At 33.0% G+C, this 57,671-nt stretch carries 64 protein-coding genes and 1 pseudogene (2 of these 65 running past the window's edge); 26 read left to right on the top strand and 39 right to left on the bottom strand.

Features of this window, described 5'->3' with window-relative positions:
- Nucleotides 1-372: the 5' end (the start) of a YhgE/Pip domain-containing protein gene (locus tag ISP08_RS02855; RefSeq protein WP_195719306.1), read on the bottom strand. The gene continues 906 nt to the left of window position 1, outside the view; only the first 372 of its 1,278 coding nucleotides appear in the window; it begins with the start codon at nt 370-372; the stop codon falls past the left edge of the window.
- 165 nt (nt 373-537) lie between these two features.
- Between ISP08_RS02855 and ISP08_RS02850 the strand changes: the two genes are divergently transcribed.
- The gene (locus ISP08_RS02850; RefSeq protein ID WP_195719305.1) at nt 538-1,146 is read left to right on the top strand and encodes a TetR/AcrR family transcriptional regulator; all 609 of its coding nucleotides are present in this window, start codon (nt 538-540) and stop codon (nt 1,144-1,146) included.
- Between the two features lie 76 nt (nt 1,147-1,222).
- Nucleotides 1,223-2,161 (top strand): magnesium transporter CorA family protein, encoded by a 939-nt coding sequence (locus tag ISP08_RS02845; RefSeq protein WP_195719304.1) that lies wholly within the window; start codon nt 1,223-1,225, stop codon nt 2,159-2,161.
- A 70-nt stretch (nt 2,162-2,231) separates the two neighbouring features.
- Here ISP08_RS02845 and ISP08_RS02840 read toward each other — a convergent pair whose 3' ends face one another.
- Nucleotides 2,232-2,780, bottom strand: a complete 549-nt coding sequence (locus ISP08_RS02840) for a peptidoglycan recognition protein family protein (protein WP_195719303.1) — start codon at nt 2,778-2,780, stop codon at nt 2,232-2,234.
- Between the two features lie 259 nt (nt 2,781-3,039).
- Here ISP08_RS02840 and ISP08_RS02835 point away from each other — a divergent pair, with 259 nt between their 5' ends.
- Both ISP08_RS02835 and ISP08_RS02830 read left to right on the top strand, forming a co-directional pair.
- A complete protein-coding gene (locus ISP08_RS02835) occupies nt 3,040-3,744 on the top strand; it encodes a helix-turn-helix domain-containing protein (protein ID WP_195719302.1) in 705 nt (234 codons plus the stop codon).
- 129 nt (nt 3,745-3,873) lie between these two features.
- On the top strand, nt 3,874-4,215 hold the full coding sequence (locus tag ISP08_RS02830) for a DUF4889 domain-containing protein (RefSeq protein WP_048793099.1): 342 nt from the start codon (nt 3,874-3,876) through the stop codon (nt 4,213-4,215).
- A gap of 54 nt (nt 4,216-4,269) precedes the next feature.
- Here ISP08_RS02830 and ISP08_RS02825 read toward each other — a convergent pair whose 3' ends face one another.
- Together ISP08_RS02825 and ISP08_RS02820 are read right to left on the bottom strand one after the other, a co-directional pair.
- Nucleotides 4,270-5,544, bottom strand: coding sequence for a cation:dicarboxylate symporter family transporter (locus ISP08_RS02825; RefSeq protein WP_195719301.1), 1,275 nt, complete (start codon nt 5,542-5,544; stop codon nt 4,270-4,272).
- 378 nt (nt 5,545-5,922) lie between these two features.
- Complete coding sequence (locus ISP08_RS02820) at nt 5,923-6,279, bottom strand: DUF3139 domain-containing protein (protein WP_195719300.1); 357 nt, start codon at nt 6,277-6,279, stop codon at nt 5,923-5,925.
- A gap of 218 nt (nt 6,280-6,497) precedes the next feature.
- On the opposite strand from ISP08_RS02820, the gene ISP08_RS02815 reads away from it, so the two are divergent.
- Both ISP08_RS02815 and ISP08_RS02810 read left to right on the top strand, forming a co-directional pair.
- Entirely contained in the window at nt 6,498-6,935 is a 438-nt protein-coding gene (locus ISP08_RS02815; RefSeq protein ID WP_048793102.1) for a MarR family winged helix-turn-helix transcriptional regulator, read from the top strand.
- 155 nt (nt 6,936-7,090) lie between these two features.
- Nucleotides 7,091-7,522: an Hsp20/alpha crystallin family protein gene (locus ISP08_RS02810; RefSeq protein ID WP_195719299.1), complete on the top strand. Its 432-nt coding sequence runs from the start codon at nt 7,091-7,093 to the stop codon at nt 7,520-7,522.
- 64 nt (nt 7,523-7,586) lie between these two features.
- On the opposite strand, the gene ISP08_RS02805 is transcribed toward ISP08_RS02810, so the two are convergent.
- Together ISP08_RS02805 and ISP08_RS02800 are read right to left on the bottom strand one after the other, a co-directional pair.
- Nucleotides 7,587-8,123, bottom strand: coding sequence for a GNAT family N-acetyltransferase (locus ISP08_RS02805; protein WP_195719298.1), 537 nt, complete (start codon nt 8,121-8,123; stop codon nt 7,587-7,589).
- A 149-nt stretch (nt 8,124-8,272) separates the two neighbouring features.
- Nucleotides 8,273-9,091 (bottom strand): formate/nitrite transporter family protein, encoded by an 819-nt coding sequence (locus ISP08_RS02800; protein WP_195719297.1) that lies wholly within the window; start codon nt 9,089-9,091, stop codon nt 8,273-8,275.
- Between the two features lie 162 nt (nt 9,092-9,253).
- Between ISP08_RS02800 and ISP08_RS02795 the strand changes: the two genes are divergently transcribed.
- The gene (locus ISP08_RS02795; protein WP_195719296.1) at nt 9,254-9,658 is read left to right on the top strand and encodes an Rrf2 family transcriptional regulator; all 405 of its coding nucleotides are present in this window, start codon (nt 9,254-9,256) and stop codon (nt 9,656-9,658) included.
- Between the two features lie 49 nt (nt 9,659-9,707).
- Here the strand turns inward: ISP08_RS02795 and ISP08_RS02790 are convergent, their stop codons facing one another.
- From ISP08_RS02790 to ISP08_RS02755, 8 genes and pseudogenes are all read right to left on the bottom strand, one after another.
- Entirely contained in the window at nt 9,708-10,178 is a 471-nt protein-coding gene (locus ISP08_RS02790; RefSeq protein WP_195719295.1) for an SRPBCC family protein, read from the bottom strand.
- Entirely contained in the window at nt 10,179-10,772 is a 594-nt protein-coding gene (locus ISP08_RS02785; RefSeq protein ID WP_195719294.1) for a helix-hairpin-helix domain-containing protein, read from the bottom strand. It abuts the gene before it with no gap.
- A 195-nt stretch (nt 10,773-10,967) separates the two neighbouring features.
- Nucleotides 10,968-11,483 (bottom strand): YceI family protein, encoded by a 516-nt coding sequence (locus tag ISP08_RS02780; protein ID WP_195719293.1) that lies wholly within the window; start codon nt 11,481-11,483, stop codon nt 10,968-10,970.
- Nucleotides 11,484-11,674: 191 nt separating this feature from the next.
- Nucleotides 11,675-12,613: pseudogene (locus tag ISP08_RS02775) on the bottom strand (metal ABC transporter solute-binding protein, Zn/Mn family); the annotation flags it as partial.
- A 144-nt stretch (nt 12,614-12,757) separates the two neighbouring features.
- On the bottom strand, nt 12,758-13,378 hold the full coding sequence (locus ISP08_RS02770; RefSeq protein WP_048793111.1) for a DsbA family protein: 621 nt from the start codon (nt 13,376-13,378) through the stop codon (nt 12,758-12,760).
- 24 nt (nt 13,379-13,402) lie between these two features.
- On the bottom strand, nt 13,403-13,675 hold the full coding sequence (locus ISP08_RS02765) for a cystatin-like fold lipoprotein (RefSeq protein WP_195719291.1): 273 nt from the start codon (nt 13,673-13,675) through the stop codon (nt 13,403-13,405).
- 192 nt (nt 13,676-13,867) lie between these two features.
- Complete coding sequence (locus tag ISP08_RS02760; protein WP_048793113.1) at nt 13,868-14,215, bottom strand: ASCH domain-containing protein; 348 nt, start codon at nt 14,213-14,215, stop codon at nt 13,868-13,870.
- A 31-nt stretch (nt 14,216-14,246) separates the two neighbouring features.
- A complete protein-coding gene (locus ISP08_RS02755; RefSeq protein ID WP_195719290.1) occupies nt 14,247-15,686 on the bottom strand; it encodes an MDR family MFS transporter in 1,440 nt (479 codons plus the stop codon).
- Between the two features lie 213 nt (nt 15,687-15,899).
- Between ISP08_RS02755 and ISP08_RS02750 the strand changes: the two genes are divergently transcribed.
- The gene (locus tag ISP08_RS02750; protein ID WP_152906102.1) at nt 15,900-16,013 is read left to right on the top strand and encodes a putative metal homeostasis protein; all 114 of its coding nucleotides are present in this window, start codon (nt 15,900-15,902) and stop codon (nt 16,011-16,013) included.
- 92 nt (nt 16,014-16,105) lie between these two features.
- Here the strand turns inward: ISP08_RS02750 and ISP08_RS02745 are convergent, their stop codons facing one another.
- On the bottom strand, nt 16,106-16,792 hold the full coding sequence (locus tag ISP08_RS02745) for a 2,3-diphosphoglycerate-dependent phosphoglycerate mutase (protein ID WP_048793115.1): 687 nt from the start codon (nt 16,790-16,792) through the stop codon (nt 16,106-16,108).
- Between the two features lie 356 nt (nt 16,793-17,148).
- Between ISP08_RS02745 and ISP08_RS02740 the strand changes: the two genes are divergently transcribed.
- Nucleotides 17,149-17,520, top strand: coding sequence for an aggregation-promoting factor C-terminal-like domain-containing protein (locus tag ISP08_RS02740; RefSeq protein ID WP_195719289.1), 372 nt, complete (start codon nt 17,149-17,151; stop codon nt 17,518-17,520).
- Nucleotides 17,521-17,796: 276 nt separating this feature from the next.
- On the opposite strand, the gene ISP08_RS02735 is transcribed toward ISP08_RS02740, so the two are convergent.
- Together ISP08_RS02735 and ISP08_RS02730 are read right to left on the bottom strand one after the other, a co-directional pair.
- On the bottom strand, nt 17,797-18,666 hold the full coding sequence (locus ISP08_RS02735) for a cation diffusion facilitator family transporter (RefSeq protein ID WP_195719288.1): 870 nt from the start codon (nt 18,664-18,666) through the stop codon (nt 17,797-17,799).
- A 193-nt stretch (nt 18,667-18,859) separates the two neighbouring features.
- Nucleotides 18,860-19,243 (bottom strand): GtrA family protein, encoded by a 384-nt coding sequence (locus ISP08_RS02730; RefSeq protein ID WP_195719287.1) that lies wholly within the window; start codon nt 19,241-19,243, stop codon nt 18,860-18,862.
- A 484-nt stretch (nt 19,244-19,727) separates the two neighbouring features.
- On the opposite strand from ISP08_RS02730, the gene ISP08_RS02725 reads away from it, so the two are divergent.
- Both ISP08_RS02725 and ISP08_RS02720 read left to right on the top strand, forming a co-directional pair.
- Nucleotides 19,728-20,888 carry a glycerate kinase gene (locus tag ISP08_RS02725; RefSeq protein WP_195719286.1) on the top strand — a complete coding sequence of 387 codons (1,161 nt, stop codon included), beginning with the start codon at nt 19,728-19,730 and terminating at the stop codon, nt 20,886-20,888.
- Between the two features lie 62 nt (nt 20,889-20,950).
- Nucleotides 20,951-22,159, top strand: coding sequence for a putative multidrug effflux MFS transporter TcaB (locus ISP08_RS02720; protein ID WP_195719285.1), 1,209 nt, complete (start codon nt 20,951-20,953; stop codon nt 22,157-22,159).
- A gap of 46 nt (nt 22,160-22,205) precedes the next feature.
- Here the strand turns inward: ISP08_RS02720 and ISP08_RS02715 are convergent, their stop codons facing one another.
- Nucleotides 22,206-22,673 carry a GyrI-like domain-containing protein gene (locus ISP08_RS02715; protein WP_195719284.1) on the bottom strand — a complete coding sequence of 156 codons (468 nt, stop codon included), beginning with the start codon at nt 22,671-22,673 and terminating at the stop codon, nt 22,206-22,208.
- Between the two features lie 124 nt (nt 22,674-22,797).
- On the opposite strand from ISP08_RS02715, the gene ISP08_RS02710 reads away from it, so the two are divergent.
- Nucleotides 22,798-23,412, top strand: a complete 615-nt coding sequence (locus ISP08_RS02710) for a C39 family peptidase (RefSeq protein WP_195719379.1) — start codon at nt 22,798-22,800, stop codon at nt 23,410-23,412.
- Nucleotides 23,413-23,421: 9 nt separating this feature from the next.
- Here ISP08_RS02710 and ISP08_RS02705 read toward each other — a convergent pair whose 3' ends face one another.
- Nucleotides 23,422-24,231 carry a metallophosphoesterase gene (locus tag ISP08_RS02705; protein ID WP_195719283.1) on the bottom strand — a complete coding sequence of 270 codons (810 nt, stop codon included), beginning with the start codon at nt 24,229-24,231 and terminating at the stop codon, nt 23,422-23,424.
- A gap of 189 nt (nt 24,232-24,420) precedes the next feature.
- Between ISP08_RS02705 and ISP08_RS02700 the strand changes: the two genes are divergently transcribed.
- Nucleotides 24,421-26,442 carry a cation:proton antiporter domain-containing protein gene (locus tag ISP08_RS02700; protein ID WP_195719282.1) on the top strand — a complete coding sequence of 674 codons (2,022 nt, stop codon included), beginning with the start codon at nt 24,421-24,423 and terminating at the stop codon, nt 26,440-26,442.
- A gap of 173 nt (nt 26,443-26,615) precedes the next feature.
- Nucleotides 26,616-27,116 (top strand): GNAT family N-acetyltransferase, encoded by a 501-nt coding sequence (locus ISP08_RS02695; protein WP_195719281.1) that lies wholly within the window; start codon nt 26,616-26,618, stop codon nt 27,114-27,116.
- Nucleotides 27,117-27,177: 61 nt separating this feature from the next.
- Here the strand turns inward: ISP08_RS02695 and ISP08_RS02690 are convergent, their stop codons facing one another.
- The 16 genes from ISP08_RS02690 to ISP08_RS02615 all read right to left on the bottom strand — a co-directional run bounded on the left by ISP08_RS02690 (nt 27,178) and on the right by ISP08_RS02615 (nt 42,359).
- Complete coding sequence (locus ISP08_RS02690) at nt 27,178-27,618, bottom strand: DUF805 domain-containing protein (protein WP_195719280.1); 441 nt, start codon at nt 27,616-27,618, stop codon at nt 27,178-27,180.
- 61 nt (nt 27,619-27,679) lie between these two features.
- Nucleotides 27,680-29,281, bottom strand: coding sequence for a M20/M25/M40 family metallo-hydrolase (locus ISP08_RS02685; protein WP_195719279.1), 1,602 nt, complete (start codon nt 29,279-29,281; stop codon nt 27,680-27,682).
- Nucleotides 29,282-29,433: 152 nt separating this feature from the next.
- Nucleotides 29,434-30,831: an MFS transporter gene (locus ISP08_RS02680; RefSeq protein ID WP_195719278.1), complete on the bottom strand. Its 1,398-nt coding sequence runs from the start codon at nt 30,829-30,831 to the stop codon at nt 29,434-29,436.
- A gap of 384 nt (nt 30,832-31,215) precedes the next feature.
- Nucleotides 31,216-31,980 carry an alpha/beta hydrolase gene (locus ISP08_RS02675; protein ID WP_195719277.1) on the bottom strand — a complete coding sequence of 255 codons (765 nt, stop codon included), beginning with the start codon at nt 31,978-31,980 and terminating at the stop codon, nt 31,216-31,218.
- 15 nt (nt 31,981-31,995) lie between these two features.
- Nucleotides 31,996-32,691, bottom strand: a complete 696-nt coding sequence (locus ISP08_RS02670; protein ID WP_048793129.1) for an ABC transporter permease — start codon at nt 32,689-32,691, stop codon at nt 31,996-31,998.
- Between the two features lie 3 nt (nt 32,692-32,694).
- Nucleotides 32,695-33,639, bottom strand: a complete 945-nt coding sequence (locus ISP08_RS02665; RefSeq protein WP_195719276.1) for an osmoprotectant ABC transporter substrate-binding protein — start codon at nt 33,637-33,639, stop codon at nt 32,695-32,697.
- A gap of 15 nt (nt 33,640-33,654) precedes the next feature.
- The gene (locus tag ISP08_RS02660; RefSeq protein ID WP_195719275.1) at nt 33,655-34,290 is read right to left on the bottom strand and encodes an ABC transporter permease; all 636 of its coding nucleotides are present in this window, start codon (nt 34,288-34,290) and stop codon (nt 33,655-33,657) included.
- A complete protein-coding gene (locus tag ISP08_RS02655) occupies nt 34,287-35,468 on the bottom strand; it encodes a betaine/proline/choline family ABC transporter ATP-binding protein (RefSeq protein WP_048793132.1) in 1,182 nt (393 codons plus the stop codon). The genes ISP08_RS02660 and ISP08_RS02655 overlap by 4 nt, the downstream gene beginning before the upstream one ends.
- Nucleotides 35,469-35,756: 288 nt before the next feature.
- Nucleotides 35,757-36,230 carry a thioesterase family protein gene (locus tag ISP08_RS02650; RefSeq protein WP_048793133.1) on the bottom strand — a complete coding sequence of 158 codons (474 nt, stop codon included), beginning with the start codon at nt 36,228-36,230 and terminating at the stop codon, nt 35,757-35,759.
- Nucleotide 36,231: 1 nt separating this feature from the next.
- Nucleotides 36,232-37,197, bottom strand: coding sequence for a 3-hydroxyacyl-CoA dehydrogenase NAD-binding domain-containing protein (locus tag ISP08_RS02645; protein WP_048793134.1), 966 nt, complete (start codon nt 37,195-37,197; stop codon nt 36,232-36,234).
- Nucleotides 37,198-38,085: a beta-keto acid cleavage family enzyme gene (locus tag ISP08_RS02640; protein WP_048793135.1), complete on the bottom strand. Its 888-nt coding sequence runs from the start codon at nt 38,083-38,085 to the stop codon at nt 37,198-37,200.
- Nucleotides 38,086-38,222: 137 nt separating this feature from the next.
- Nucleotides 38,223-38,768 (bottom strand): TetR/AcrR family transcriptional regulator, encoded by a 546-nt coding sequence (locus ISP08_RS02635; protein WP_195719274.1) that lies wholly within the window; start codon nt 38,766-38,768, stop codon nt 38,223-38,225.
- 37 nt (nt 38,769-38,805) lie between these two features.
- On the bottom strand, nt 38,806-39,402 hold the full coding sequence (locus tag ISP08_RS02630; RefSeq protein WP_195719273.1) for a YdeI/OmpD-associated family protein: 597 nt from the start codon (nt 39,400-39,402) through the stop codon (nt 38,806-38,808).
- 172 nt (nt 39,403-39,574) lie between these two features.
- Nucleotides 39,575-40,759 carry an MFS transporter gene (locus ISP08_RS02625; protein WP_195719272.1) on the bottom strand — a complete coding sequence of 395 codons (1,185 nt, stop codon included), beginning with the start codon at nt 40,757-40,759 and terminating at the stop codon, nt 39,575-39,577.
- Between the two features lie 167 nt (nt 40,760-40,926).
- On the bottom strand, nt 40,927-41,697 hold the full coding sequence (locus ISP08_RS02620; RefSeq protein ID WP_195719271.1) for an ABC transporter permease: 771 nt from the start codon (nt 41,695-41,697) through the stop codon (nt 40,927-40,929).
- Entirely contained in the window at nt 41,694-42,359 is a 666-nt protein-coding gene (locus ISP08_RS02615) for an ABC transporter ATP-binding protein (RefSeq protein ID WP_229294159.1), read from the bottom strand. Before ISP08_RS02615 ends, ISP08_RS02620 begins: the two co-directional genes overlap by 4 nt.
- A gap of 246 nt (nt 42,360-42,605) precedes the next feature.
- Between ISP08_RS02615 and ISP08_RS02610 the strand changes: the two genes are divergently transcribed.
- Together ISP08_RS02610 and ISP08_RS02605 are read left to right on the top strand one after the other, a co-directional pair.
- The gene (locus ISP08_RS02610; RefSeq protein ID WP_195719269.1) at nt 42,606-44,186 is read left to right on the top strand and encodes an FMN-binding glutamate synthase family protein; all 1,581 of its coding nucleotides are present in this window, start codon (nt 42,606-42,608) and stop codon (nt 44,184-44,186) included.
- A gap of 189 nt (nt 44,187-44,375) precedes the next feature.
- Entirely contained in the window at nt 44,376-45,449 is a 1,074-nt protein-coding gene (locus ISP08_RS02605) for a M42 family metallopeptidase (RefSeq protein ID WP_195719268.1), read from the top strand.
- Nucleotides 45,450-45,504: 55 nt separating this feature from the next.
- On the opposite strand, the gene ISP08_RS02600 is transcribed toward ISP08_RS02605, so the two are convergent.
- The gene (locus tag ISP08_RS02600; protein WP_195719267.1) at nt 45,505-46,323 is read right to left on the bottom strand and encodes an SDR family oxidoreductase; all 819 of its coding nucleotides are present in this window, start codon (nt 46,321-46,323) and stop codon (nt 45,505-45,507) included.
- 266 nt (nt 46,324-46,589) lie between these two features.
- Here ISP08_RS02600 and ISP08_RS02595 point away from each other — a divergent pair, with 266 nt between their 5' ends.
- From ISP08_RS02595 to hisIE, 9 genes are read left to right on the top strand one after another with little or no spacing between them, the layout of a single operon-like run.
- Nucleotides 46,590-47,408: an ATP phosphoribosyltransferase regulatory subunit gene (locus ISP08_RS02595; RefSeq protein WP_195719266.1), complete on the top strand. Its 819-nt coding sequence runs from the start codon at nt 46,590-46,592 to the stop codon at nt 47,406-47,408.
- A gap of 21 nt (nt 47,409-47,429) precedes the next feature.
- Complete coding sequence (gene hisG / locus ISP08_RS02590; RefSeq protein ID WP_195719265.1) at nt 47,430-48,047, top strand: ATP phosphoribosyltransferase; 618 nt, start codon at nt 47,430-47,432, stop codon at nt 48,045-48,047.
- Nucleotides 48,037-49,293 carry a histidinol dehydrogenase gene (gene hisD, locus ISP08_RS02585; protein ID WP_411847792.1) on the top strand — a complete coding sequence of 419 codons (1,257 nt, stop codon included), beginning with the start codon at nt 48,037-48,039 and terminating at the stop codon, nt 49,291-49,293. The genes hisG and hisD overlap by 11 nt, the downstream gene beginning before the upstream one ends.
- Complete coding sequence (locus ISP08_RS02580; RefSeq protein ID WP_195719263.1) at nt 49,293-50,297, top strand: pyridoxal phosphate-dependent aminotransferase; 1,005 nt, start codon at nt 49,293-49,295, stop codon at nt 50,295-50,297. The genes hisD and ISP08_RS02580 overlap by 1 nt, the downstream gene beginning before the upstream one ends.
- The gene (hisB, locus tag ISP08_RS02575; protein WP_195719262.1) at nt 50,275-50,853 is read left to right on the top strand and encodes an imidazoleglycerol-phosphate dehydratase HisB; all 579 of its coding nucleotides are present in this window, start codon (nt 50,275-50,277) and stop codon (nt 50,851-50,853) included. The genes ISP08_RS02580 and hisB overlap by 23 nt, the downstream gene beginning before the upstream one ends.
- On the top strand, nt 50,850-51,446 hold the full coding sequence (hisH, locus tag ISP08_RS02570; RefSeq protein WP_195719261.1) for an imidazole glycerol phosphate synthase subunit HisH: 597 nt from the start codon (nt 50,850-50,852) through the stop codon (nt 51,444-51,446). The genes hisB and hisH overlap by 4 nt, the downstream gene beginning before the upstream one ends.
- The gene (gene hisA, locus ISP08_RS02565) at nt 51,421-52,125 is read left to right on the top strand and encodes a 1-(5-phosphoribosyl)-5-((5-phosphoribosylamino)methylideneamino)imidazole-4-carboxamide isomerase (protein WP_195719260.1); all 705 of its coding nucleotides are present in this window, start codon (nt 51,421-51,423) and stop codon (nt 52,123-52,125) included. Before hisH ends, hisA begins: the two co-directional genes overlap by 26 nt.
- Nucleotides 52,122-52,880 (top strand): imidazole glycerol phosphate synthase subunit HisF, encoded by a 759-nt coding sequence (gene hisF, locus ISP08_RS12985; protein ID WP_195719259.1) that lies wholly within the window; start codon nt 52,122-52,124, stop codon nt 52,878-52,880. The genes hisA and hisF overlap by 4 nt, the downstream gene beginning before the upstream one ends.
- Nucleotides 52,877-53,506, top strand: coding sequence for a bifunctional phosphoribosyl-AMP cyclohydrolase/phosphoribosyl-ATP diphosphatase HisIE (hisIE, locus tag ISP08_RS12980; protein WP_195719258.1), 630 nt, complete (start codon nt 52,877-52,879; stop codon nt 53,504-53,506). The genes hisF and hisIE overlap by 4 nt, the downstream gene beginning before the upstream one ends.
- A gap of 37 nt (nt 53,507-53,543) precedes the next feature.
- Here the strand turns inward: hisIE and ISP08_RS02550 are convergent, their stop codons facing one another.
- Nucleotides 53,544-54,248, bottom strand: a complete 705-nt coding sequence (locus ISP08_RS02550) for an SDR family oxidoreductase (RefSeq protein WP_195719257.1) — start codon at nt 54,246-54,248, stop codon at nt 53,544-53,546.
- 152 nt (nt 54,249-54,400) lie between these two features.
- On the opposite strand from ISP08_RS02550, the gene ISP08_RS02545 reads away from it, so the two are divergent.
- Nucleotides 54,401-54,670, top strand: a complete 270-nt coding sequence (locus tag ISP08_RS02545) for a DUF1413 domain-containing protein (protein ID WP_195719256.1) — start codon at nt 54,401-54,403, stop codon at nt 54,668-54,670.
- Between the two features lie 325 nt (nt 54,671-54,995).
- On the opposite strand, the gene ISP08_RS02540 is transcribed toward ISP08_RS02545, so the two are convergent.
- Together ISP08_RS02540 and gntK are read right to left on the bottom strand one after the other, a co-directional pair.
- A complete protein-coding gene (locus ISP08_RS02540; protein WP_195719255.1) occupies nt 54,996-56,354 on the bottom strand; it encodes a gluconate:H+ symporter in 1,359 nt (452 codons plus the stop codon).
- Between the two features lie 140 nt (nt 56,355-56,494).
- Nucleotides 56,495-57,671, bottom strand: the 3' portion of a protein-coding gene (gene gntK, locus ISP08_RS02535; protein WP_048793156.1) for a gluconokinase. The gene runs 368 nt beyond the window's last position; 1,177 of the gene's 1,545 nt are visible here — the last part of the coding sequence; its start codon lies beyond the right edge, outside the window; it ends in the stop codon at nt 56,495-56,497.

The following is a 57,671-nucleotide window of genomic DNA, read 5'->3' as shown; positions in this document are numbered from 1 at the left end:
CATTTCAGCTTTCTTGCTATCCATTACAACTTTTTGCGTTTTACTCATCGCATTTTTTGAAAAGTCTTTTTCTAAAATTGCTGCCCCATAATATTTTTGTTTATCTAATCCTTTTTGAGCTTCTTTTTCACTATCTACTTCCACCCATTTAACAGATTTAGAATCACTATCTTTTAATTTATCTACTAATTTTCCACCGATATCTACATTTTTACCTTGAATAGCTGTACCATTATCGTGATTTACGATTGCGATAGGCACTGCTTTAGGTTTTGGGTTATATGCTGGATAAAAAGCAATTGAAAAAATTGCTAATATAATAACGATTGCAATTGGTGCGATCCATAGTAATTTACTTTTTAAAATATTCATAATTAATTTACCTCCTTATACGAAAACGTTTTTGAACACGCTGTTGAATATCTATCACCTGTTCTATTATAATAGTTTTAAACGTACTGACAATAATCAATATTGTGCATTGTGTTCATAAATCAACAATGAACTCAAAATTGTTCATTATCTGGAGGAATTAATATGGAAGACCGTCGTATAAAAAAATCAAAACATGCAATTAAACAAGCGTTTATTCAGTTATTACAAGAACAAGAATTAGATAAAATCACAATAAGAGATATTACGACATTAGCTGATATTAATAGAGGCACGTTTTATTTACATTATGTAGATAAGTATGACTTGTTGTCTTCAATGGAAGATGACTATATAACACATCTCTCTGAAAAATTAAACTTCGATTACCTGCTCACAAAATATGAATCAACTGAAGCATTCGCTAAAGAATTCACCTCAAATATACTAAAAAATATTATGTCTTATATCGGAAATAATATCGATTTTTACAAGGTCATATTAAGTCTTGAGCGTAAAAGCCAAATTGAAAGCAAAATAAGTCAGCTCATGTTTAATAATATGCGTACACATATCACAAGCGAAAACCAAATTGCAGGTATTCCGCTAGATTATTTCCATAGTTATGTTTCAGGCGCTACCATTTCGTTTATAAAACACTGGGTGCAAGACGATAATCGAATGAGTGTCGACGATTTGTCAGATATTTTATTCAAAATAATTTTTAATGGGCCGCTACGTTTAATGGCTAACCAAAAATATGATCAATATTAATTATAATTACTATTGTAAGATACTTATATATTCGCTAATATAATAAAGTATTTATTTTGAAAGGAGGTATTGGGAAATGATTACAGCATATAAACATAATCAAAATCAAGAAATCATCGAATCTACAGCAGATGCATCGGCTTCTTGGATTAATATTGTAGAACCCGATCGAGAAGAAATAGAAACAATAATGTCCCAATATAATATTCCTGAGGATTTTATTAAAGACCCATTAGACAGTGAAGAGAGTTCCCGTATCGAATACGATGATGAATCCGGCTACTCTTTAATCATTATCGATTTACCCATCGTCAATAAAACAAATCAAAATGTCCTCTCTTTTATAACTATTCCATTAGGTATCATTATTGGTAATAAAAGAATAATTACGATATGTAACGAGGAAAATGAATTTCTAGAGAATTTCTCACGTCAACATATTAATTTAAAGTATCATAGTCGTTTTGCGTTAAATATTTTATTAACAATAGCGAATCACTATAATAGAAATTTAAGATTATTAAACAAAACAAGACTACGTATTGAACGTAATTTAAAAAACAATGTTAGTAATAAACAATTGTATAATCTTATGGAAGTAGAAAAAAGTTTAGTTTACTTTTTAGCGGCACTTAAAGGCAATGATAATATTATTAAAAAGCTCTTTAGATTGCCTGCCATAAAAAGATTTGATGAAGACGAAGAGTTACTCGAAGATTTAGTTATCGAAAATAAACAAGCCGTTGAAACAACTGAACTATATACCAAAATTTTAGAGAGTATTACGACTTCACATGCCTCTCTATTATCAAATGAATTAAATAACACGATGAAAACTTTAACATTATTTACAGTTTTCTTAACGTTACCAACGCTAGTATTTAGCTTCTTTGGTATGAATGTACCGTTACCGATTAACGACCACAGCTATATTTCATGGATAGTCGTTATTGTGATTTCACTAATACTTGTATCATTTGTCGGTGCATTTTTATGGCGCAAACAGAAACTTTAACTTCATAAACAATAGAACAGCTATACTACTGTAATGTAACCATTATCGTAGTATAGCTGTTTTATAATTGTTATACATGCTCATAATAGCTTTGGATACGACTTATAAAGTAATCTTTTAATCGCGCTCTGTTCACTAACGTATCTTCATCATCATTAACATGCATTTGCCATGCTCTGGCAGGACAAGCGGTATCGAAAAATTCTCTATGCAGTCGGATAGTATCTCTGTTTACCGGTAGTTGCTGTTCTTTTAAAATTTGTGCCGCAAGTGCAAAGCTAGCTTCTTCATTTTCTTTAAATTGCGCGTCCGACAAAACGCCATCTATTTTCGACTGACATCTTTCAATGCCTACATAATGTTCATTCGCAAAGCGATTTCCACAATGCCACTCTACGTATTCAATAGGGTGAAACCAATAGCATGTATCTTTATCAACATAAATGCTAGCCCATCCTTTTTCTAAACAACCTTGTTGTTCTCTTTCTTCGAGCCATGCTATATAATCTTTAGCAGCCATGTTTTCTGCGTCATCATGTAACACAATCCCAAAGATTTGTTGCTTTTTATCTGTTATCTGCGGTTTACCATTAAAGTAATCAGAATATATATACTCCATTAACACTCACCTATTTAATCTCACATTTTTAATAGTTACTATAACTCTCATCTTTAAAAAATTGTAGTAAAAATTAATTAGGATAACTATTGTATAATGAATAGCGTTACAACGAAAACATCTTATTTATGGAGTTGATTTAATGCGCTGTACAATCCGCTTCTACAATTTTCATCCAACAACTACGTGCCGTTGTTTAAATCACCTTATATTATACTTTTCACTATGTAATGAGTTAAGCATACGCATAAACGGCAAAATGATAAAGATACATGATGACGTCTTAATTATTAATCATAGTGATTTATACACGATTCTTGGTGGCAAGCAAATAATAGAAATCAAAATCCCCTTAATTCTTCTTTCACAAAATCAACAGCATTTATTTACCAGTCACTATAATTATCAAAAATTACAATCCTCACACACGCTAAAATTATTAATTTTACAAATCATCAGCGAATATCATTACAATACGACAATAAATACGACACTATTTTTCGATATTTTGCAGTTATTAAATACAGAAGCATATGTAACACATACCAAAATCTACAAACCGATTATTTGTTCACAGAGCACACCGTTGAATAATATAGCATCATACATTAACCGTTATAGTTTACAAACACTTACTTCACAGCATTTAGCACAAAAACTATATTTCTCCCCTAGTTATATTTCTCTATTATTTATCAGATATTTAAATGTAAGTTTTAAATACTACCTTACTAGTTTAAAAATTGCACTATCTATACCAGAGCTGTTATTAACAAATAGTACAATTACATCTATTGCCTACTTTTTTGGTTTTAAAAACTATTACAACTATTTAACTCATTTCAAAAATCATTTAAACACTACACCACTAGCATTTAGACAACAATATAATTATCTTCCTAACTATCCGAACATTCATATTAATATCTCTCCAATTGAATTTCAGAAGCGCTATAGACGTTAAAATTATGTAAAATACGACAAATTTGTTACATTAAAGAAAATTTGACGATTTAATTTTGTTTTTATCTATATTATTATTATAATGAAGTTATATTATTAATATAGATTGTTAAAGGAGCCAAGAATTAATATGAACAAAAAGGTATTTAGTTACGGCTTAATCGCAGTAATGTTAATCGTAAGTATCGTTCTAGTTATCGTAATGATGACTACGGGTGAAAAAGAAACGTATTACGGTTATATGAAAGATAAAAATACTGCCGAAAAAGTAATTAACGAAAAAGATCATAAAGTAGAAAAAGACGTAAAAATCCCTTCTAAAAGTGGTTTTTCACCTAAAAAAGGCGATTTCGTAAAATTAGTTAAAGCCAAAGGTTCTGACAAATATTCATCTATGAAAGTCGTTAAGCACGATGATGTTCCTCACGGTTTAATGATGAAAATACATGACATGGGTAATATGCACATGTAATCATGCGCACGTTAAAAAGAGAGACAAATCATTTATTGATTTGTCTCTCTTCTTTTATATAGATTTATAATATTCTTGGCCTTTATCTTTATTGTATACGCCTTCCCATTTAGAGATAACGATTGTTGATAAAGAGTTACCCATTACGTTTACTGCCGTTCTAACCATATCTAGTAATCTATCGACACCAATGATTAAGGCTAGACCTTGTGCTGGTAATCCCATTGCACCTAAAGTAGTTACAAGAACAACTATAGATACACCAGGTACACCTGCCATACCTTTAGATGCAACCATTAATGTAACCATTAACATAATTTGTTGGCCAATTGACATGTCTATGCCATACATTTGCGCCACGAATAGTGCCGCTATAGATTGATACAATGCAGAACCGTCTAAGTTAAATGTATATCCGATTGGAACCACAAATGATGTAATGTCTCTTGGTGCCCCAAAGTTTTCCATCTTTTTCATGATAATTGGTAACACTGACTCTGAACTTGATGTTGAAAATGCTAATATCAATTCGTTTTTAAGTATTTTCATAATATGGAAAATATTGATACCACATATTTTAGCAACGATACCTAATACGACGACTACAAAGAATACCATTGCGCCGATTACTACTAATAATAATTTTAATAGTGGTAATAATGCTGAGGCACCGAATGTCATAATTGTAGTACTAATAAATGCGAAAACACCGATTGGTGCTAATTTAAGTATTTTGTTAATCATCCAGAATACGGCTTCTAAAACACCACTTAATACATCTCTTACAGGATCTGCTTTTTTACCGATTGCAGATAACGCAATACCGAAGAAAGCGGCGAAGAAGATAATTGGTAATAAATCACCTTTATTTAATGCTTCAAAAAAGTTTGTAGGTACTATGTTCACAAGTGTGTCGATAAAGTGATTACCATATGTAGAATGTTCAGCTGCCTTTGCAGATGATTCGTATGATGATATGTCACCTTTTGGTAATTTATGGGGATCTAGTCCAGAACCCGGTTTAAAGATATTCGCAAAAATTAATCCCAATGCGATTGCTATTGTTGTAATAACTTCAAAATATATAATTGTTTTTAGTCCATAACGTCCAACTGTTTTTGATTCACCAACATTAGAAATTGATAATGCTAGCGCACAGAATACGACCGGTATGACAATCATTTTAATTAAATTTAAAAAGACATCTCCAAATGGCTTAATGTAATTTACCCATTCATCATGTCCATATAATAGTAGACCAACAATGATACCAAGTATAAGCGCTATGATAACCTGAGTTGGCAAACTAATTTTTCTCAAATATTTCATGTTGAAACTCCCCTTCTTCTGACATTTCTAAATTATATCAAACAAAATAAAAAAAGAGTATAAAACTTTTTATAAATTAGTAACTAATTACATCTTTTATTATTTTATACACTTAAAAATTATAAATAAGTAACATCGATAATATTTTGCAAAATCAAGTATAATAAATCTTTATTTTTTATTTAAATGCGATTATACCGTTACTATTTCATATTTTATGAATCTTCAATTTATATAACGATACTTTTATAAGTAAATTTTATAAATGAGTAACATAATATGAAAACGCTTGCTCAATAACCTTTTTCCCCTACTTACAATAATAAAAGTCACAGAAATTATACATATTTCTGTGACCTACATTTAATGCACTTTTATTTACTTTTTAGGCTTGTAATCTTGATCAAACTCTCGATATTTAGCATCTTTAACTCTATTTTTCGTTTCATTATCGAAACCTTGTACAACTATACCTTTGAAGGTACTAATTGGTTGTACGTCATAAGTCAAATGGGGATCTGTTTTGAATTTCACTTCTTTATAATACAGACCTTTTTTACCACTGTACTTCGTTTTTTCAGATTGAACTTTATCAGTTAAATGATGTTCAGCTAAATATTTATCTACTAATTCAAGGTTTTTATGGCCTTGGTAAGTTCTCATTCCAAAAAAGAAGACAACAGCTAAGATAAATGAAACAATTAAGATTCCTAGTAATTTGAAAAACGTCTTCATTATGAATCTCCTTTAACCCAGTTTGTTAATACGTATCTTATTTATTATGACCTAAAAATATTTAATTATAAAGAGTTAGGCAAACTTTGTAACAAAATGTTCTTAATATCTATCTATTTATAAATATTTTAACAATAAAAAATATAACGCTTTCACTTTTTATTGACATAGCTCCGTTATAATATTATTGTTAAAAAGCAAAAGGAGCGATTAATTAGATGAATAAAGATAGTTATTTAGAACGACAATTATGCTTTTTATTTTATGTTTCTTCCAAAGAAATTATAAAGAAATATACTTCATACTTAAAGGAGTATGATTTAACATATACTGGCTACATTGTATTACTTGCCATGGAACCCGACGACAAAATCAACATCAAAACTTTGGGAAAACGCGTTTTCCTAGATTCAGGTACTTTAACGCCGCTACTTAAAAAATTAGAGAAAAAAGGTTTAGTTAAACGTATGCGTGAACAAAGTGATGAACGTAACTTACAGGTTTCATTGACAAATGAAGGTACAGACATTCGTGAACAACTTTTAGATGTGTCTAAAAAAGTATTTACTGAATTTGATATGGATATTGAAGAATCAAAAGAATTAAAAGATACATTACAAAATTTTGTAAATAAAAATTTCGACGCAAATTTATAATATTTAACCTTAAACTACGAATAAACCATATCCATTAGCATAACTTTATCCATCTAACTTTATGCTAATGGATGTGGTTTATTTTGCTTTTTTTCTTATACCTTTTACAATATAGATAGTCTATCTTTTAGACTAATTTAAAGGAGCTGATTAATTTGGCATTTGAAAAAAGATCTTTTAACAATACTTTATTTGACGTCGACCCTGGAGAGTTTTTTAAAGATGTAGGTAGACAGATATATGAACAGACACCTTTCAAAAAAGACATTAAAACAGATATTATAGAATATAATGACCATTTTGTAGTAGCAGCTGAACTACCTGGATTTAATAAATCTGACATTCAGTTGAATTTCGACAATGAAACATTAACTATTGAGGCAAAACAATCTCAAGCTAACATCACTGATGATGGTAAAATGATTCATAAAGAACGTGCTACAAATGACTTAAACCGTCAATTTACTTTTAAGCATATTATACAAGAGCAAATCTCTGCTAAATTTGATAACGGTGTATTATACGTTACTTTACCAAAAGAACAAGATACAACCGTTAATGTAGCAAGTAATATAGAAATAAACTAGTATTAAAATGCCCTTTCGTCATACACATTAACAATATGTGTAGCGCGAAAGGGTTCTTTTTATACTAAAATGGTGGCTTTCCGAGTACTTCTTCATCAAAGCGTTCCGGTATTAAAACTTTTCTCATAATAACACCTAAATCTCCATCATCACTTTCATGCTCATCATAGATTTCGTAGCCACGTTTTTCATAAATGCCTAACAACCATGGATGCTTTCTAGCAGAAGTACCCAACGTTACTGCAGGAGCTTTCAACGTATCACGTAAAAATGTTTCTTCAACATATGTTAGTAATTTACTTCCTAAACCTTGTCCGTCGTATTTAGGTTTTGTTGCAAACCACCATACAAAAGGATATATCGATATTCTTCGCTTACCTTGCCATGGATAACGTACAGTAATTGTAGAAATAATTTCATCGTCATTTTCTAATACAAAAGTAGTGCCTTCAATTAAATTTCTTCTTACAGCATCAACATCTGCATTAACAGATGGCCAGTCGATACCTAACTCTCTTAATGGTGTAAAAGCTTCATACATTAACTGTTGAAGTTCTGCTGCATCTTTCTCTTCAGCAATGCGAATATTGTGGTTAGTCAATTAAAGCGCTCCCTTCTTCTCATCGTCTATGTGGTGTTTTTTATTACTGCTTGTCAATAACAATAAGATATATAACATGTTACAACCTGAAGTAACAAATAAAATGACTTGAAAGAAGTACATTACCTCTTCAAGTCTAAATGTAGATATTAAATTTTTAGACTGTCACGGTGACCGTTTAGATAGGCATACAAGAGACCTACAAAAATAACTCCACCGATATAGTTACCAATAAATGCAAACACGATATTTTTCAATACATCTATCCAAGCTACCGCATCAAAGTTATAAAACAACATGCCTGCATAGAGACCTGCATTAAATACCACGTGTTCATACCCCATAAATACGAAAACGATTACGCCACATGCAATGAAAAATGCTTTAGATAGACCATCTTTAAATTGTAATGATATGTATATGCCAATATTAATAAAGAAATTACAAAATATCCCTTTAACTAATATCGCGTACCATGTAGCTTCAATCGTTTTGGAATCGACAGTCGTTGTTAAGGCTTTAATCATGTCAGGCGTCATAATATGTGTGAATTTCATTAATGCAAATAAGATAATCCCACCGATAATATTAAAAATAAAACATATGATAAATATAGCTATTACTTTATTTAATTTTAAGGCCTTATAATACCATCCAACCGTTAAATACATGAAATTACTCGTTAATAATTCTGAATGAGTTAACACGATTATGACTAAGGCTAAACTAAATGAGATAGCACCTAACAAGTTCACGACACCTTCTAGTGCCCCTGAAAATTGTGTTTTTATAGCTAACATAAATACCGTAACGATTGCTAATAAAAATCCTGACATTATAGATTTAAGTGCATATCTTGTTGGCGTTTGATCATACATAACTTCCTTGCTTTGAGCTTGACTGACGATGCTTTTCACAGTTTCAATTGAAGAATAAGTATCCTTTATCGCCTTCTTATTTTCTAACATACTCACCATCCACCTTTAATAACTATTTTCTTACATGATATAATACCTTTTTATAATTTGATACAATAAAAAAGCGCAAAAATTTGTAAAATACTGTTACACCGAGTAAACTTTACTTGTATTCAAAAAAATCACAAGTAACATATTAAGGATGACCTATTTATGAACTCACAATTTTCAATCGCTGTACATATACTTAGTTTACTATCACTTGAAAAAGAACCAGTATCTAGTCAATACATTGCATCTAGTGTGAATAGCAATCCGAGTTTAGTACGTAAAATTTGTCGTTTCTTAAAAGACGGGCAATTTATAACTAGTACGCAAGGTGTAGCAGGTTACAGTTTAACTCAATCAGCAAACCAAATATTATTGGGTGAGGTTTTTCGCTATACCACGGACATTGATAGCCATTTTGTTAAAATCCATGAAGATACGAATACACATTGTCCCGTAGGAAGAAATATTACCCCCGCATTAAACGATATTTACACTGAGGTAGATACCTCAATTATTAGTAAATTAAATACTTACTCTATCGAGGACGTAATTAATCGCTTTGAATAAACAAAACACACGACTCAAGCTATAGAATAGCAACTTGAGTCGTGTGTTTTTATGATGAAAGTAACTGTTCTAAATTATCAAATGTGGCTTGCATGCCTTGTTCTACGCCCATGTCTATTAAACGTTGGACTGATGTGGCATCAGGTAATTCTGAAGTAGCAATTACTTTTACATAACCTTTGCCTTCATCCTCTATTTGAACTATGTTGTGCATACCAGCCATCGTCTTATTTATTTCACCTTGTGCATTGGCAAAAAAGTCGTTGTAATCTATATAATTAGGTTCTGTAACCTTATTATATTGTGTTACTGTATAACTCGTCCCTTGTGGTGTATGAATTGCAAAGAAAGCTTTGCCACCTTCACATACATTAAATTCAAAAACCTCTGTCGTTGCACCTTTTGGATGGAACCATTGTGAAAATAAAGTTTTATCTGTATAGGCTTTGTATACAGCTTTGGTAGTTGCTTTGAACGTTCTTGTAAAAATTATTTTATTATTATTTACTTCTAAACCCATTTAAGAATCTCCTTCATTCATAATGACATAGGATGTAACTGCTATAATTTTAGCATCTCTTTTATGACTTTCAAATTCCATAAAATCTGCAAAATAAACTTTACTGCCATCCTTCATTACTTGATAACCATTGATTGCTCCCGTTTTACCATGACTAATATTATATGTCACTGTCATTGACTCTATCGGTGACGCGTGTTCGCTTAATTCTTCCAAAAACTTATTTTTATCTGTAATTGTAAATGCACCGGGTACGATCCACATAAAATCGTCACGCACAATTTCATTTAATAAATTATCATCCAGCGTTGCTGTTGCAATTAAAAAATCTAACATTAACCGTCTTTTGGGTGCGTGATCACATTCAAGATCACCGTTTAATTTAAATGGCAATTTGATCGATTGTTTATCGTTGAAAGTTAATGCATGCATCTCAAGATTTTCTTCCAGAATTTTCATTGCTTTTGGCCCTACACCATGAAAGGAAGCTAATGTCTGCTTATCATACTGAGCCACATCCTCTAACGTAACAATATCTTTATTCATTAGCGCATTAGTTGCAGGTTTGCCTATTTTGGGTAACGGTATACTCATAATCGCTCCTCCAATATTAATGATATGCTTTCATAAATACCCTTTTCATTTTACTCTTAACAAAAAAAGTGGGTTAGTAATCAAATTGATTAACTAAACCCACTCTTTTTATATTTAAAAACACTTGATTGTTTAATTTAGTATGCTAAGCATTCTCTACTTAAAAATAATTCTTTGCTAAATTCCATGACTATATTAGTTTTCTAATGCGAACTCCAAGCTCACTTCAAATTTAACATCTTTACCTAACATCACGCCGCCAGTTTCTAAAGCTTGGTTAAATGTAATGCCGTATTTCTCACGATTGATTTTACCGTCAACGATAAATCCTGCAGTATCAGCACCATTCATAGGGTTTTTGCTAATACCTTGTAATTTAGCATCGAAAGTTTCTTCATGTGTTTCACCTTTAATAGTCACATCACCAGTAACAGAATTATCACTTACTGATTTGATTGTGAATGTAATTTCTGGGTGATTTTCTACATCGAAGAAATCACTACCTTGTAAATGTTTGTCACGGTCTTCTAGGCCAGTATTTACTGAGCTAGCATTTATAACTACGTTACCTTTAATTGAACTTAAATCATTAATATCTCCTGAGATATTAGCGTCAAAATCAGTAAAACGTCCTTTTACGTTAGAAATTGCCAAGTGTCGAATAGAAAACTCTAATGCTGAATGTGCTTTATCAAAATTAAATTGTGTCATTACGTCATTCCTCCAAATTTATTAATATAATTATTATACCAAATACAAAAAATATATCAACCACTAAATTTCACTTTATTTATTTACCCCCGAATAACGTTTTACAATCAAAAAACTCAATCTAAAGGAACATCCTTTAGATTGAGGCGTTATACTAATATTCGATTGCAATGAAACAATTATGAACCTTGTAATGCTTTATCTAAACTTTTAATATTTTCACGCATAATTGATTGATAAGTTACGTCTTTATCTTTTAATTGCTTAGAAGTTACACTTTCCATGTTATTGAACTTCACAGGTTTAGTATCAGTCTCTTTGCGCACAGTGTCTGTAACTTTTGTTGAGACATTTTCTTCTAATAAAATGTACTTAACTTTATGTGAATTAATATCATGTACAATTTTAGTTAAATCTTTTTGTGAAGGATCTTCAGCATTCATATTTTGTATGCCTTCTTGTTTAAAACCATATCGTTTAGCTAAATAACCAATCGAATCATGGGATATATAAGCGACATTATTTTTCTTGTCTTTTGTAATAGCAGTTAATTGTTTATCAATTTTAGTTAAATCTTGGGCTAATTTTTTATAATTATCTTCATATTCTTTTTTATGTTTAGGGTCTTGGGCTATCAGCTTATCTTTAATATTTTTACTAAACTGTTTATCTAAAACTGGATCTAACCAAATATGCGGATCATATTTACCATGATGATGTTCTTCTTCGCCATGTTCATGTTCATCGTCGTCATGTTCCGAAAGTAATTCGCTTTGTTTTATATGCGTTTGTAATGATAATTTTTTATCTTTATCTTTGATTGTCCCAGCCACTTTTTTGGCTACAGGATCTAAATCATCACCCGTATACACAAAGAAATCGGCTTTAGAAGCTTTTAAAATATCTTTTTGTGTTGGTTCATAACTATGTAAATCTGTGCCAGCAGGATATATTGATTTCACATCAACATGTTTCCCACCTATTTGTTCTACAAATGAAGTGAGTGGATAAACAGTAGTATAAACTTTAACTTTTTTATTATCTTTCTTATCACCGCTACCGTTACTACAAGCAACAGCGGCAACGCCAATCATTAAAACTAATAGAGTTAAAAATGTTATCTTTTTCATGTTATTCTCCTTAAATAGTAATGTTTACGATTTATAATTATAACCGTTTTCTTGCTAAAACTCAATACGTTATTCGTAATTATTTCGATTTAATTACAAAAAAACATTTCTTAACTATTAACACAAGTTAAGAAATGTTTTTTTTTATGATTTAGCTTTTAATTTTTTATCAATCAGTTGTTTATAATTGCTATATTCGTACGGATCTTCTACTTTTTTACCACCGATAAATACTGTAGGTGCTGTCTTAATTTTATTTTTCTTATATAGTTGTTGATCCTTTTTTGCAGCTTTCCAAGACTTACTATCCTGCGTTTTATAATCTTTTTTAATTTTTTCTTTCGTCGAAGCACCTAGCGATAATTTATCAATTTGCTGATCCACTTTTGTTGTCGTAATCCATTTCTTTTCATTGTTTGGCTGTTGTGCAAACATCGATTGTTGAAATTGGAAATATTGTTGTGGTGCATAAAGTTGAACCGCATGACCTGCACGTGAACCAATGATGGAATCTTTACCTAAGAACGCCATATTCACGAATCGATAGTCCACCTTACCCTTTTTAATATATTGTTGGTTTATTTTTGGCAAAATTTTAGTATCTACTTTTTTACAGTATGGGCATTTGAAATCTCCATAAATAATTAATTTTACTTTTCCGTCTTTGGTGTATTTATCATCTTTATGCGGGTTTTGTTGGTTGGAACAAGCAGATAGTACAACACATATTAAACTGATGATTGTAAGTGTCCAAATTTTTTTCATGCGTCCTCCACGATGGCAAATGAACTAATTTTTGTTCATATTTTCTTCTTTATAGTCTGCTTTATGTTCTTGTACATAACCTTTAGAATTGAAATCTTTAATTATTTTAGGTTTGTTGTTGTTAAACTTATATGTGTAATAGTGTGCTTCAGCATCACCTTTTTGGCCTTTTGCTAATTTTTTTTGATATTTTTCTTGAGCCTTAACCGCTTTATCTATTTTGTCGGCATACTTACCACTACTACAACCTGCTAATAATACTGTGACAGCTATAAAACTAAACAATAACTTTTTCATTATTCTCTCTCCTACAATCTCTTCTAAAAATTATTTCACTTTAGAACTGATTATAAATTTACATATATTAATATTTCTTTCAAATTATAGCATAGAATGCTATTTTGCTTAATAAAAAATGAAAGGCCATTGCTGTTCACAATCTGCCCTTCATTTAAAATTTGTTTTCTTATATCAATATGCTTATTCGTTTCATTTAATTAATCTAATGTTAATTGCAAGTACGCCATATTCCAATTCATCTCTTTGGTTATATATATTGTATAAAGAAGCAAGGTTTTGCGATAATTGCGTATCCTCGTCAGCACCTATTTCTTCATTAGTGTAATGCTTTAACAAAGCTTGAAATGATGGAAATTCAACAGTTTCTTTCACTTTAACTTTAATCGTTTTATTTTTATCTTCTATATGAGAAAAAATAATAATATCATTTGCACGAACTTGTTGTCTTTTTTCATCATGCAATCTTATTTCAATCGTTTTCGACCCATTTTTAATTTGTTGAAACGGTTCATTGTTTAACTTCATATGATGTTCCATCGTATTCCTCCAAAGTTAATTTCTTACAAAATTACGCCTTTTCTATCGTTTGCTTGCGTTTGCTTTTTAACATAAAGACACATAGTAAGCTAATTGCTGAAATAGAAACGGCAAACCAAAATGCACCATGATAACCACTTAGTAAAGCATCATGTTGTATTTTAATACCCATTTCTTTTTGATTCATTCCTTTATAATCACTCATGTCTGGTTTAAATGATTTTGCAACTTGACTCATAATTGTAATTAGAGCTGCAGTACCAATTGAAGCCGCAATTTGCTGAACCGTGTTGGTCATTGAAGAACCGTGGGCATTCATTTCGCGAGTCAGTTGATTCATTGTATGTGTCATTAATGGCATCAATCCTAAAGCTATACCAACCATTCTAATTGCATAAATAGTAGCTAAGAGGCCAGTTGATGTTTCAGCATTCATGACTATGAAAAAGCTAGTTGTGATAACGACAATGAGCATACCTATAATGCCAAGTATTTTAGCTCCAAATTTTTCATATAAAAAGCCTGAAATTATCGACATAATCGCCATAACGATTGCACCAGGTAATAAGATTAAACCTGATTGTAATGCTGACTCTTTCATAATGTTTTGTACAAACATAGGCAATATTGTTTCAGAACCAATCATAGATATCATAGTAAATGCCATAATGATAATACCTACTGCGAACTCTTTATTTTTAAATACTCTAAAATCTAGTAATGGCATTGGCAGTTTCGTTTGTCTAATAATAAATAAGGCAACTAAAATAATACCGCCAATTACTGTTGTTAAAACAACAGGATTATCCCATCCGTCTCGTGAAATTGAGCTTGTACCATATAATAAACCACCGAAGCCAAGGATAGATAATGTTACTGATAAAACATCTATAGGCGTCTTTCTATTTGTACCTACGTTCTGCACAAATTTAAGTGAAGCAACAAAAGTTAACGCTGCAATTGGTGCCACAACATGGAATAATGATCTCCAATCAAAATATTCTACTAAATAGCCTGACAGTGTAGGTCCGATAGCTGGTGCTAAGCCAATAACTAAACCAAATGTTCCCATGTACTTACCACGTTCATGTGGTTCAAATACATCTAGTATCGTTGTCATCATTAATGGCATCATAATTCCAGAACCCATGGCTTGAACTATTCTTCCTATTAAAAGAACAGTAAAGTTTGGACTAAATCCAGCGATAATTGTACCAATAAAGAATATAGCAATGGCACTCATAAAGACTTGTCTTGTTGTATAGCGTTGAATAATCATTGCTGATAATGGGATGACTATTCCATTCATTAATAAAAATGCCGTTGTTAACCATTGTACTTGCGTGTATTCTATCTTGAAGTCTTTCATAATGCTCGGTAATGCTGTTGTGAGTAACGTCTCGTTTAATAAACCAAAGAAGCCACCAAACAACATAGTTATAACCATGATTAATTTATTTTTATGTGACATATTTCCTCCTATTACGTTTCCGTTAAGGTTTGTAATTTTTCAAGTTTTTTTGACTGCAACGACACATTATACATAATTTTTAATCTTTTAGAAACAAAAACATTTTGACTTTCAAAAAGTTTTATATTATTTTTTGCAAATCGTAACATTTCCTATTTACATATTTTCTTTTTTATTGCATAATAAAAGTCATATTTCTAAGGAGGTTACATTATGAAACAAGATTTACAGACAGCAAGACGTAATTTAAATAGTCCCAACATTAAAACGCGAAAAAGAGCACTAAAGATAATCAAACAACACAAACGGAATAAAAAAGCAGTTTAATCCTTAAACACATGACGTATTTTCTCCTTACATACTCTAATCCTACCCAAATTAAAAGGATGATACCCGCTATATGGATATCATCCTCTTTTTTATAAATAATATTTATTTGTAACTTTTAAGTCATCAGTTAAGTCGTAAATAAGTGGTGCACCTGTTTTGATTTCATAACCAACAATATCCTCATCAGACACATCTTCTAAGTACTTAATTAGTGCACGTAATGAGTTACCATGTGCAGAAACTAGCACGGTTTTACCATCTAACAACTGTTGAGAAATTTGATCGTTCCAATACGGTATAACGCGTTCTAAAGTATCTTTTAAACTTTCTGATTCAGGCATAACTCTTCTATCTAAATGCTCGTACTTTCTATCATCTAAATACCCTTGTCTTTGTTCCTCACTCTGTTTGGGAGGAGCAATATCATATGAACGTCTCCATAAATGTACTTGTTCTTCACCAAATTCTTTACGGGCATTATCTTTATTTAAACCTTGTAGCCCACCATAATGTCGTTCATTCAAACGCCATGTTTTATGAACTGGTATAAATAATTGGTCTGATTGAGATAACAAATGATATGTCGTATTAATCGCTCTTCTTAATAATGATGTATAAACAATATCTATATCAATTTGTTGTTCTTTTAATTTTTTTCCAGAAGTGATCGCTTCTTTTTTACCTTGATCAGATAAATCAACGTCTGCCCATCCTGTAAATAAGTTTTCAGCATTCCAATCACTTTGTCCGTGTCTACATAATATAAGTTTAGGCATATTCATCCCTCTTTCTTTTACATATTTTATATTTCAAAATTATTTCAATAATGTAATACTTATATACGCTTTCCTATACTTACTAGTATGTAATCTTGAGACAAAATATACAATTAATTTACTTACTTTTGTTACAAATTACACTACGAGTTGCAATATTTGTCTTCTCAAAGTCATAATCATCATTCTTTTTTTATCTTGCTGTAACCTATGCAAAATTTTTAGATGTTATATTAGTCTACGTTAATTCATAAATGACTTAACAACATAGAGTAACTATTAATATAGCGAATTTAAAAACAATAAAGCATACTTTCACAAACAGTCGTGAAAGAAATTATAGGAGGATTTTTACAATGAAGAAATTTTTATTAGCATCATTCGCAACTTTATCAATAACAGCAGCTGGCGTAGGTATTAGCGCAAGTTCATCAGAAGCGCATGCAGCAGAAACAACTCAATCAAGCCAATCAACTGAATCTGTACACCAAGAATTCTTAAATGCTGGTGGTACTGAAGAATTATGGCAAAAAGTAGTATTACCTGAATCAGGTGGTAACCCAGATGCAGTTAATGAATTAGGCTATCAAGGTCTAGGCCAAACTAAAGAATCTTGGGGAACTGGTTCTGTTGAAGAACAAACTAAAGGTATGGTTCAATATGCCAAAGAACGTTACGGTTCAATTGATGAAGCTATTTCATTCCGTGAAGCTAACGGTTGGTGGTAATTGCTATAAATAAAACTTTGCTAATATAGTAAAAGTTTAAACTGTCGACAAAGCGATTTGCTTTGTTGGCAGTTTTTTTATTAATTTAGTTATTGTGATTAATTGTATTAAATGAGCTATATATTTTTGTGTGCAACGTTAACATCAGTAAGCATAGAATAAGAATAAAACTATATTTTCATAAAAAAGCATCTTATTTCCTGACAAAAATCAAGGAAACAAGATGCTTTTGAGTTATGAAATATGTCGACCCGCTTTGATGTCGTATATTTTTTACTATTGTATAGAATACGGTTCAGGATGTACATAAACTGAAGAAATGCCTTTAGCATGCATATGTTGTTCGACATCATCACATATTTGATGCGCCTCTTCTAAAGTTAAATCAGAAGCAACAATAATAGTCACATCCACAAATACACTGCTACCATAATATCTACCTTTAATTGATTGAACGTCTATAACGTCCTCCACTTCTTGCACATAATTTTTATATGCTTCTAATTCATGTTCATTAAATCCATCACTTAAGGCAAAAATAGATTCTTTAAAAATGCCAAAACCAGTATAGATAATTAATAATCCTAATAATGTGGCTAAAATGATATCGACTATCGGTAAACCAAATTGGGTAAATACTAAGCCAATTGCTGTACCAATACTGACAAGTGCATCTGACAAGTTATCTTTTGCTGCAGACTTTAGTGAGCTACTGGATGTACTAGTGGCTAATTTATGATTAATAACATATACGCCAAGCATTATGAAACCACTGACGATGCTGACGTAAATTGTAATTACATTAGGCGTTGCATTTTCGTTGGTAAATATACGAGGTAAATTTTCGACAACAACTTGAATACCAACAAACATAATAATAAATGATACTAATAATGTAGAAATATTTTCCGATTTTAAATGACCATATGGGTGATTACTGTCTGCAGGTTTAATTGAGATTTTCAATCCCACTATTACTGCTAATGACACGATGATATCCGTCATATTGTTCAGACTATCCGCTCTTACCGCTGCCGAATGGTAAAGCGTACCTATTACAAATTTAACTATAGATAATACAATATAGACTATTAAACTTAAATAAGCACCTCTCTGTGCTATTTTTAAATTATTACTTTGATTCATAGCTTAAACCACCTTAAACCAGACTGAAATATTATTATGACCGATTCAACAAACATTTACAACGTTTTTTATATAAAAATTATTTAATACAAATGTTGTAATAAATGATTTAGCTTAACCTAAAAAAATTTATAAAATATGAGCAAACCCAGTTGCCTATTATGTCTTAAAAAGCCCGTAATAATTAGTCATATTAATCATCTTTCAATATATATTTAGATAGTACAAAAGTTATTGGAATCGTAACAACTAAACCAATAAATGGCGCGATTACAGAAGAAATATGTAACCAATGAACAAATACATAGAGTAGCCCAGTTTGCATCCCCATATTAATTACTTGTGTTATAGGAAATTGAATAAACTTTTTCCATGTAGGTTGTACTTTATAGACAAAGTAGCAATTTAAATAATAAGAAATAATGAAAGCCACAATAAAACCTGTAATATGACTAACTAAATAATTCACGCCTAATAATTTCAATAGTAATAAATAAATAATATAGTAATTTAAAGTGTTGATACCACCTACTATTATAAATTTAATAACTTCATATTGTGTTTGAGTTATTTTCATCTTGTTCTCCTTTATGTTCTTAACACATGAATAACATTAACTACTCAAATGGCTGATCCATGCATGCTCATTTAGGATAGTATATTTTGAGCATTAACTTGCTGAAATTGATTTATAGTTCTTTCTATATTTTTTAGTGCCTCTCTATATACTTTATAAAGATGTGATAAATATCTATTATTTTATTTGAACTGACCATAACTATACCCACTTTTATACATCAATAAATCAAGACAATCTAACTTCTTAAAGCTACATTACTCTGTTACCCATTTTTATTAATATATGTTTGATCTTTATAGAAAATGCGTTTTTAATTTATGTAATTTAAAAGTCGCTTGATTAACTCATAGATAATGCTATTGGTTAGATTATACTTTCTTGCAACACAACGCAAAAATTAAGTTATCGCAATTTTGCATTGTAATCCTTTTCATATTAAGATTAATATATTCATTATATGGCAACGTTGGAGGCTTGACCCATGACAAACATTAAAAAAATAGTTATCGCACCCGATTCTTTTAAAGAAAGTATGGCTGCAATTGAAGTCGCTGATGCAATTGAAAGAGGTTTTGCTAAGGTTTTTCCTAACACAACAGTGTACGATAAAATCCCTATGGCTGATGGAGGTGAAGGCACTACTGAAGCTTTAGTTAATGCTTTAAATGCCAGTTACCGTAAAGTCTCTGTAAAAAATCCTATTAACAAAACGATAACCGCTTCATATGGTTATGCTTATGAAACAAATACTGCAATTATTGACATGGCAAGTGCTTCTGGACTTGATTTAATTGCCGAAGAGGATAAAAATCCGTTAATTACAACGAGTTATGGTACTGGCCAACTTATTAATGATGCAATCGAACAAGGTGCTCAGCATATCATTTTAGGCATCGGTGGTAGTGCTACAAATGATGGTGGCGTAGGTATGTTAAGTGCATTAGGTTGTAAATTTTTAGATAGTGACAATCAAACGCTCAAAGCTGGTGGCGCTGCTTTAGCTAAGCTATCGCATATTGATATGAGCAACCTTAATCCAAAGCTTAAGGACACAACAATCGAAGTAGCATGTGACGTGACCAACCCCTTATTAGGTAAATATGGTGCTAGTGAAATATATGGCAGGCAAAAAGGTGCGACGGAAGATATGATAAAGCAATTAGACGCTGCATTGACACGTTATCATGATGTGATTGAGCAACAACTTAACGTATCTGTAAAAGATATAGAAGGCGCTGGTGCAGCAGGTGGATTGGGAACTGGTTTATTAGCATTTTTAAATGCCAATTTAGCTAAAGGTATCGATATTGTCTTAAAAGAAACTCAATTTACACAACGCGTAAAAGACGCTGACTTAGTCATTACTGGCGAAGGTAAAATGGATCATCAAACAATTTATGGTAAAACGCCAATTGGTGTGTCTCACGCTGCACAACGCTTCAATGTACCAGTCATAGCAATTGCTGGTAGTCTTGGAGAAGGATATCAAGCAGTATATGAACATGGCATTTCATCTGTATTTAGCATTCTACAACAACCTTGCTCGTTAAGTGATGCATTAGAAAATGGTCGTCAATATATGGAGCAAACGGCTGAAAATATTGCTCGGTTATTATTAATAGACAAAAATCATAATAATTAGTTACAAAATAATAGACTAACGTTATAATTAACAACTGACTGTTAAATAAAGGAGAACATTAAATGGACACACAGAATAAAAGTCCCTTACCTTTAATGATTATTATTGTACTAGGTATTATGACCACTTATGGTCCCTTAACTATAGATATGTATGCCTCTTCATTACCTCACGTCCTTAAAGATTTTGGTTCTACAACATCGCACGTTCAGCTTACGATGTCGTTTGCAATGATAGGTTTAGCTTTAGGGCAATTTACCTTCGGACCATTATCAGATGCATTTGGGCGTAAAAAAATTGCACTAATTATCATTAGTATTTATACCGTGGCATCACTTGTAGCTATCTTTACAACTACATTGCCATTTTTCTTAGCTTTACGCTTTATACAAGGATTAACTGGTGGTGGAGCAATTGTTATTGCTAAAGCTTCCGTAGGTGATAATTACGAAGGACCCTCGCTTGCAAAAGCATTAGCTTCATTGCTTGTAGTTAATGGTATCATTACTATTTTAGCTCCACCACTTGGCGGTTATGCGTTAAGTTTAGCTGGTTGGAGAGCGGTATTCGTAGCATTAACAATTATTAGTTTTATTATTTTATTATTAGCAATATTCAAGATGAAAGAAACACGTACACATCACACTGCGCAATTGAATTTCACAGAAATATTTAAAGACTTTGGCGCCTTATTAAAACAAAAGACATTTATTATTCCTATGTTGTTACAAGGTTTAACGTATGTCATGCTATTTAGTTTTGCCTCTGCAGGTCCCTTTATTACGCAAAAAATTTATAGCTTATCGCCACAAGAATTAGGTATTATTTTCTCAATCAATAGTATCGGGTTAATTATAATGAGTCAGGTTACGGCTAAACTAGTCGAATACATTAGCCGCTTTAGCTTATTAATTTTACTAACACTTATTCAAATTGTTGGTGTCGTTGTTATCTTTGTAGGATTATCCTTACATCTCCCTATCTGGGTCTTAATTGTTGGCTTCTTTTTAAACGTATGTCCTGTCACAGGTATTGGGCCTTTGAGTTTCGCATTAGCTATGGAATCACGTACAGGTGGCAGTGGTAATGCTTCAAGCCTATTAGGACTGTTCCAATTCATACTTGGTGGAATAATGTCACCTTTAGTTGGTATACAAGGACAATACAGTTTTATACCATACGTTAGTGTATTAATAATCACAACTGTTATTATAATTATGTTGGAAATCTTACTAAAATATAACTTACGTTCAACAAAAAAAGAACATTAATAAAATCGCCGTATATCAATATTAAATGATATGCGGCGATTATTTGTTATTCAATTGCAAACCATAATTCAGTTACATAATGATCTGCTTCTGTATCTCCAGAACGATACAATTCAAAAAAAGGTTCATTTTTTAAAGTAACGTTCAATTTAGGTAATAATTGTTGATGTATTTCTTCCATTGCATGATGTATTGATTCAGGTACTTTCCCTACCGCTTCAAATACAATATATTTCGTTGTTGGGAGTTCGATTGTTTCGCATCCACTGATTGCTTTATCGACTGATACACCAATCAAATAATCCATGGCTCCAGATTGTCGCGGTATACACAACCCTACTAGCCCATCTAATTGATTATTTTTTAATCCCATTAAATATTGACCGTTATTATCTTCGTTAAAATCTAACCAAAAACGATAAATATTCTCTTGTGCTTCTTTACCAGATTGATATTCACGTAAATAGCCAGATACTAAAATACTTGTTTTTTCTTCTACACGATAGTGCATCATTATCACCTTTTCACTTTAAAAGTATAATGCTTGATTACTTTTACAAAGCATTTTATAATAATTTTCTTATTACAAGCGCTATAATATTTATAACAAATTATTTTATACAATAATGGAGTGCCTAATTATGCGAAAATTGCTCAATGTCAAACCACTAAGTCAATTATGTCCTATTCCGATTATAATGGGGTGTGAAGGTGTGTGTGCCTCAATGATATTAAGACATAACCATACCAATATTGCACCTTTGAAATTAATGCGCCATTGGCCTAAACATGATAACAATCCACACAAAGGTTATGTCGGCCATCATTTTTCCATCAAATTAGGCCATCATCAAACAATATTTCCAAGTGCTATCGTACCCTACTTAAAGCATTACAATCCTAACATCATAGATAGTACAGGTAAATCTTTAACTGAATTAACAAAAGTTATAGATCAAGGCCAACCTGTTGTCATATATCATACGGTTTTAGGTCAAAAGCCAGTGTCACGCGTATTTAAATTTGATAATATTCCAACCAAATTAGTTTCCAATATTCATACAACAGTTTTAGTAGGTTATGATGAGGCAAACTACTATTATATCGATCCACTGTGGTTAAATGTTTTCCAAAAGATTTATCTTCCCGCCATCGTACCAACACGCCGTCAAATATTAAAAATAAGCAAAGATAAAATGGAAACGAGTTATAATGCGCCTGGTAAAATGAGTTTTTATCTAAAAAATTATTAAATATTAAACTTAAACTGTAAGGGTCACTAACGTATTTTCAAGTTCGGTCTGTAAATCCTTTGTACGCCATTGTCGTTCATAACCGAGACAAGGACAAATATAAGTAATACCCGCTTCTTCTATACTTTTACGAAAATGGACATGGCCCATGATGCTGTATTTGATAGGATATGTGTTATATAACCTATCAAACTTCGATGTCCCTATAAAAGCGTTAAAGTAGTCAAATATACGATGAGGCGTTGGTACAACAAATTGACTATGCGTAACAATATGCGTCATTAATATTATTTTTTTATCTTTTACCTTAGCTAAATCTTTTTCGGTTTGTTTTAACGCTAAATCGGACATCGATTGGTCATTCAACGGCCAATCGATTTTTTCTTTGTCTTGCCACGTAGCTCCGTAATATTTACGTTGCGCTAAGCGTTCTTCAGAAAATTTATTATCACCATAGCTATAATCATACCAAGCCGTATTACCTACAATCGCCCATTCATCGTTGATCTCGTATGGTTTATTAATTAAACATTCATCCATGTTCAAATAAAAATCTAGAATTTCTAAAGATGCTAGATCAGTATTATCCGTCCAAAAATCATGATTACCAGGAATAAATAATACAGGAATGTTTAGTGACTGCTTAAGTTTTTTTATATAGCCCGCAGTCATTTGATAATTATTTGAAATATCACCTGCTATCAGCAATAATTCTATATTTTTATTTTGAGCCGTTTTTATCACATAAAATTCAAAGTCTTCAGGTGAATACTTATTTCCTCTATCAATATGTAAATCAGCTATTACACCTATTTTCATCTAAATCCCTCTTCTATTGTTTATATCTTGTTAATTATGCCATACACGCTTTATTTTTATTATTAATTAGCCCATTATTACATGATAACTACATTATTTTTTCAATTTAATTATAATAAACACTATTTCGTTTATTCTTACGTTCATCATGATAAAATAAAAGGTACTAAATTTAATAAGGGAGTATTTATGTTATTATTAGAAGCTTTTTTAATTTTTATAATGGCCGTTATTGTCAGTTCAATTATACATAATAAATTCGAAAAAATTCCAATGGCTTTTATTCAAATCGCTCTAGGCGTTTGTTTATTTGTTCTACCCATTCCCGTACATTTCGAATTTAATTCAGAAGTATTTATGATGGCAGTTATCGCCCCATTATTATTTGTGGAGGGTACACACGTTTCACGTACTAAATTATTAGAATATCGTAAGCCCATTATTTTAATGGCAATGGCGTTAGTTTTTGCTACCGTTATTGGCGTTGGCTTTTTCATACATTGGATTTGGCCAAACTTACCTATGCCAGCAGCTTTTGCTATCGCCGCAATATTATGCCCTACCGATGCAGTTGCTGTTCAAGCTATTACGAAAGGGAAAATTTTACCTAAAGGGTCAATTACGATTTTAGAAGGCGAATCTTTACTTAATGACGCTGCAGGTATTATCTCATTTAAAATCGCTGTAACGGCACTCGTTACCGGTGCATTCTCTGCCATTCATGCAGTTGAACAATTTGTGATTTCAACTATATTAGGTGTACTCATAGGATTAATTATTGGCTTTGCTATCATACGCTTGAGAATATACTTAACTACGACTAAATCTTTAAAAGATAGTAACACGCTTATTTTCATCCAATTATTAACACCTTTTGCTACATATTTAATAGCTGAAGAATTTCATGCATCAGGTATTATCGCAGTAGTTATCGCTGGTTTGATACATGGTTTCGAGCGTGACCGTTTAATTCGTGCACAAACCGAATTACAGATGAACTACAATCAAATATGGAATACTTTAAGTTATGCACTTAACGGTTTCGTCTTTGTTGTTTTAGGCTACATCGTGCCTAAAGTAGTTTCAGAAATTATCGCTCACGAGCGAGATAATATTTCATTTTTAATTATCACTACACTACTCATTGCATTGGCAATCTATGCATTCCGGTTTATTTGGGTCTTTGCTTTATATAAAGTATTTTATTATCCAAATAATATTCAATCGTATTTAGATGACGGTGAAGAACGACCAGTTAATCGTCTTCAATATGCATTTACAATGACAATGTGTGGTATTCACGGTACTATTTCGCTCTCGATGGCATTGACTTTACCAACGTTGTTAGCGAATCATACACCATTTCATTACAAAAACGACTTACTCTTTATAGCATCACTTATGGTGTTAATTAGTTTAGTGTTAGCTCAAATCGTATTACCACTCATTACACCGTCAGAAACCAAATCTATTTCGACATCTATGAGTTATCAAACTGCAAAAGTATTCATTGTTCAAAAAGTTATTTTTCATTTTAAAAAATTATCTAAAGAACAAAATAATCAAAATTACCAAGCTATTCTATCCGATTATTATGAGGAGTTATTCTTCTTATTAAATTTAGATCCTACTAATAAAAACAGCCAAGAAGTACAACGTTTAGAGCAAATTGCGAGTCAGGTAGAAACTGAAACGTTAGAACAACTGATAGATCAAGATAAGTTAGACAGACAAACATTACTAAACTATCGCGCGTTGCTTGAAAACACGCGTCAATTTAGAGAAGCATCAAGCACACATAAAATTAAAACCGTGATTAAAATTTTAATTTTACGTTTCCGAGCTAAACGTCATAGCGATGATAATCAAATCGAACAATTCAAGTCGCATTATCAGGAAGTTAAAAACGTTACACGTACTATCAATCATCAAGTTATCAAACGTTTGAAACAAGAACAAAATGAAGATAATTACTTAGAAGTAAGTATCGTTCTAAACACGTATCAACAGCGTTTATCAGGTATTAGAAACAAGAGTAAAATTAAAAAAGGTCTCATTCCGACTCAAACTTCGGCTCAAAAATTAGAAGGTCTATATTTACAACGACAATTTTTAGATCAATTGATAGAACAACAGAAAATCGACGATAAAGTCGCAACTCAAATTCGCGAAAATATTAACTATAATGAAATCGTCATGTCTTCACATTAATATTTAACACACCTCTACTATGAAGCTTTTAACATTATCAAGCTACGTAGTAGAGGTTTTTATATTATAAATTAGTTATATTTTTACAAACTTTGTTTACAGTTCTTTTAATTTTTATATTAATATAAAAATGCTATAATTGTATCAATTTAACAAATGAGGAGGGGCTGGTTATGGAGTTTACGATTAGAGAAATGCGAGAAGAAGATAAGCACGGAAAAGCCATAGTCCATTATGAAAGTTGGATTGAAACATACACACCGCTCTCAGTAGATAATTATTTAGAAAATCTAGATAAGCATCATTTTATAAAAGAATCTTCTTCTCAAAACGCACCTACACTTGTTGCAATTACCAATAATGAAGTAGTCGGATTTATTTCATTTGGTAAAACTGAAAAACAAAATGATAATGACGATTGGAGTGAAATATTCGCGTTATATTTACTCGAAGAATATCAAAGTCATATGATTGGTTTCGCATTAACTCAACGCGCCCTCGAGCTATCATATCCAGACAATGTGACGTTATGGGTGGTTGAAGAAAATGAAAATGCTATTCATTTTTATGAACAAGTTGGATTCAAAAAAACAGATGATACTGCACCCGTATTTTTTGGTAAGACTTATCATGAAATTAGAATGGATTATTACCGCACAGAACACGACAACTAATAAAAGCACCCTAACCCACTAGTAAAGTGAGTTAAGGTGCTTTTTTACGCTGTATTTATTGTTATAGCCATTTCAGTTCATCTTCTGCTAGCTGCTTCGATGGAAGTAAGGCAATGACTATTAATATAATAGTACAAATGAACGTCACTACATTAAAAAATATAGCTACACCATTGACTTGCACAATATCAAAAGAAACATCTAAGACAAGTGATAATATAATTAAAATTAATGCCGTCATTCTTTTACGTCCCGCATCATAAAATCTACGCATTGTTAAGGCAATCATTGGGATGATATTAGCCAACGCAAAAATTCCAACGACTGCAGACAATACTGCACCGATAACAAAAGAACCCGCTATGAACGCAACCATTCCGATAATTGCTACGACAAAAATGATAATGATATGCGTTAGCACCGGTATCCAAAATTCTTGTCTGTTAGATTTATTAGTAAAATCTACATACCTTTTCCAAAAGTCTTTGTATGCATTAATCATATACAACACTCCATAAATTCATCTCATAATAAATATACCTTAATTAATATTTTTTTCACAGTTATTTACAGAAATATTGTTTTATAATTGATTCCAAAACAATAGGCAATTCAGTAAATGCGCTCGTCTTGTTTAAACGCTCGCTTACCTTATGTGCATCATTTCCTCTAGGGCCACATAATATAACTGGTGCGCTAATATTTTTAATCGTATCAAATGGGATATGGTAAGTATGATTAAAGCTTGGCGTATTATTTGCATATACTTCCATTTTTTCTACACTTGCATTTAAGTTTAAATAACTTGAATCACTAATACCATTAAAATAATTAATACGATGTGTCGCCCGTTTAAACTGTTTATTATTAATTTCAGTAACAGTTTTGATAATATCATTGACGATTGGTTCTTGTGAAGAATTGACAGCTGGATAATATGGTGGCGCGAAAAAAGTCACTACAGCTGGTGTAATATCACGACATATTTTCATTAATTCATCTGCTATGTTAACACTTTGCAAATGTAATTCAGGTGTATTTTTTAAAACCTCATCAATGAGATGCTCAATATAATCTTCTCCATATTGTTCGACTGCGTATTGTTTTAATTGTTCATATGTAAGCACATTAATTTTAGAATCAAATTGTAAATTTTCCTGTTCTAAAATATTCAGCCAATCACTCTCACATCGTTCAACGGCTTTAATAACCACGTCTAAAAATTGGCGATATAGCGCTTGTGGCGTTTTATTGAATAAAAACATATTATATAATGCGAACGTTCTAAATGGTGTTTGCACATCATACGTTTCTTTAATATCTTTATTTACTATCGCTACCGGCACAGGTGTAAACTCGCCTTCATATTGTTCTTTAAATTGGCGATTATATTCAATAGCTTGTGTAATATAACTATTCATATAATTTGAACTTAAACCATTCAGTGGATTACCAACATGTGTTTCGATACCATAGCATAGCACCCCAGGCATTATTTTCCCTATAGAACCACTATAAACGGAATGGCTTGGATCACCTGATTCTTGTTGGAAAGTAGGCTCACTATTTAAATGTAATGCAATATCAAGATTGAAATCTTGTTGGTATTGTTCGATGACTTCAACTGCTTTACGCATGCCTGAAGAATTCACCTCTTCATCTGGAACAGTAACTAGCAATAAATTTACGTCCCATTGTTCAGTACTCGCTTTTTCAATTAATGATAATTGTAGCATTAATCCTGCTTTCATATCCATGATGCCTCGACCGAATAAATAATCCCCAGATTGTAAATCCTCGACAGCAGCATCACTTAAATTGCCTCTATTTTCAGTGAAAAGTTGTGTTAATTGATCTGGATTACATGCAGCATCTTTATACGTAGTAAAGTCATCAATCCCTACTGTATCGAAGTGACTAATTAAGACCACAGTTTTCGTTGCTGTCGGTCCTTTATAAAGCGCAGTAACGAGTTCTTTATTATCTTCTGTCTTAGCTACTGTAATATGTTCTTTATGCTGTTGAAAATAGTCTAATTTCAATAATTTTTGCTCTACGAGTTTAGGAAATATTAACTCTCCTGGTGAATTTGTAATCGTTTCTTGATTAACAAGTTCCTTTAATAATTGTTCCCTATCCTCATATGTTTGCCATAGTAATCCCATAGCTTCATTCACCCCTTTGAAAACGCTTTTATATCAGTATAGTATTTTCATTAATCATATAGCAAACAAAAGCAAAAAGAGTTTAAGTAATATAAAAATGACTACATCTTTAACAGTGCATACTCATATTTATTACTTAAACTCTTGATTATTTAAATATTACTTTGATTTTTAGGGACAAAGACTAAGACTGCAATAAAGCCTAATACAGCTAGCAATGCATCAAAGAAAAATCCATACATAGCGCCAAGATGTATATTATAATGCGCCGTCATCACACTAAATACAGTGGCAGAAATTGCTACACCAAAAGAATTTCCTAGCGAAGATGCCATTTTATAAATACCTGAGGCTACGCCTACTTTATCTTCTGGAGCTGTCGTAACAGCTGTATCCGTTGAAGGAGTAGCGTATATTCCTAGTCCTATACCATATAGTAAATAACCAATTATACATATTATGATATAAAACGTAGATGATAAAAAAGTAAGCGAAATTAAGATAATGCCAAGTGCATTTAATGCAGCTCCCCATAACATAGGTTTTTTAGGACCGATTGCTTGCATTATCTTTTCACCAACAGGAATCATAACAAGCACTGAAATTAAATAAGTGATAGACATTGCACCAGATTGAAATGAAGTGAAATGTAATCCAGATTGGAAATACGTGTTCGCTACAATAAGTGTACCTGCTACTGCATTAAGCATAAAGTTAGAGATTGTTGCGCCACTATATCCTTTATGCTTAAAGACTCTGAAATCGATGAGCGGATTCACAAGTTTCTGTTCTACAATAATAAAAGCTATGATGCCGATGATAAATAGCGCAATTAAACTTAGAATTAATGGTGAGGTAATACCAAAATGTGATGATTGCGTAATAATTAAATTAATACTTAACATTGCAATAATTAATATCACTAATCCACTAAAATCAAATTTAGCTTTTTTAGCTTTTTCTGTTAATGGGGCTCTTGTTTCAGGCGTGTGTTTAATTAAAATCATTGCAATTATTGTGACAACAATTGATACGATAAAAATTGAGCGCCATCCTAAATAAGTAGCCATAATGCCACCGAAAAATGAAGTTATGCCGCCACCGCCCCACGATGCTATTGACCAATAAGTCAATGCTCTCTGACGATCTTTACCGATATAATATTCGTTAATTACGGCTAACGTAGCAGGCATAATAAAGGCAGCAGATAATCCTTGTACACCTCTACCTATCACTAACAATGCGGCTAGGCCGTTACCAGGTATCACTATTAATATTGAGCCAATAATGTTAAGAATTAAACCGATATACATCATTTTCATTCTGCCGTATCTATCTGCTAAACCACCAGCACCAACCACAAACAACCCACACAATAAGGCTGTTATGCTAACCGCCGTACTAATAATACCGTCATTTGTACTATATGATTTGTGCAAATCAGGTACGATATTAACTAATGATTGGGCAAATAACCAAAATGTAATAACTGCTAAAAATATACCTAAAAGAAGTCGATTATCTCCTTTAAAGGTTCGAGATGTATCCATTACATGTTTCCTCCTAAAGTTACTTACCACTTCGTCCTTATTTAAAATAGTTATACACCTTTCTAACACGATGCCTTTCACACTTTAAAAAAGTCTACCGCTATTTCAAATTGCAATAAATAACCTATAAATTTTACACTGAACTGATTAAAACAAAGTTTTTTTCCTTCACTTTAAAAAAGTCCATTTAAAAAGAGTAACACTTTGAAAAACAAAAAGCTAAAAGAAAAACTTTAACATTAAAAACTTTAAATAATTTATTTATACAAAGTGTAATAATAGTAGTTTTCTAATAAAAATACATATTTTGCGTTTTAAACTCCGTCCAACCTATTTTACACTCTAAAAAAACCTATCAGCGTTATGCTGATAGGTTGTTGTTATTTAATTAGCTTGGGCACACCATTCGATAACTTGTTTTATCGCCTTATCCCAGTATGCATAATCATGTTCACCACTGTCTTCTTCGAAATGATATGGTACACCTTGCTTGTCTAAATAATGAATAAATTGTTTGTTATCTTCATACAGAAAATCTTCTGTACCACACATTATCAATAGTTCAGGTAGCAATTTTTGTTGTGAAATTGCCTCATCGACAAGATGATACACATCTAAATCTGTACCAGTTATATCCGACCGATTTCCTACTATTGCTTGTGGAGAAAAGTCATACCAATCAATATTTAATAATTGATTAACATCAAACACGGCAGATAATGGACAAGCTTTACTAAATCTGTCGCCCTCGTTTAATGCAAATTTAATCGTGCCATAACCACCCATAGAATGACCTGCAATATAATTATCATCTCTATCTTTAGATAATGGCAATATTTGATGGACATAATCATAAACTTCTAATATATAATCATAATAATTATGGCCAAAAGCCATATTGCTATAAGCGCTATGATCAACACGTGGCATAACAATTGCCAATTGATGTTCATTCGCATATCTTTCGATACTTGTGTAACGAACATAAGTTGTTTCATCACTTGATAAACCGTGTAATAACATTAAACATTTTAATGGTTTGGCTTCTTTATCTGTCTCAAAATAACTGTCATCTTCAGGTAAAATAATTGTGATATTTTGATGCATGCCAATTGTTTTAGAATTATAATTTAGCGTCATAACTGCCATATAAATCAACTCCCTTTATGCGTTTGAATCTTGTGTTGTCGGTGTGGGTTGTTTTTTGCTTTTCTTATTTGATGGATCTAAACGTTTTTCTAATAATCTCAAACCAACATCAATAATGATAGCAATTAAAGCAATCGGAATCGCACCGGCAAGTATAAATGTTGTGCCATCAGTAGCATTTGTACCACGAATGACGATATCGCCTAGTGTAGGTGCTCCGATAAATGAACCTACGGCAACAACACCTATCGCAACAACAAGTGCAATACGTAAACCACCTAAGATAACTGACACCGAAAGTGGTAATTCAATCATTCTTAATACTTGGTTTTTTGTCATGCCCATCCCTTTACCGGCATCTTTAATATTTACATCGACGCTACTAATTCCAGTATAAGTATTTTTTATAATTGGTAATAGCGCATATAAAAATACTGTAACAACTACTGTAGTAGGTCCTAATCCCATAACAAGCATCAATATTGCTAGCATCGCAATAACGGGTACAGTTTGAATTATATTTGCTATTGAAATAATAACCCATGATAATTTACTATATCGTGCTATAAATATTCCAATTGGAATACCTACGATTGCTGCGAAAAGCACACCATATACAGACATTAACAAATGTTTTATAAATAGTTCCCATAGGTAGCCAAAGTTTACAGAATAATATTCAACTAACTGCTGTAATAAATTTCCACTCATCGCTTATTGACCACCTTTCTTTTTATCATCTTCGAAGTAATTATGTTTCTTTAAAAACTCTTCTGCCACGACTGCTGGTTCTTGACCTTTACCGTCGGCTTTATAGTTTAATTCTTGCATTTGTTTAGTCGAAATTTTATTTTCTAACTTTTCAATTGATGGCTTTATTTCTGGATGTTTTTTCAATAATTTGTCCGTTACAACAGCACTTGCGTCGTATGGAGGGAAGAATTTTCTATCATCTTTCAATACTTTCAAGTCATAAGCTGCAATACGTCCATCTGTGGAATAACCGACAGCAACATCTAAGTTTTTCGATTGCAATGCATCGTATACTAAACCAATTTGCATTGGTCTTACAGTTTTGAAAGAAAAGCCATATTCTTTCGTAAATCCTGGATAACCGTCACCTTTACGATTAGCCCATGAGCTATCGACACCTAAACGTAATTTATTACGGTATTTTTTTAAATCAGAAACTGTTTTTAAGTTATATTTTTTAGCCGTTTCCCTCGTTACCATAAATGCATACGTATTAGCAAAGCCGTATGAATTAAAGAATTTTTGATGAAATTTCTTTTGGAAACCTTCTTGTGTAACTTTCATCGCTTTTTTAGGATCCTTTATAGGATCTTCATTCAATGCGCCAGTCAAATCCGTACCTGTGTAACGTGCCCCAGAAATATTAGCATCTCCATTAACTAATGCACTATGTTGGATGGTACTGGAACCTAAATTATTAATTAAAGTTGGCTGTATTTTGCCTTTTGTATCATGTTCAATTTGTAACCTCACCATGTGCGCCATGATTTGAGATTCACTAGTCGCAACTGCAGTAATTTTCACGTCATCATTAGACTTACTATCTCCCAATCCAGGTAAGCCACATCCAGATAATAAAACTAGACATATGACGATAATAAACAATTTGCTTTTTACGTGTTTCATAATGTCCTCCTTCAATTATCTAGATACTTTTAACCCTTTTGGAACTGCCCATTTTTCTATTAAAGACAGAATAAAATCTACAAATAATGCTAATGCTGTAACTAACACAGCCGCACTTACAATCATCAATGGATCATAAAGATTTAATCCATTAAATACAAAGTCGCCTAATCCTCCAGCACCTACATAACTTGCTAATGTCGCCCAACTAATTACGTAAACTGAGGATAAACGTATGCCACCTAAAATAAGTGGTAATGCTAATGGCAATTCGACATCTTTCATTAATTGAAAACGTGTCATACCCATACTTGTGCCAGCTTCTTTTAAATTTTTATCGATGTTTTGTACACCAAGAACTGTATTATTTAAAATCGGTAATAGTACATAGATAAATAGTGCCACGATAGCTGGTGTTTTCCCTACACCAAATATCGGAATCATAATTGCCAATACTGCTAACGTTGGTATTGTTTGTAGTACACCGGCAATCGTTAAAACGATATTCGAAGTACGTTTTAATTTTGATAACAAAATGCCTATAGGAACAGCAACTACTATTGCAATCAGTAAAGCTATTATAGAAATATAAAAGTGTTCTATCGTTTTAGAAACCAACTGACTGCCGTTTTTAGCTAGAAAATCCATCATTGATTATCAGCTCCCACATCAGTAGGCTCAATAATTGCATCTCTATCTTCTTCTGAAGCTAAATCGCCCCACAAACTGTCATATACAATATCTACTAAGTTTGCTCTTGTAACAAGCCCTATTAGTGTATGATTATCTTCATCTACTACAGGAACATTACGCACATTTCTTTTCAAAATAGTACGTACCGAATCCTGTAATTTACTATCTATACGCACTCTGTATATATCACGTTGCATCATGTCGATAAGTTCTTTATTGTTTCTTAAACCTTGGTTAATATCTTCAATATCAAGATAGCCTAATAAACGATTCTTTTCACCCACAACAAAGATTGTATCAACACGTCTATTACGCATGATTTCAACAGCGTCATTTAATGTGCGATCAACATTTACTGTTACCGGTTTAATCATCGCCTCTTTAACTGATTTCATATTAGGTCGATCTTGAATTAATCTGTTTTGACCAATAAAGTCACGCACGAAATCATTAGCAGGATTACGTAAAATATTATCAGGTGTATCAAATTGTATGATTTTACCTTCAGACATAATACAAATTTTATCTGCTAATTTAATCGCTTCATCCATATCATGTGTAACAAAGATAAATGTTTTACCTAACTTTTGTTGTAATTCTTTAACTAAATCTTGTAATGTATCACGTGTAATTGGGTCTAGTGCGCCAAATGGTTCATCCATTAAAATAATATCTTGTTCGGCAGCTAAAGCTCTCACTACACCAATACGTTGTTGTTGGCCACCAGATAATTGAGATGGATATCTATCTAAAAACTCTTCCGGTAAATCTACTAATTTAATTAATTCTTTTGCTTTTGCATCTTTTTTCTCTTGAGACCATTTTAATAACTTAGGTACGAGTACGATGTTATCTTTAATAGTCATATGTGGCATAAGACCGATTTGTTGAATCACGTATCCAATACTACGACGTAATTCAACGCCATTCATTTTATTAATATCTTTGCCGTTTATTTTAATTTGTCCTTCTGTTGATTCGATCATGCGATTAATCATTCTTAAGGCAGTCGTTTTACCACTACCACTTGTACCAATAAAGGCAATAAATTCCCCAGCCTCAATATCTAAAGAGATATTATCTACAGCTTTTTTTCCTCCAGAATATACTTTTGATAAGTTTTTAATACTTAACATTGACTAATTCCTTTCTGTATGTAATTTGTTCCCTTAATAAGCAAAAGGGCCATCAGTAAGATGTATTACAAATTCTCAAATAAGTAAAAACAAGATACGAATGACCCTTTTCTCGTTTTATATGAGTTAGACAATGATTACCATCGTTACCAATAGTAATGTCTACTTCTAATAAAATTTATGTTTTCTATAAGTTACAAGATTTAATCTTTTTTCGTATTTAATGTTACAATGTTCAATTAAAAAATTTTTTTAATTGTTACTATTAAACACATTATTATCATAGACTTATTTCTTTATAATTTCAATTTTATGTCCAATTTCTGAAGGTTTTTCATTTTGATCAACCCTAGTCGCATAGTCATTTATAGCTGATTTAATTTTTTCAGGGAACGGGCTTGGTCGTTGACTTTCAGTATCTATACCCATCAACATCACTTCATAAGTTGCACATTTAACATTGTCCTCATTTAGCATCGTCATAAATGCATGGATTCTTTTGGAGTCATGATCTATTACTGCAACTTGAACTGTGACTGGTTCATGTAACTTTAACTCTTTTAAAAATAAAACATGATTTTCTAGCGTAAATACTGTATAAGACAATTCCTCGATAGTCTCTTTATCTAATCCTAGAAATGCTAACCAACTATCCGTCGCATCGCTAAATACGCGATTGTATGCCGCGTCATTCATATGATTGTTGTGGTCCACCCACTCGGCTTTTACGTCAGTATGAAAATGATACAATTCTTGAGTCATATTAATTCACCGACTGTCCAGTTGATTTTTTCATTTGCGGTGTATCTTCAGGCCAATATTCTTCTGCAAGTTTTTTTACTTTGACTAAAAATTCGTTACGTTTTTTATCTAAATCAGACATCGAATAATCTTGAGAAGAAGTTTCACAACCTTCCACTACACTATCGTATAAATCTTGAGTTAATTCAGGCGCAACCAATTTAGTCCATGGTTTTTTTAATGCAGGGCCGAATTGTTTAAGCATATGGCGCATGCCACCTTCTCCACCAGCTAAATGGAAAGTCATAAACGGCCCATATTGTGCATATCTTAACCCTGCAGCATGTGTAAATGCCTTATCTACCTCTTCTGTCGTTGCAATACCATCATTGACGATATGCAATGCCTCTCTCCATAGCGCTTCCATTAGTCTGTCTGCAATATGTCCTTCAATTTCATGTCTAACATGTAAAACATCCATGCCAATACTTTCATAGATTTTTTCAGCAGCTACAGAAGTGGCTTCCGACGTGTTTTGTCCAGCTACAATTTCGACTAGCGGTAAAATATATACCGGATGGAAAGGATGTGCTACAACAAAACGTTCAGGGTGTTTTAAATTTTGTTGCAGTTCAGAAGGCATGATACCTGATGTGCTTGAACCTATCGTCGCATCCGGTCTTGCATAGAAATCAATTTCAGTTAAAACTTTGTCTTTCAGTTCTTCAATTTCTGGCACATTTTCTTGAATATGGTCTGCATCTTTCACTGCTTCAGCTAAAGATTCAGTAAACGTTAAATTGTCTAGTGATGCACACTCACTCATACCTAATTCTTTGGCGTATGGCCAATTTTGTTTGACTTGAGACAACATACGTTCATATGCGCCCTCACTTGGATCTGTTGCTATGACTTGATGTCCATGTGCTAACATTCTTGTAATCCAACCGCTACCTATTACGCCTGTTCCAACTACAGCAAATTTCATTTATAAGTCTCCTTTAGGGTCTCTTAAATTATAGTATTCTCTCGCTTCTTGAGGCGTCATGGGTTCAATATTTAACTCGCTAAGTATCTCTTTGGCACGTGCTACGAGTTGTTCATTTGTAGCTTTAACACCTTTTGATAAATATAAATTATCTTCTAAACCGACACGTACATTACCGCCTCGTTTTGCCGCTTCTTCAACCGTTGGCAATTGGAAGCGTCCGATACCAAACGCTGACCAAGATGCGCCCTCTGGTATACGCGTTTTTAAATATTCAATTGTTTCCGGGTCATTTTCTAAGCCCCAAGGTATACCTAGACAAAATTGGAACATTGGTTGACCATCAATTAAACCTTCTTTAATCAGTTGTTTAGCAAAGCTGACATGTCCTGTATCAAAACATTCTAATTCTGGTTTAACGCCCGCTTCTTGAACAAGTGCTGCCTGTTTACGTAACCAATTTGTAGGACTTAAATAAACATCATCTCCCATATTGATGCTGCCACAATCTAACGTGCACATTTCAGGCAGTAATTTACCTACTGGTTCATGACGTTGTTCAGGCGTTTGCATATCTGTACCTTCGCCCCCTACTTCAGGATTTTCTAAATTTGGTATAAAGTCGCCACCACCACCTGAAGTAATATTAATAATGATATCTTCATCTGCCGCTCTAATGAGTTCGACAGCTTTTTTAAAAAATTCAACGTTATGACTCAATTTCCCAGTTTGTGGATCTCTTACATGAATATGTGCTACCGTTGCACCAGCTTTTGCACATTTAATGGCTGAATCTGCAATTTCCTCTGGTGTAACAGGTACATTACTATTTTTTTCTACAGTATCTCCCGCTCCTGTTAAAGCAACTGTTAGCATTACTTTGTTCATAATTTTACCTCCAAACTTGAATTAACACATTGGTTAGTGTACCAACTGGACGGTTAAGTTTCAACTTTATATAGGTAATAAAAAAGAGGCAGTAAGCTTAAATACTTACTACCTCTTGGGTTATAGAAATTTAAATATTATTTTTTGTTATGATATGAATAATCTACTAAGCGATTTAACACGGCTTGACGCATTTTTTCATCAATGGCATCTATACCAAATATTTCAGACAGCCATAAACCATCTACTGCTAGCCTATAAATAGTTGCATCTATTTCATCCAAACCATCATTTTCGATTTCGGATTGCCATGATTTATATGTTTCCTGTAATGGAAGTAACAAGTTACTATTCGTACCTTGTGCCGCTAACATACCTGAAGTTATTGAGGCATTTTCTTTACGATGTTCTCTTGTCGCTTCAATAAACGCTCGTATTAATTGACCTTGTTGTTCAGTTTGTTCAGCTTTATGTCCATTAACATTAGTACGATACAATTCATCCGCATAAGTAACCAGACCCTGTATTAATGAAGCTTTATTATTGAAATGATAAAGTAAACCGCCTTTACTAACCCCAGCTCGTTTAGCAACAGCATCTAAAGTTAAATATTCAATACCTTGTTCGTTTACGATGTGAGCTGCAGATTCTAATAATTGAATGCGTTTAGATGATCTTGCCATTTACGTCCCTTCTTTCATTTGTTTATTTCATAAGTTTTTAGTCATTCATACCTTTACCATTAAGAATATGATCTACATATTTTTCAACACGTTGTGTTCTCGTCGCTGATCTTTTAGCTTGACCAATATGATACATATATTGACGCTGTCTACCTGGCGTCAAGTTATCAAAAGCTGTTTTTAATTCTGGCATACTATCAAATTTTGCTTGTAATTCTTCAGGCATTTCATAGTCTTCCGTTTTTTTCATAGGTACTTTTTTACCTGACTTTTCTATTTTAACAGCCTCTTCTATATACCATGCAATTTCCTCTTTACGTTCTTTAACTTCTGCATAACTTTCAAATCTTAACTGTCTTGCAGCTTGAACATTTTTAGTTTGCTGAATCAAACTATTATATTTATCTTCCATAATTGCGCCTTTTTCAAACAATAATGCACAGTAATGTTTAAAGTCTTGAACGATTACGACATTTTTATTGTTTAAAGTGTAACATGGGTGCATCCACTTGTAGTCTTCTGTTAATTCTGATTCTAGTAATAAAGTTCTGAAAAATTTAAATTCGTCCTGCCATTGCTTTAAGTTGTCAATAAAGCTATCTACTTTGTCATGTGTCTGTTTATTATCACTCATGTTTTCCCTCCAATAGTCACGTCTTGTTAATTATTTATATCATACTACAATATCAATTTATTATTCCATTTAAAGTTTTTTTATAATCTAATCATTTTAATTACTAATAAGTAAACTAACTATATGAAAAAACCAAACGTTAGTATTAACGTTTGGTTTTTAACTGTTTAATTTAATTATGATTTACTGATTCGTTAGCATATTTAGCTCGTGGTTTTAAACTAATAATTATAACTAATGCAATAAATGCGATAATGGCCGTTACATAAGTAGTTGCATGGACGCTCATTTTCGATACTACGAGTCCACCGACAATGCCTCCGATACCAATACCAGCATTTAGACTAGACATATTCCAGCTCATAACTTGACTCGTATCGCCAGCAACATGTTCGATGACACCACTTTGTACTGCAGGGTTCGTACTCCATTGCATGACGTTCCATATAAATATCGTCAATAATAACAACATTGTCCCAGGCAATACTAAGTTCAACACTAACATCATAGCGATAAATATTATTGTCGCAATCGTCAGCCAATATTTACTCGTCAATTTATCTGATAAGAATCCTCCCATTGACGTTCCCATAACGCCAGCGATTCCGTTTATTAATAAGACAATTGATACAAAAGATAAAGTATGACCATTAGATAGCATCAGTGGATTAATATAAATAAATGTTACTGAATTTGCTACTAATAATAAAAATGTAATACATAAATATTTGCCTATTTCTAACGGTCTTAAGACACGAGATTGCGTCTGGTTATTGGATGATGCTGTTTGTGTTGTTGCTTTACTTTCTTTACTTACAGGAATATAAATATACATCAATATTCCTACAATAACGCTAATAACAACGATAAAAACAAAAGTAAAACGCCATCCAATCCAATCACCAATAATTGTACCGATTGGGACACCTAAAACATTTGAGCCACTAAAACCAGAATAAACTATACCAATCATTTTCCCTCTGTTTTGTGGGGAAGTAAGTAATGCAGTAAGCGCAAGTGTTTTAACAACGATAAGTGATGCTGCTGCCGATGATAAGATACGTCCAATCACCAAAATAGAAAAATTTGGTGCTACAGCAATAATTAAATTCCCGAAAATAAATACAAATAATGTTATGAGTAATAACGGTCTAGCATTAAACTTATTCGTTAGCTTCACTAAAATTGGCCCTGCGATAGCAAAAGTAATCGCATATAATGTTACAAGTTGCCCCACAACTGCTTCAGAAACATTTAAATCATTACTCATTAAATTCATGATACCTGCAACCATCATTTCAACCATTCCAACAATAAAAATACTAAATATAAAAGTCGTCGTACGCATTATAGTCATACGGTTCCTCCTCCCTATTGTCATTTTTCACATAGCCCTTCCATTATATACCATGCGTCAACAGGTTTTGGCGTTACCATTATTAATAATCTACTAATCGAGAAAATAAAAAACTGAAACATCTTTAATGTTTCAGTCATAATATTAGCTTTAATATTTCTACCCTATCACTTAGCGTCATGCATTGTTCTAGCAATCAATTGATCACGATAGTTAAAGAACTGTCGATAACTAATATATGTAGCAATAAGTGCCGACATTATTGTTGCTGTTGTATGAATAAAAATAACCATTAATTGAAATTTAATAGCATCTAACGGTGGCATGCCACCAATAATAAGTCCTGTCATCATACCTGGAATAGAAACGATACCATACGTTTTAACCGAATCAATCGTTGGGACAATAGCCGTTTTAATGCTTTCTCGTACTGTAGCTTTGGAGGCCATTTTAGGGTCTGCACCTAGGGCTAATTTGGCTTCAATTTGTTCGAGTTGTTGTACAAATTCTTTATCCATATTTTGATAAGCGAGATTAATTGCAATTAAACTATTACTTGCGACCATTCCAGCCACTGGAATGACTTCATTAGGTTTAAAACTAATAGCACCCGTTAACGTCACACCTATAAGCGGTAAAGTCACACCTACGAATATAGCTATAAACGACACTAAAAAAACATGGTGCATAACAGGTGATGCACGATGGATTGTGTTCCATGAAGCATTAATTATAATAACTAAAACAAATAAGATTAAAATCCAAACTTGATTCACATTAAAGATAAAATGTAGCAAGAATCCTAACACTGTAAGTTGTACAATAGCACGCACAGTAGCCACTAATAAATCTTTTGTAATATACAACTTCTCTTTATAAGAAACAATAATTGGAAATAACAGTAGTAAGGCTGTTAGGGCTAATGCAGTAATGCTCATGATAAATTCTCCTCACTTTCTATTTTTCCATTAACAATTTTTATACGTTTACTAAAGTTACGCATGCTTTGGTCGTCATTATGTGTAATCCACATAATTGTGACACCTTCATTTGCCAAATCAAAAATCATTTTTTCGATAGTTTCCCTATTTTTCGCATCAAGTGCGCTTGTTGCTTCATCTAACAATAGTATTTGAGGAATATACATCAATTGTCTCGCAATCGTAATACGTTGTCGTTCCCCACCAGATAAATGGCTAACACTCGCATCTAAGTTATAGTGTCCCATCCCTACGCGTTTCAATAATTGTTTAGCATGTTTTTTATCAAATTTTTCGTTCCTCACACGTGCCGGAAATGACAAATTCAAACCTATTGTAGGTTCAAATAAGTCACTTTGTTGTAATAAATAACTCACTTCCATTCTTAATTGTTCTGGATTAATTTGTTCAAAAGGTGTCCCGTTTAATGTTATTGACCCTTTTGTAGGACTTATTAAATTACTCATAAGTCTAAACAATGTACTTTTACCACTACCGGATGGTCCAACTACTGCGATGGTTTCACCTTTATTAACAGTAAAACTTAAATCATCAATAATTGTACGATCATCCGCGATGTATGAAACGTCTTTGATTTGTAACAATGCTTTTTCCTCCATATTCTAATAAGAACCACCTTAACTTTTATATTATCTATCAAAAAAGCCTTACGTGACATATCGTTTATTACTTAGTAATAACACTTTTTTAACTTCTTAAAACTTTTTATCATCACCTATTTAAAATAATATCATTTTTATTGTTTTCAAGATTTAGACTGTGCTCAACTTAGTTATATTACGCTTATTTTTAATTGTAAAAATTTATATATAATGTAATATTAGATTTAATGGGGGGGAATAAATATGACACTTTTAACAATTTTACAATTTATCGTAAATATTATTATTGTATGTTTTTTACTTGGGGGAGTTATTACTGCTGCATTATTAATTTTTAAAGATAAACGTCAAACTCAACATAGTGTATTACGTAATTATCCTTTATTAGCACGTATAAGATATTTCTTTGAAAAAGTCGGTCCGGAAATGCGACAATACTTTTTCTTAGAGGATAAAGAAGGTAAACCATTTTCAAGATTAGATTATAAAAACATTGTTTTAGCTGGAAAATACAATTCAAGAATGACAAGTTTCGGAACTGAAAAAGATTACGACGCAGGATTTTTTATTAAAAATACAATGTTTCCACATCAGTCTTCCGAATTGCGCATTGATCAAAGTGTATTAATTTCTAGTTTCATTTACAAAATAGATAACGAACGCCTTTTCGAGAGAGATGAACATCGCGAAGAATCACAAATTAACCCTTACTTTTTAGATAACGAAGATGAGATTATCATTGGCCCTAAATTGGCACATCCATTCCATTTAAAACGTTTAGTTGGGCAATCAGGTATGAGTTACGGTGCTTTAGGTGGCAACGCAATTACCGCTCTATCCAAAGGATTAGGTCAAGCAGGTACGTGGATGAATACAGGTGAAGGTGGCCTATCAAAATATCACCTAACTGGTAATACAAACATTATTTTCCAAATTGGTCCTGGCTTATTTGGCGTCAGAGACGAAGATGGCAATTTCAATTTAGATTTATTCAAAGAGTTAGCTGATTCTGAAGCTATAAAAGCATTCGAAATTAAGCTTGCACAAGGTGCTAAGACACGTGGTGGGCATATGCAAGGCAATAAAGTTACAGAAGAAATTGCTAAAATCAGAAAAGTAAAACCATGGGTAACAATCAACTCACCTAACCGCTTCGATTTCATTAACAATACATACGAGTTGTTATCGTGGGTTGAACATTTGCAAACGGTAGGACAAAAACCTGTTGGGTTTAAAATCGTCGTTAGCTCTACTGCTGAAATTGAAACACTCGTTAAAACGATGGTAGAAACAGGTATTTACCCTAACTTCATTACAATAGATGGTGGTGAAGGTGGTACTGGTGCTACATTCCAAGAGTTACAAGATGGTGTAGGCCTACCATTATTTACATCCTTACCTATCGTATCAGGTATGCTAGAAAAATATGAAGTCCGTGATGAAGTTAAAATCTTTGCTTCAGGCAAACTTATTACACCAGATAAAATTGCTATAGCATTAGGTTTAGGTGCCGACCTAGTCAACATTGCACGTGGAATGATGATTAGTGTTGGCTGTATCATGAGTCAGCAATGTCATTTAAACACCTGTCCAGTAGGTGTTGCTACGACTGATCCTAAAAAGGAACAAGCGCTTATAGTAGAAGAAAAAAAATATCGTGTTACTAACTATATTACAAGTTTACACGAAGGTCTATTCAATATTGCAGCAGCTGTCGGTGTCAAAAGTCCTACACAAATTAATAAAGACCATATAATTATCAAGAAACATGATGGCACCATTCAATCAGTTAATGATTATAAGCTTAAATTAATAGAAGAGTAAGTATTGTCAGTAGTTCAGCAACATTTTAACTGCGTTAATTACGATACAAAACATACAACTGAGACTAAGATTCATACTTAGTCTCTTTTATTGTACCTAAATTGTATAAGTACTATGAGATTGTCATTAATAGCATTTGAAAATTTTAATGCTACAATATAATTATATAAAAGCATTGGAGGTTATTTTGTGAAAAATTCTATAGAATTGTTAAAAACTTTAACAGACGTAAATGGTATTGCTGGTCATGAAATGCAAGTTAAATCTTTAATGTACGATTACTTAAAACCACTTAGCGACGAAATTATTGAAGATAACTTAGGTGGAATTTTCGGGAAAAAGAATGCCACTAACGGTACTAAATCCATTATGGTTTGCGGTCATTTAGATGAAGTAGGTTTTATTGTTACTCAAATTGATAACAAAGGCTTTATCAAATTCACACCTGTTGGAGGTTGGTGGAGCCAAGTTATGCTTTCGCAAAAAGTAACAATCACTACTGATGAAGGCAAAGAAATTCGTGGGATTATCGGCTCTAAACCACCTCATGCCCTATCACAAGAAGCACGTAAAAAAACAGTAGATATTAAAGACATGTTTATAGATATCGGGGTTAAGAGTAAAAAAGAAGCGGAACAATTTGGCATCGAGGTTGGTAATATGATTACACCATATAGCGAATTTGAAACTTTAGCCAACAATAGATATTTAACGGCTAAAGCCTTTGATAATCGCTATGGTTGTGCCCTTGCAGTTGATGTATTAAATAATTTAAAAAATGAAAACATCAATGTTGATTTATATTCTGGCGCCAATGTTCAAGAAGAAGTTGGTTTACGTGGTGCTAAGGTTGCAGCAAACAAAATCAATCCTGATTTAGCCATTGCTGTCGATGTGGCAGTTGCATATGATACACCAGACATGTCTCAACTTAGTGATACTTCACTTGGTGAAGGTCCTGTTGTCATCATTATGGATAGTAGTATTATTGGGCATGTAGGTTTCAGTAAACACGTTAAGCAAATTGCGAAAAAACACAATATCTCAATACAATTAGATACTACTATCGGTGGCGGCACAGATGCTGGTAGCATCCATGTTGCCAACGAAGGTGTACCTACATTATCAATCGGTGTGGCGTTACGTTATATGCATTCTAACGTTTCAGTGCTACATACTGATGACTATAAAAATTCTGTTAATCTAATCACAGAGATTGTTAAGTCTTTAGATGATGACACAGTTGATAGCATTAAATGGTAAGTGAATATAAAAAAGCTGGTAGCATAGCGCTACCAGCTTTTTTTATAAGTTTGTGTTATTTTATTGATTTTTTCCAACTATCATCGCTTAACATTTCTCCAGGCCATGTATAAGACATCACGCCACCATCAATCGTTATCGTTTCACCGGTAATAAATGAACTGTCATCAGAAGCTAAAAATGCTACTAATTTCCCTACTTCACTTGGCTTACCTAAACGACCCAACGGCGTTACCCATTTTTGATTTTCTCTAAAGTCTTGTCCGGCTTTGTCATCTTCACTACCTACTAGTTTATCCACTAATGGTGTTTCAATCGTGCCCGGTGCAATGGCATTTGCACGAATATTTTCACGCCCATATTCTATTGCAGTCGAACGTGTAAAGTTTATAACGCCACCTTTAGCTGCATTATAACCAGAACGATTTAGGTCTGCAGCTTGTCCAGAAAATGATGCTGTATTAATAATAGAACCACCATTATCTAACATGAGTGGAATAAAGAATTTGGTCATTAAAAACGTGCCTCTTAAATCTACGTTAATTATTTTATCGAATACTTCAATAGGATATTCATGAATACGGCCGGCAGCATTATCAACACCAGCATTATTAAATAGCACATCTATAGTGCCGTAAGTTTCTTGAATGTTTTTAGCAGCGCTTTCTACTGCATGTTCATCTGAAATATCAATATGATAAGCTTTAGCCTTGCCACCTTCATTATTTATAGCTTTAACTGTAGCGTCAATGTCATTTGATATATCAAATGCTATTACTTCGGCACCTTCATTAGCTAATGCTTCTGCTGATGCTTTGCCTATACCCGTACTCGCTCCTGTAATTACTGCTACTTTATTGTCTAATCTTCCCATTCAAACTCACTCCTTTAATCGTCGCATCATTACCTTTACTTATTTAAAGATTGCCTATTTAGTTGAGAAATAAACATAGGGTGAATCAATACTTTAATAAACACAACATGGCATTTTATCTTTTTCTATAAATGATAAAACGCAATTAATCCTACTATAATATTCAGAAAATTTATTGAATTTAAACAATTGGTGTGTTACAGTGTAACTTATCATTTAATACTTTACTTCGGTAGAGAGTAAAAGCAAATGAAAAGGATGGTTTTATGACAAATTCAACAACTTTAATCGCAAACAAAGAAAAAGAAATTGCCTTTTTAAAGCATTTTGAAGCCGCAAATTTTGAACTTGTTGACTTCAGCTTTATTGAGTCATTAAAGTGGCCTACGCTCACTCAAGATGATTTACAGCAAATGACGGAACGTAGCTTTTGGCAACATAACCATCAAATTTTTGCTTTACGTAATGACTTTACGGATCAATTATTACGTTATTACAGCCAATACCCTGCTGATTACGATAAAGTAGCATATTCTGGTCCTATAATAAGAGATAATATCGTCAACACACAACTTGGTATTGAACATTACAATCCTACAGTTACTCAAATGCAACATGACTTTAGTCTGTTTTATGACTATATCAAGACAACGCTAGTCGATGACATTGATTTTATTATTTTAGGACATTATCAACTTATAGACTTATTACTAGAACAACAATATCAAGACGAGACGACATTAAAATATATTCAAGAGCGTAATATTTCAGCGTTATCCCAACTTTTAGGTACTGCGCACCCTATTATCCAATTGCTAACGACGAATACAACTGAACAATTAAATTTATTAACACAATTGTATACGCCAGACCATACAACGATACAAGCGCTGACACGTTGGGAACAATATTTCAAATCATTGGGCATTGATAATATTCATTTAGACATCACGCCTCAGCCCCCACGTTCATATTATAAAGGCGCGTTCATGAGTTGTACGTTACAACGTAACAAAGAACAACAATTAACTGGCGGTTACTACAAAGGAACATTAGAAGGTTTCGGCTTAGGTTTTATACTTTAATTTTGAGGGAGAGAAGACGTTATGTTGACAGTTGCATTAGCCAAGGGCAGACTTTTAAAAAGCTTTATTCAATATTTACACGATAAAAATGAAACTCAAATCGTAGAGGCATTAGAAAATAGACAGCGCCAATTATTAATATCAGTAGAAGATATTCAATTTATTCTAGTCAAAGGTAGTGACGTCCCAATTTATGTAGAACAAGGTGTGGCAGATGTTGGCATCGTTGGTAGCGATATATTAGATGAAGGCCAATATAATATTAATAATTTGTTAGACCTCCCTTTTGGGGATTGCCATTTCGCATTAGCTGCTAAACCAGAAACTACGACATTTAATAAGGTTGCGACATCCTATGTACACACAGCACAAAACTATTTTGAACGACAAGGCATAGATGTTGAATTAGTAAAGCTTTCAGGCTCTATAGAATTGGCATGTTTAGTTGATATGGTTGATGGCATTGTTGATATCGTTCAGACAGGTACAACACTTAAATCAAATGGTCTAGTCGAAAAAGATGAAATAGCATCTATTAATGCGAAATTAATCACAAATAAGCAATCATATTTTCAAAAGTCTCAAGATATAGATTGCTTTATTCAAACTTTGGAGGTGTCACTCATTGATTTTAAATAAAAATGCTTTTCTAAACTCAACAAAAGATACACCTGCATTAAATGAAGACTTGTATCCATTAGTAAAAGATATTTGTGATAATGTTAAGCATTCCGGAGATGCTGCAATACGTAACTATAATAAACAGTTTGATCAAGTCGATACAGCAGAACTTGCAATTTCACCCGATACCATTAAGCAAGCTTATAGCCGTATAGATAGCGAACTAAAAAATGCATTAATACAAAGTTATGAACGTATTAAAGCGTACCAAAAATCTATTAAATGGGAAGCAAAACGTGGACAAGAAGAGTGTTATGAGCTATATCACCCATTGGATAGTGTAGGTATTTATGTACCGGGGGGCAAAGCAAGTTATCCATCTACGGTATTAATGACTGCCACATTAGCTCAAGTAGCCGGTGTTAATAATATCGTAGTCGTAACACCACCCCAACAACAAGGTGTATCTGATGTTGTGCTTGCAGCATGTTATATCACGGGAATAACTTCTGTATATCAAGTTGGGGGTGCGCAAAGTATTGCAGCTTTAACTTATGGTACAGAAACAATACCAAAAGTAGATAAAATCGTTGGACCGGGTAACCAATTTGTCGCATATGCGAAAAAATATCTATTTGGGACAGTTGGTATCGATCAAATAGCCGGGCCAAGTGAAATTGCCTTAATCATCGATGATACTGCAGATTTAGAAGCAATCGCTTATGATGTCTTTGCTCAAGCTGAACATGACGAATTAGCACGTACTTTTGTTATTAGCGAAAATCTAGCTGTGCTTGAAACATTAGAACAGAAAATAACTGAAAATTTATCAAAAATAGAACGTCACGACATTGTAAAGGCAAGTATCGATAACAATCATTATCTTATTAATGTTGATCAGTTTGAAGATGCCTGCGAAGTAATGAATAACATTGCACCAGAACATGCTTCTATTCAAACTAAAAACCCTGAAGATTATTTAAATCATGTGCGTCATGTTGGCGCATTGTTCTTAGGTTATTACTCTCCAGAAGTTATTGGTGATTATGTTGCAGGACCTAGTCATGTATTGCCTACAAACCAAAATGCGCGGTTCGCGAACGGTTTATCAGTGAACGACTTTTTAACGAGACATTCTGTTATTAACTTGTCTCAACAAACGTTTAACCAAATTCAACAGTCTGCGCAAACGATTGCACATACCGAACAGCTATTTAACCACGAACAATCAATCAAGGTGCGTATCGCTAAAGGAGAATCATAATGATTAGAATAAACAAAAATGAAAGCCCGCTCAAACCATTATCACAAGAATTATTAGCTTCTATTATTAGCGAATCTGCCTTTAACTTTTATCCAGATGCTGAATATGAACGTTTCAAACAAGCATACGCTCACTTCTATGGATTTGAAGCTGAACAAATCATTGCAGGTAACGGTTCTGATGAATTAATTCAAAAGTTAATGCTTATTATGCCAGAAGGCCCTGCACTCACTTTGAATCCTGATTTCTTTATGTATCAAGCATATGCCAATCAAGTCCAACGCCCTATTCATTTTGTAGAGGCAGAAACAGATTTAACGTTTGATCTTAACAAAATTCTAACCGCAATAGATATGTATCAGCCTTCGTTTTTCATTATGAGCAATCCTCATAATCCATCAGGTAAACAATATGATGTTGAATTTTTAACAGCGATAGCTAATAAGATGAAAGACAGTGGAGGTTATTTCGTTATTGATGAGGCTTATTTAGACTTTGGCGAAGCATATGACTTTAATATGGCAGATCATGTGTTACAAATGCGTACGTTATCTAAAGCATTTGCCATCGCTGGACTTCGATTAGGAGTATTAATCGGTACGCCTAAAACAATAGCTAAAATTAAGCAAATTGAACATCCATATCCACTTAATACAATAACTTTAAATATCGCTATATATATGTTTGAACATTCGACAGCAACAAGACAATTTATCGAACATCAACGCCATTTAGCACAGCGTCTTAAAAATATATTTACCGACAATGTCGCAGATGTTATTTATATTTTCCCTTCTGCTACTAATTTTGTTCTAACTAAAGGAGACTTAGCACATGCTTTAGGTAAATACATCGCAGATAGAGGGTTTCAACCTAGAATTTATGATGAGCCAGAAATGAGTGAATATGTAAGATATTCTATCGCTACTGACGAACAATTAGATACGTTAACCAAAATTGTTCAAGATTGGAGGAAACAATATGAAATTTCAAAAAACGCGTAATACTGCTGAGACTAAGCTCGACATATCATTATCAGATGATGGAGCTAAAAGTGAAATCAACACTGGCGTAGGATTTCTAGACCATATGTTAACGCTATTTTCATTCCATAGTAAGTTAACATTAACTATACATGCTAATGGTGACTTAGAAGTTGACGATCATCATGTAACAGAAGATATAGGTATTGTGTTGGGACAATTACTACTAGAAATGGTCAAAGCAAAGCAATCTTTTAGTAGGTATGCCACAAGTTATATACCGATGGACGAAACTTTAGCACGTACTGTTATGGATATTAGTGGCCGACCTTATTTATCATTTAATTGTGAACTTAGTAAAGAAAAAGTGGGTACATTTGATACTGAATTAACCGAAGAGTTTTTCAGAGCCTTAGTTATCAACGCACGCCTAACTACGCATATTGATTTAATTAGAGGTGGCAACACACATCATGAAATTGAAGCCATTTTTAAATCATTTGCTAGATCCTTAAAAGATGCCTTAGCAGAAAATGATGGACAAGGTGTACCTTCTTCAAAAGGAGTGATCGAATGATAGCAATCATTGATTACGGCCTAGGCAATATTAAAAATATACAACGTGCAGTTGAACATTTGGGTTATGAAGCTCAATTAACGCACGATGAAACAATTATAAAGCAAGCAGATTTCATTATTTTACCAGGCGTTGGCCATTTTAAAGATGCGATGCGTGCCATTAATCAACGCCAATTATTACCAATTTTAAAAAATGTTGATGACAAGCCAATATTAGGTATTTGTTTAGGTATGCAATTGTTATTCGAACATAGTGCCGAAGGCGATGTTGATGGTTTGCAACTGATACCAGGTCAAATTATACCAATCCAATCGCCCTATCCTGTGCCTCACTTAGGATGGAATAATTTAATTAGTGACAATAAGCAACTCGAACACGATGTTTATTTTGTTCACTCTTATCAAGCTGAAATGTCAGACAACGTCATCGCTTACGCTGACTATGGCACTAAAATTCCTGGTATAGTGCAATATGACAAATATATCGGCATCCAATTTCACCCTGAAAAAAGTGGAGAATATGGTTTAGATATTCTAAATCAAGCTTTACAAGGAGGATTTTTAAATGATCAAGCTCTGGCCAGCAATTGATTTAATAAATGCAACAAGCGTAAGGCTCACAGAAGGCAAATATGATTCTGAAGAAAAAATGGCCCGTAGCGCTGAAGAAAGCGTTGTTTATTATAGTAAGTTTGACTGTGTAGACCGTATCCATATCGTTGACTTAATCGGTGCTAAACAACAAACTTCAGTTGAACAAGATTATATTAAAACTTTGCGCGCACTGACAACGAAACCCATTGAGGTCGGTGGTGGTATACGTACGCTTGAGACAATAAAATCATACTTCAATCAAGGTATAGATTATTGCATAGTTGGTACGAAAGCTATTCAAGATTTAGATTGGTTAGCGCAAGTTGCTCAACAATTTCCAAAGCGCATTTATTTATCGGTAGATGCCTATAAGCAAGCAATTAAAATTAACGGTTGGGAACAAGATGCACAGTTAGATCTATTTGATCTTGTTGATACAATAAGCCACCTACCTTTAGGCGGGTTAATTTATACAGATATTTCTAAAGATGGCCGTCTAGCAGGACCTAATTTTGAAATTACAGGTAAATTAGTACAACAAACTGACATTCCGATTGTCGCTTCAGGTGGGATAAGAGACCAAGATGATATTAAAAAATTAGATGCATTACATGTTTCTGCGGCTATCATTGGTAAGGCTGCGCATAATCCACAATTTTGGGAGGGATTGTCTTGATAAAAAAAAGAATTATCCCCTGTTTAGATGTCAAAGACGGCAGAGTCGTTAAAGGGATTCAATTTAAAGGATTACGAGACATTGGTAATCCAGTAGATTACGCGCTTTATTATAATGAACAAGGCGCGGATGAATTAGTCTTTTTAGATATTTCAAAGACCGAGGCTGGTCACGATTTAGTATTAGACGTCATTGAAGAGACTGCAGAAAAACTATTTATTCCATTGACTGTGGGTGGTGGTATCTCTACTTTAGATGATATTTCTCAATTATTAAATCATGGCGCTGATAAAGTATCACTAAATTCTAGCGCATTAAAAAACCCTCAGTTTATTAAAGAGGCTAGCGATAAATTTGGTAGACAATGTATTTGTATCGCTATAGATAGTAACTACGATTCAACTTTAGATGATTATTTCTGCTATACGCATGGTGGCAAAAAAAGAACAGACAAACGTGTTTATGATTGGGTTAAGGAAGTTGAAGCACTAGGTGCAGGCGAATTACTTATTACAAGCATGACACATGATGGTATGAAACAAGGATTTGATGTCATACATTTACATGAAATCGAACGACGTGTAAATATTCCAGTTATCGCCTCCGGTGGTGGTGGCCAACCTAGTCATTTCGTTGATTTATTTAACCAAACCGATGTCTCAGCTGGTTTAGCTGCAAGCATATTACATGATAAAGAAACGACTGTTAATGAAATCAAATCATTGATGTCTGAAGGAGGTATTCCTGTAAGATGACACAACAACCTGATTTTAGTAAGGGCCTTTTACCCGCCATTTTACAAGATGTGACTACAAAACAAGTATTAATGCTTGGTTATATGAACGAAGAAGCATATCAACAAACACTTAAAGACAATGTCGTATGTTTTTATTCACGTTCAAAACAACGCCTATGGACGAAAGGTGAAACTTCAGGCCACACACAAGAAGTGAAAAATATTTATTTAGATTGCGATCAAGATACGATTCTTATAGAAGTGATACCTAATGGTCCAACATGTCACACTGGAAGCCAAAGTTGTTTTAATACTGATATTCCATTCAGTGTGCAAGATTTAGGACAAACAATTGCTAATAGCGCCAAATCTAACAAAGAGAATTCATATACTAAGTATTTATTAGCAGAAGGCATCGAAAAAATCACTAAAAAGTTTGGTGAAGAAGCGTTTGAAGTTGTAATAGGTGCAATGAAAAATGATCGTGAAGAAGTGACAAACGAAACTGCTGATTTACTCTATCATTTGTTTGTCTTACTACATGATTTAGATATAAGCTTTTCAGAAGTAGAAAGTGTATTAGCCACACGTCACAAACAAACTAACAATTTTAAAGGTGAACGTTCCGATATTAATAATTGGTAACATTAAAAAACGTTGAGCAAATGCTCAACGTTTATTTTTATACTGGGCGTACAGTGACTTCATTTACATTAACATGTGCGGGTTGTTGCAAGGCATATATTGCCGCTTCAGCAATATCTTTAGGTTCTAATTTTTTGCGTCCGCCCCAATCAGTACTTTCAGTCATTGAAGTTTCTACCATACCAGGTGAAATACTTGTAGCTCTAACGCCTGTTTTAGCCAATTCCTTTTCTAACCCTTGCGTTAACGTGTGGACAGCAGTTTTCGTCATACTGTATAACGTACTTTGTTTAGTCACTTCAAAACCTGAAATAGAGGCGATATTAATAATGTGACCTGAAGATTGTTCTAAAAATTTTGGCAATACAGCATTTATACCATATAACATACCTTTAACATTAACGTCTAACATCGTATCCCAAGCCTCGACATCGCCATCTGTAACTGTAGATGACAACATTTGACCAGCACTATTAACTAATACATCTATTTTACCAAATTGTTTTTGAGCAAACTCAACTAAATGATTTACCTCTTCATTCTTAGTAACATCAACGACAAATGTACTCACTTGTACTTGTGTCTCTTCTTGAATATTTGAAGCTACTTCTTTGAGGCGTTGTTCATTGCGTCCGCCTAATACAACGTTCATATGTTGCTGTGCAAAAGCTTGCGCAATACCAGCACCAATTCCACTACTAGCACCAGTAATCACAGCTACCTTACCGTTTAAATTCATCATGTTACCTCCCTATTATACTTTACTAATTTAACACTACCACATATTCACTGCTGCAATCATTAATGAAGAACCATCAGCAATACCGTTACTTGTAAATCATACCATTTAGTAATAAAGTAATAATTAAGATACTAAAATAAGGGGGTATCCTTATGAACTTTGAAGATAGAATTACTGAATTACGAGAGCAAAAAGGACGTACTTCATTTGAATTTCATTTCAACGCACTTTTCACTGAACAAGAATGGATTGATTTACCACTAGAACAACGTAAGTCGCTTGAACGTGAATTTCGTGTATTTGTAGAAAACAACGACCATATCCGTATTCCATTTGCTTCCGAAGACCATATTCGTATGCGTATGTACAATTCTTTATATGAATATAATGAAGTAAAACACAATTTTAAAGCTTACGTGTAAACATAAAAACGTCAATTTCTATAGAAATTGACGTTTTTGTTTCAGCCAGACCTAAATGCCTTTTAACTTTATCCCTGACAACTTTGTGCATATACTTTCAGTAATTCCTGCCATGTAAATCAACTTATTTAATCAAGTATAACTAGAATAATTAATATAAAAGCCCTAACAGATTATGTTAGGGCTCTGTATTATGAATAACATAATACAATATTTATAAGACTAATAGATGTGCACATATATGTAATAAGTGCTATTCTATTTTACAATTAAATTCTATATCTTCGCAATAGCATACATTGCTTTTATAATACTATTGCTTTGCTTAGACGAATAAACTTAAGAATAATATAAAGATAATACCCGATACTGAAATAATTGTTTCTAATAGTGACCATGTTAAAAATGTTTCTTTGACAGTTAAACCGAAATATTCTTTAAACATCCAAAATCCTGCATCATTGACGTGTGACAAGATAACACTTCCGGCACCAATAGCTAATACGACTAATGCTATATTAACGTCTGAATGTTGTAACAATGGTAAAACGATACCTGTCGTAGAGATAGCTGCAACTGTCGCCGAACCTAAAGCAATACGCAATACTGACGCTACGATCCATGCTAATAATATGGGTGACATTTCTGTACCTTGGAATAAGTGAGCAATTGTATCACCTACACCACCATCAATAAGTACTTCTTTAAATGTACCGCCACCACCAATGATTAAAATCATCATACCGATTGGATAGATAGCATTTGACACTGAATCCATAATTTCTGAATTTTTTCGCCCTTGTTTAACGCCCATTGAGAACATTGCAAAGATCACTGCTATAAGCATTGCAGTTCCTGCTGTTCCTATAAAGTAAATAAATCCTTCAAAACCATTTGTTGCCTTTTCATGTCCTGTCACTAACTGTACGATTGTTGAAATCAGCATTAAAATCACGGGTAACACAGCTGTGATTAAACTCATTAGAAAACTAGGCATTTCACTGTCTTTAAATTCTCGTTGTGCACCTAAAGCTGAGATATCCCCTTCTCTTGTATATGCAGTAGGTGTCAGTTTCTGTGCCATTTTATTGAAAATTGGACCTGCAATAATCGTTACTGGTATAGCAATAATGATCCCGTATAACAGCACATGTCCTAAATTAGCATGTAATTCTTTAGCTATTACGACTGGTCCTGGATGAGGTGGTAAGAAACCATGTGTAACAGAAAGAGCTGTCACCATTGGTAAACCAAGTTTTAATTGCGAAACGTTAGCTCGTTTGGCAATTGTAAACACTAATGGTATTAAGAGTACCAATCCAACTTCAAAGAATAACGCAATACCAACAATAAATGCTGCAACTAGCATTGCCCATTGCACACGCTTTTGGCCGAATTTATCGATTAATGTATCTGCGATTCTAGTAGCACCGCCACCATCGGCAAGTAATTTACCTAAAATTGCGCCCAAACCAAAAATTAGAGCGATGTGACCGAGTGTGCTTCCCATTCCAGTTTCAACTGTATCAAGTATTTTATCTAGTGGCATACCTAATAATATTGCTGTAACTATTGATGTGATAATTAATGAAATAAATGTATTTAATTTTAGAAAGATAATAAGTACAAGTAAAAATACAATACCAATTACCACTGTAATAAGTGGCCATATAGTTTCAAACATAAGTTAATCCCCTCTCGAAGAACGATTTATTTTTTAATTGTTACCGCTTTCTTTTACTCCCAAAAAAATTTACTTTTAACTGTATGAGAATAGTGAAGTGACACTGTTATTGCGTCACCTATTCTCTATAAATTTTTGTCTTACTCTGTCGTCATATTTTGACGTTGGAAATCAGCAATTTCAGCATATCGTTCTTCTAAAGAACGGCTTAAATTAATAAATATAGACACCAATTGCTGATATGTTTGTACTTGCTCTTTATCAGGTTCATGTTCATTAGTCGTACCAACCATGTCTTCAATAATTGAGAAATCTTCAATTTCGCCAAGTGCTTTCATTCCTAATACACAAGCGCCTAAACAAGAACTTTCGTAACTTTCAGGTACACTTAAATGTGTATCAAATATATCCGCCATCATTTGACGCCAAACCTTACTTTTAGCAAAACCACCCGTAGCCTTTATCGTGCTTGGTGTTTCGTTCATAACTTCAATCAACGCCAAGTAAACTGTGTATAGGTTATATAAAACGCCTTCTAATGCTGCACGTATCATATGTTCTTTTTTATGCGATAATGTTAGTCCGAAAAATGAACCACGCGCATCTGCGTTCCAAAGCGGTGCTCGCTCACCTGCCAAATAAGGATGGAAAATAAGACCTTCCGCACCTGGTTTTACTCTACTAGCAATTTGAGTCAATACATCATAAGTATCGACGCCTAATCTTTTGGCAGTTTCTACTTCACTTGCTAATATTTCATCTCGCAACCAACGTAAAATAACGCCACCGTTATTAACAGGTCCACCGATAACATAATGATCTTCAGTTAAGACGTAACAGAAAATACGCCCTTTATAGTCAGTACGCGGTTTATCTATCACAGTACGAATAGCACCTGAAGTACCAATAGTTACTGCAACTTCACCCTTTTTAAACGCGTTAACACCTAAATTAGACAGAACGCCATCACTTGCGCCTACTACAAATGGAGTGTCTTCATTTAGTCCCATTAACGTCGCATATCGTTTTTTCATACCTGTTAAAATATGAGTAGTTGGTACAACTTCAGGTAACTGATCTTCATCAATGCCTAATAATTGTAATGCTCCGTCATCCCATTGCAATGATTCTAAATTCAACATGCCAGTTGCAGAAGCCATCGACTGGTCAATGACGTATTGCTCAAATAACTGATAAAAAATATACGTTTTAATATCAACAAACTTAGCTGTACTATTATATGTTTGTTGTTGTTCATGTTTCATCCAAAAGATTTTAGATAACGGGGACATGGGATGTATAGGCGTGCCCGTTCTT

The organism is Staphylococcus lloydii, assembly GCF_015775975.1.
In the GTDB taxonomy this organism is placed as follows: Bacteria; Bacillota; Bacilli; order Staphylococcales; family Staphylococcaceae; genus Staphylococcus; species Staphylococcus lloydii.
The sequence above is the reverse complement of the archived record's forward strand: the minus strand, read 5'-3'. Positions and strand labels throughout refer to the sequence as shown.

Excerpts from the sequence above, each read along its gene's own strand:
- ISP08_RS02600 (WP_195719267.1), bottom strand. The coding sequence starts at position 46,323 with ATGGGAAGATTAGACAATAAAGTAGCAGTAATTACAGGAGCGAGTACG.
- ISP08_RS02625 (WP_195719272.1), bottom strand. The coding sequence starts at position 40,759 with ATGACTATAATGCGTACGACGACTTTTATATTTAGTATTTTTATTGTT.
- ISP08_RS02655 (WP_048793132.1), bottom strand. The coding sequence starts at position 35,468 with ATGTTAAGTATTAAAAACTTATCAAAAGTATATTCTGGAGGAAAAAAA.
- ISP08_RS02545 (WP_195719256.1), top strand. The coding sequence starts at position 54,401 with ATGAACTTTGAAGATAGAATTACTGAATTACGAGAGCAAAAAGGACGT.
- ISP08_RS02840 (WP_195719303.1), bottom strand. The coding sequence starts at position 2,780 with ATGGAGTATATATATTCTGATTACTTTAATGGTAAACCGCAGATAACA.
- ISP08_RS02675 (WP_195719277.1), bottom strand. The coding sequence starts at position 31,980 with ATGGCAGTTATGACGCTAAATTATAATTCTAAAACAATTGGCATGCAT.
- ISP08_RS02800 (WP_195719297.1), bottom strand. The coding sequence starts at position 9,091 with ATGTTAGAAAATAAGAAGGCGATAAAGGATACTTATTCTTCAATTGAA.
- ISP08_RS02845 (WP_195719304.1), top strand. The coding sequence starts at position 1,223 with ATGATTACAGCATATAAACATAATCAAAATCAAGAAATCATCGAATCT.
- ISP08_RS02770 (WP_048793111.1), bottom strand. The coding sequence starts at position 13,378 with ATGAAAAAAATTTGGACACTTACAATCATCAGTTTAATATGTGTTGTA.
- ISP08_RS02715 (WP_195719284.1), bottom strand. The coding sequence starts at position 22,673 with ATGATGCACTATCGTGTAGAAGAAAAAACAAGTATTTTAGTATCTGGC.
- ISP08_RS02550 (WP_195719257.1), bottom strand. The coding sequence starts at position 54,248 with ATGATGAATTTAAACGGTAAGGTAGCTGTGATTACTGGTGCTAGTAGT.
- ISP08_RS02820 (WP_195719300.1), bottom strand. The coding sequence starts at position 6,279 with ATGAAGACGTTTTTCAAATTACTAGGAATCTTAATTGTTTCATTTATC.
- ISP08_RS02740 (WP_195719289.1), top strand. The coding sequence starts at position 17,149 with ATGAAGAAATTTTTATTAGCATCATTCGCAACTTTATCAATAACAGCA.
- ISP08_RS02615 (WP_229294159.1), bottom strand. The coding sequence starts at position 42,359 with ATGGAGGAAAAAGCATTGTTACAAATCAAAGACGTTTCATACATCGCG.
- ISP08_RS02815 (WP_048793102.1), top strand. The coding sequence starts at position 6,498 with ATGAATAAAGATAGTTATTTAGAACGACAATTATGCTTTTTATTTTAT.
- hisH (WP_195719261.1), top strand. The coding sequence starts at position 50,850 with ATGATAGCAATCATTGATTACGGCCTAGGCAATATTAAAAATATACAA.
- ISP08_RS02725 (WP_195719286.1), top strand. The coding sequence starts at position 19,728 with ATGACAAACATTAAAAAAATAGTTATCGCACCCGATTCTTTTAAAGAA.
- ISP08_RS02620 (WP_195719271.1), bottom strand. The coding sequence starts at position 41,697 with ATGAGCATTACTGCATTAGCCCTAACAGCCTTACTACTGTTATTTCCA.
- ISP08_RS02790 (WP_195719295.1), bottom strand. The coding sequence starts at position 10,178 with ATGGGTTTAGAAGTAAATAATAATAAAATAATTTTTACAAGAACGTTC.
- ISP08_RS02795 (WP_195719296.1), top strand. The coding sequence starts at position 9,254 with ATGAACTCACAATTTTCAATCGCTGTACATATACTTAGTTTACTATCA.
- ISP08_RS02760 (WP_048793113.1), bottom strand. The coding sequence starts at position 14,215 with ATGGAACATCATATGAAGTTAAACAATGAACCGTTTCAACAAATTAAA.
- ISP08_RS02705 (WP_195719283.1), bottom strand. The coding sequence starts at position 24,231 with ATGAAAATAGGTGTAATAGCTGATTTACATATTGATAGAGGAAATAAG.
- ISP08_RS02660 (WP_195719275.1), bottom strand. The coding sequence starts at position 34,290 with ATGATGGATTTTCTAGCTAAAAACGGCAGTCAGTTGGTTTCTAAAACG.
- ISP08_RS02735 (WP_195719288.1), bottom strand. The coding sequence starts at position 18,666 with ATGAATCAAAGTAATAATTTAAAAATAGCACAGAGAGGTGCTTATTTA.
- ISP08_RS02755 (WP_195719290.1), bottom strand. The coding sequence starts at position 15,686 with ATGTCACATAAAAATAAATTAATCATGGTTATAACTATGTTGTTTGGT.
- ISP08_RS02695 (WP_195719281.1), top strand. The coding sequence starts at position 26,616 with ATGGAGTTTACGATTAGAGAAATGCGAGAAGAAGATAAGCACGGAAAA.
- ISP08_RS02635 (WP_195719274.1), bottom strand. The coding sequence starts at position 38,768 with ATGGCAAGATCATCTAAACGCATTCAATTATTAGAATCTGCAGCTCAC.
- ISP08_RS02730 (WP_195719287.1), bottom strand. The coding sequence starts at position 19,243 with ATGAAAATAACTCAAACACAATATGAAGTTATTAAATTTATAATAGTA.
- hisG (WP_195719265.1), top strand. The coding sequence starts at position 47,430 with ATGTTGACAGTTGCATTAGCCAAGGGCAGACTTTTAAAAAGCTTTATT.
- ISP08_RS02785 (WP_195719294.1), bottom strand. The coding sequence starts at position 10,772 with ATGAGTATACCGTTACCCAAAATAGGCAAACCTGCAACTAATGCGCTA.
- hisA (WP_195719260.1), top strand. The coding sequence starts at position 51,421 with ATGATCAAGCTCTGGCCAGCAATTGATTTAATAAATGCAACAAGCGTA.
- ISP08_RS02765 (WP_195719291.1), bottom strand. The coding sequence starts at position 13,675 with ATGAAAAAGTTATTGTTTAGTTTTATAGCTGTCACAGTATTATTAGCA.
- ISP08_RS02700 (WP_195719282.1), top strand. The coding sequence starts at position 24,421 with ATGTTATTATTAGAAGCTTTTTTAATTTTTATAATGGCCGTTATTGTC.
- ISP08_RS02780 (WP_195719293.1), bottom strand. The coding sequence starts at position 11,483 with ATGACACAATTTAATTTTGATAAAGCACATTCAGCATTAGAGTTTTCT.
- hisIE (WP_195719258.1), top strand. The coding sequence starts at position 52,877 with ATGACACAACAACCTGATTTTAGTAAGGGCCTTTTACCCGCCATTTTA.
- ISP08_RS02540 (WP_195719255.1), bottom strand. The coding sequence starts at position 56,354 with ATGTTTGAAACTATATGGCCACTTATTACAGTGGTAATTGGTATTGTA.
- ISP08_RS02610 (WP_195719269.1), top strand. The coding sequence starts at position 42,606 with ATGACACTTTTAACAATTTTACAATTTATCGTAAATATTATTATTGTA.
- ISP08_RS02680 (WP_195719278.1), bottom strand. The coding sequence starts at position 30,831 with ATGGATACATCTCGAACCTTTAAAGGAGATAATCGACTTCTTTTAGGT.
- ISP08_RS02745 (WP_048793115.1), bottom strand. The coding sequence starts at position 16,792 with ATGCCTAAACTTATATTATGTAGACACGGACAAAGTGATTGGAATGCT.
- ISP08_RS02835 (WP_195719302.1), top strand. The coding sequence starts at position 3,040 with ATGATAAAGATACATGATGACGTCTTAATTATTAATCATAGTGATTTA.
- ISP08_RS02750 (WP_152906102.1), top strand. The coding sequence starts at position 15,900 with ATGAAACAAGATTTACAGACAGCAAGACGTAATTTAAATAGTCCCAAC.
- ISP08_RS02630 (WP_195719273.1), bottom strand. The coding sequence starts at position 39,402 with ATGAGTGATAATAAACAGACACATGACAAAGTAGATAGCTTTATTGAC.
- ISP08_RS02720 (WP_195719285.1), top strand. The coding sequence starts at position 20,951 with ATGGACACACAGAATAAAAGTCCCTTACCTTTAATGATTATTATTGTA.
- hisB (WP_195719262.1), top strand. The coding sequence starts at position 50,275 with ATGAAATTTCAAAAAACGCGTAATACTGCTGAGACTAAGCTCGACATA.
- ISP08_RS02670 (WP_048793129.1), bottom strand. The coding sequence starts at position 32,691 with ATGAGTGGAAATTTATTACAGCAGTTAGTTGAATATTATTCTGTAAAC.
- ISP08_RS02645 (WP_048793134.1), bottom strand. The coding sequence starts at position 37,197 with ATGAAATTTGCTGTAGTTGGAACAGGCGTAATAGGTAGCGGTTGGATT.
- ISP08_RS02665 (WP_195719276.1), bottom strand. The coding sequence starts at position 33,639 with ATGAAACACGTAAAAAGCAAATTGTTTATTATCGTCATATGTCTAGTT.
- ISP08_RS02825 (WP_195719301.1), bottom strand. The coding sequence starts at position 5,544 with ATGAAATATTTGAGAAAAATTAGTTTGCCAACTCAGGTTATCATAGCG.
- ISP08_RS02640 (WP_048793135.1), bottom strand. The coding sequence starts at position 38,085 with ATGAACAAAGTAATGCTAACAGTTGCTTTAACAGGAGCGGGAGATACT.
- ISP08_RS02650 (WP_048793133.1), bottom strand. The coding sequence starts at position 36,230 with ATGACTCAAGAATTGTATCATTTTCATACTGACGTAAAAGCCGAGTGG.
- ISP08_RS02580 (WP_195719263.1), top strand. The coding sequence starts at position 49,293 with ATGATTAGAATAAACAAAAATGAAAGCCCGCTCAAACCATTATCACAA.
- ISP08_RS02830 (WP_048793099.1), top strand. The coding sequence starts at position 3,874 with ATGAACAAAAAGGTATTTAGTTACGGCTTAATCGCAGTAATGTTAATC.
- ISP08_RS02595 (WP_195719266.1), top strand. The coding sequence starts at position 46,590 with ATGACAAATTCAACAACTTTAATCGCAAACAAAGAAAAAGAAATTGCC.
- ISP08_RS02685 (WP_195719279.1), bottom strand. The coding sequence starts at position 29,281 with ATGGGATTACTATGGCAAACATATGAGGATAGGGAACAATTATTAAAG.
- ISP08_RS02850 (WP_195719305.1), top strand. The coding sequence starts at position 538 with ATGGAAGACCGTCGTATAAAAAAATCAAAACATGCAATTAAACAAGCG.
- ISP08_RS02690 (WP_195719280.1), bottom strand. The coding sequence starts at position 27,618 with ATGATTAATGCATACAAAGACTTTTGGAAAAGGTATGTAGATTTTACT.